The 57,671-nt window shown below is 43.3% G+C and carries 52 protein-coding genes and 2 pseudogenes (1 of these 54 running past the window's edge); 24 read left to right on the forward strand and 30 right to left on the reverse strand.

All coding sequences use genetic code 11. The annotated features are described in order from the left end of the window. The 3 genes from ATB76_RS05650 to purT all read left to right on the forward strand — a co-directional run. A protein-coding gene (locus tag ATB76_RS05650) for an LrgB family protein (RefSeq protein WP_005445538.1) crosses the window boundary here: on the forward strand, positions 1–578 show its 3' portion. It extends 100 nt beyond the left edge of the window; the window shows 578 of its 678 coding nt (coding positions 101–678); its start codon lies off the left edge, out of view; its stop codon occupies positions 576–578. 255 nt (positions 579–833) lie between these two features. After that, the gene (gene cdd / locus ATB76_RS05655) at positions 834–1,721 is read left to right on the forward strand and encodes a cytidine deaminase (RefSeq protein WP_042601721.1); all 888 of its coding nucleotides are present in this window, start codon (positions 834–836) and stop codon (positions 1,719–1,721) included. Positions 1,722–1,869: 148 nt separating this feature from the next. After that, positions 1,870–3,045 (forward strand): formate-dependent phosphoribosylglycinamide formyltransferase, encoded by a 1,176-nt coding sequence (gene purT, locus ATB76_RS05660; protein ID WP_042606220.1) that lies wholly within the window; start codon positions 1,870–1,872, stop codon positions 3,043–3,045. A 76-nt stretch (positions 3,046–3,121) separates the two neighbouring features. Here purT and ATB76_RS05665 read toward each other — a convergent pair whose 3' ends face one another. Beyond that, entirely contained in the window at positions 3,122–3,772 is a 651-nt protein-coding gene (locus tag ATB76_RS05665) for a thiopurine S-methyltransferase (protein ID WP_061034848.1), read from the reverse strand. A gap of 336 nt (positions 3,773–4,108) precedes the next feature. Between ATB76_RS05665 and ATB76_RS05670 the strand changes: the two genes are divergently transcribed. After that, complete coding sequence (locus ATB76_RS05670; RefSeq protein WP_005445543.1) at positions 4,109–4,882, forward strand: phosphoribosylglycinamide formyltransferase; 774 nt, start codon at positions 4,109–4,111, stop codon at positions 4,880–4,882. A 143-nt stretch (positions 4,883–5,025) separates the two neighbouring features. Here the strand turns inward: ATB76_RS05670 and ihfA are convergent, their stop codons facing one another. After that, the gene (gene ihfA, locus ATB76_RS05675) at positions 5,026–5,322 is read right to left on the reverse strand and encodes an integration host factor subunit alpha (protein ID WP_005445544.1); all 297 of its coding nucleotides are present in this window, start codon (positions 5,320–5,322) and stop codon (positions 5,026–5,028) included. A gap of 526 nt (positions 5,323–5,848) precedes the next feature. Between ihfA and ATB76_RS05680 the strand changes: the two genes are divergently transcribed. The 7 genes from ATB76_RS05680 to ATB76_RS05710 all read left to right on the forward strand — a co-directional run bounded on the left by ATB76_RS05680 (position 5,849) and on the right by ATB76_RS05710 (position 9,647). After that, entirely contained in the window at positions 5,849–6,727 is an 879-nt protein-coding gene (locus ATB76_RS05680) for an AEC family transporter (RefSeq protein WP_042601727.1), read from the forward strand. Positions 6,728–6,909: 182 nt separating this feature from the next. Next, a complete protein-coding gene (locus ATB76_RS05685) occupies positions 6,910–7,149 on the forward strand; it encodes a hypothetical protein (protein ID WP_009697363.1) in 240 nt (79 codons plus the stop codon). A gap of 21 nt (positions 7,150–7,170) precedes the next feature. Continuing rightward, positions 7,171–7,593 (forward strand): hypothetical protein, encoded by a 423-nt coding sequence (locus ATB76_RS05690; protein ID WP_017817999.1) that lies wholly within the window; start codon positions 7,171–7,173, stop codon positions 7,591–7,593. Between the two features lie 152 nt (positions 7,594–7,745). Next, positions 7,746–8,006: a hypothetical protein gene (locus ATB76_RS05695; RefSeq protein WP_042601729.1), complete on the forward strand. Its 261-nt coding sequence runs from the start codon at positions 7,746–7,748 to the stop codon at positions 8,004–8,006. Continuing rightward, positions 8,006–8,389 (forward strand): hypothetical protein, encoded by a 384-nt coding sequence (locus tag ATB76_RS05700; protein ID WP_017817997.1) that lies wholly within the window; start codon positions 8,006–8,008, stop codon positions 8,387–8,389. Before ATB76_RS05695 ends, ATB76_RS05700 begins: the two co-directional genes overlap by 1 nt. Continuing rightward, the gene (locus tag ATB76_RS05705; RefSeq protein ID WP_029791121.1) at positions 8,380–8,718 is read left to right on the forward strand and encodes a hypothetical protein; all 339 of its coding nucleotides are present in this window, start codon (positions 8,380–8,382) and stop codon (positions 8,716–8,718) included. Before ATB76_RS05700 ends, ATB76_RS05705 begins: the two co-directional genes overlap by 10 nt. A 203-nt stretch (positions 8,719–8,921) precedes the next feature. Next, complete coding sequence (locus ATB76_RS05710; RefSeq protein ID WP_042601730.1) at positions 8,922–9,647, forward strand: metallophosphoesterase; 726 nt, start codon at positions 8,922–8,924, stop codon at positions 9,645–9,647. 80 nt (positions 9,648–9,727) lie between these two features. On the opposite strand, the gene pheT is transcribed toward ATB76_RS05710, so the two are convergent. The 15 genes from pheT to thrS form a co-directional block, all read right to left on the reverse strand. Next, the gene (gene pheT, locus ATB76_RS05715) at positions 9,728–12,133 is read right to left on the reverse strand and encodes a phenylalanine--tRNA ligase subunit beta (protein ID WP_039974519.1); all 2,406 of its coding nucleotides are present in this window, start codon (positions 12,131–12,133) and stop codon (positions 9,728–9,730) included. 18 nt (positions 12,134–12,151) lie between these two features. Continuing rightward, positions 12,152–13,135, reverse strand: a complete 984-nt coding sequence (pheS, locus tag ATB76_RS05720) for a phenylalanine--tRNA ligase subunit alpha (protein ID WP_038868637.1) — start codon at positions 13,133–13,135, stop codon at positions 12,152–12,154. Positions 13,136–13,385: 250 nt separating this feature from the next. Beyond that, positions 13,386–14,567: a hypothetical protein gene (locus tag ATB76_RS05725; RefSeq protein WP_042601732.1), complete on the reverse strand. Its 1,182-nt coding sequence runs from the start codon at positions 14,565–14,567 to the stop codon at positions 13,386–13,388. A 9-nt stretch (positions 14,568–14,576) separates the two neighbouring features. Continuing rightward, on the reverse strand, positions 14,577–15,314 hold the full coding sequence (locus ATB76_RS05730; protein ID WP_230677751.1) for an outer membrane lipoprotein-sorting protein: 738 nt from the start codon (positions 15,312–15,314) through the stop codon (positions 14,577–14,579). 80 nt (positions 15,315–15,394) lie between these two features. After that, positions 15,395–17,773: an MMPL family transporter gene (locus ATB76_RS05735; protein WP_061034849.1), complete on the reverse strand. Its 2,379-nt coding sequence runs from the start codon at positions 17,771–17,773 to the stop codon at positions 15,395–15,397. A gap of 204 nt (positions 17,774–17,977) precedes the next feature. Next, entirely contained in the window at positions 17,978–18,766 is a 789-nt protein-coding gene (locus ATB76_RS05740; protein ID WP_061034850.1) for a TetR/AcrR family transcriptional regulator, read from the reverse strand. A gap of 170 nt (positions 18,767–18,936) precedes the next feature. Beyond that, positions 18,937–19,746: a helix-turn-helix transcriptional regulator gene (locus tag ATB76_RS05745; protein ID WP_038868644.1), complete on the reverse strand. Its 810-nt coding sequence runs from the start codon at positions 19,744–19,746 to the stop codon at positions 18,937–18,939. Positions 19,747–20,381: 635 nt separating this feature from the next. Continuing rightward, positions 20,382–20,696: a heavy metal-binding domain-containing protein gene (locus tag ATB76_RS05750; RefSeq protein ID WP_038868645.1), complete on the reverse strand. Its 315-nt coding sequence runs from the start codon at positions 20,694–20,696 to the stop codon at positions 20,382–20,384. 1 nt (position 20,697) lies between these two features. After that, positions 20,698–21,087, reverse strand: coding sequence for a VOC family protein (locus tag ATB76_RS05755; protein ID WP_038868647.1), 390 nt, complete (start codon positions 21,085–21,087; stop codon positions 20,698–20,700). A 10-nt stretch (positions 21,088–21,097) separates the two neighbouring features. Beyond that, a complete protein-coding gene (locus ATB76_RS05760) occupies positions 21,098–21,478 on the reverse strand; it encodes a RidA family protein (RefSeq protein ID WP_038874716.1) in 381 nt (126 codons plus the stop codon). 15 nt (positions 21,479–21,493) lie between these two features. Then, entirely contained in the window at positions 21,494–21,778 is a 285-nt protein-coding gene (locus tag ATB76_RS05765) for a MazG nucleotide pyrophosphohydrolase domain-containing protein (protein ID WP_061034982.1), read from the reverse strand. A 278-nt stretch (positions 21,779–22,056) separates the two neighbouring features. Then, positions 22,057–22,410 (reverse strand): 50S ribosomal protein L20, encoded by a 354-nt coding sequence (gene rplT, locus ATB76_RS05770; protein WP_004727974.1) that lies wholly within the window; start codon positions 22,408–22,410, stop codon positions 22,057–22,059. A 40-nt stretch (positions 22,411–22,450) separates the two neighbouring features. Then, positions 22,451–22,645: a 50S ribosomal protein L35 gene (rpmI, locus tag ATB76_RS05775; protein WP_009705876.1), complete on the reverse strand. Its 195-nt coding sequence runs from the start codon at positions 22,643–22,645 to the stop codon at positions 22,451–22,453. A gap of 117 nt (positions 22,646–22,762) precedes the next feature. Further along, the gene (gene infC / locus ATB76_RS05780; protein WP_080774336.1) at positions 22,763–23,314 is read right to left on the reverse strand and encodes a translation initiation factor IF-3; all 552 of its coding nucleotides are present in this window, start codon (positions 23,312–23,314) and stop codon (positions 22,763–22,765) included. A 3-nt stretch (positions 23,315–23,317) separates the two neighbouring features. After that, positions 23,318–25,246, reverse strand: coding sequence for a threonine--tRNA ligase (gene thrS, locus ATB76_RS05785; protein WP_038868651.1), 1,929 nt, complete (start codon positions 25,244–25,246; stop codon positions 23,318–23,320). A 295-nt stretch (positions 25,247–25,541) separates the two neighbouring features. Between thrS and ATB76_RS05790 the strand changes: the two are divergent. Then, positions 25,542–26,515: pseudogene (locus tag ATB76_RS05790) on the forward strand (DUF3187 family protein). 186 nt (positions 26,516–26,701) lie between these two features. Here ATB76_RS05790 and ATB76_RS05795 read toward each other — a convergent pair. The 5 genes and pseudogenes from ATB76_RS05795 to ATB76_RS05815 form a co-directional block, all read right to left on the reverse strand. Next, positions 26,702–28,417 carry a hypothetical protein gene (locus tag ATB76_RS05795; RefSeq protein ID WP_155647548.1) on the reverse strand — a complete coding sequence of 572 codons (1,716 nt, stop codon included), beginning with the start codon at positions 28,415–28,417 and terminating at the stop codon, positions 26,702–26,704. A gap of 196 nt (positions 28,418–28,613) precedes the next feature. Further along, complete coding sequence (locus tag ATB76_RS05800) at positions 28,614–29,024, reverse strand: ABC-three component system middle component 2 (protein ID WP_061034852.1); 411 nt, start codon at positions 29,022–29,024, stop codon at positions 28,614–28,616. Further along, positions 29,012–30,013 carry an ABC-three component system protein gene (locus tag ATB76_RS05805; protein WP_155647549.1) on the reverse strand — a complete coding sequence of 334 codons (1,002 nt, stop codon included), beginning with the start codon at positions 30,011–30,013 and terminating at the stop codon, positions 29,012–29,014. Before ATB76_RS05805 ends, ATB76_RS05800 begins: the two co-directional genes overlap by 13 nt. Positions 30,014–30,083: 70 nt before the next feature. Beyond that, positions 30,084–30,519: pseudogene (locus tag ATB76_RS28885) on the reverse strand (hypothetical protein); the annotation flags it as partial. A 634-nt stretch (positions 30,520–31,153) separates the two neighbouring features. After that, the gene (locus tag ATB76_RS05815; RefSeq protein ID WP_061034855.1) at positions 31,154–31,897 is read right to left on the reverse strand and encodes a sporulation protein; all 744 of its coding nucleotides are present in this window, start codon (positions 31,895–31,897) and stop codon (positions 31,154–31,156) included. A gap of 198 nt (positions 31,898–32,095) precedes the next feature. Between ATB76_RS05815 and hutC the strand changes: the two genes are divergently transcribed. The 5 genes from hutC (at position 32,096) to hutH (ending at position 38,529) form a co-directional block, all read left to right on the forward strand. Then, the gene (gene hutC / locus ATB76_RS05820) at positions 32,096–32,803 is read left to right on the forward strand and encodes a histidine utilization repressor (protein ID WP_038874710.1); all 708 of its coding nucleotides are present in this window, start codon (positions 32,096–32,098) and stop codon (positions 32,801–32,803) included. 119 nt (positions 32,804–32,922) lie between these two features. Beyond that, positions 32,923–34,173, forward strand: a complete 1,251-nt coding sequence (gene hutI, locus ATB76_RS05825) for an imidazolonepropionase (RefSeq protein ID WP_061034856.1) — start codon at positions 32,923–32,925, stop codon at positions 34,171–34,173. A 1-nt stretch (position 34,174) separates the two neighbouring features. Beyond that, positions 34,175–35,188: a formimidoylglutamase gene (hutG, locus tag ATB76_RS05830; protein ID WP_061034857.1), complete on the forward strand. Its 1,014-nt coding sequence runs from the start codon at positions 34,175–34,177 to the stop codon at positions 35,186–35,188. A 96-nt stretch (positions 35,189–35,284) separates the two neighbouring features. Then, positions 35,285–36,982 carry a urocanate hydratase gene (gene hutU, locus ATB76_RS05835; RefSeq protein ID WP_061034858.1) on the forward strand — a complete coding sequence of 566 codons (1,698 nt, stop codon included), beginning with the start codon at positions 35,285–35,287 and terminating at the stop codon, positions 36,980–36,982. A gap of 11 nt (positions 36,983–36,993) precedes the next feature. Beyond that, positions 36,994–38,529 carry a histidine ammonia-lyase gene (gene hutH / locus ATB76_RS05840; protein WP_038874698.1) on the forward strand — a complete coding sequence of 512 codons (1,536 nt, stop codon included), beginning with the start codon at positions 36,994–36,996 and terminating at the stop codon, positions 38,527–38,529. Positions 38,530–38,626: 97 nt separating this feature from the next. Here hutH and ATB76_RS05845 read toward each other — a convergent pair whose 3' ends face one another. The 6 genes from ATB76_RS05845 to ATB76_RS05870 form a co-directional block, all read right to left on the reverse strand. Continuing rightward, positions 38,627–40,243, reverse strand: coding sequence for a M91 family zinc metallopeptidase (locus tag ATB76_RS05845; RefSeq protein ID WP_061034859.1), 1,617 nt, complete (start codon positions 40,241–40,243; stop codon positions 38,627–38,629). Positions 40,244–40,247: 4 nt separating this feature from the next. After that, entirely contained in the window at positions 40,248–42,536 is a 2,289-nt protein-coding gene (locus ATB76_RS05850; protein ID WP_061034860.1) for a hypothetical protein, read from the reverse strand. 57 nt (positions 42,537–42,593) lie between these two features. Further along, complete coding sequence (locus ATB76_RS05855; protein WP_061034861.1) at positions 42,594–43,334, reverse strand: ADP-ribosyltransferase; 741 nt, start codon at positions 43,332–43,334, stop codon at positions 42,594–42,596. Between the two features lie 110 nt (positions 43,335–43,444). Then, the gene (locus tag ATB76_RS05860) at positions 43,445–44,218 is read right to left on the reverse strand and encodes an ADP-ribosyltransferase (protein WP_061034862.1); all 774 of its coding nucleotides are present in this window, start codon (positions 44,216–44,218) and stop codon (positions 43,445–43,447) included. A gap of 14 nt (positions 44,219–44,232) precedes the next feature. Continuing rightward, positions 44,233–44,982: an ADP-ribosyltransferase gene (locus tag ATB76_RS05865; RefSeq protein ID WP_061034863.1), complete on the reverse strand. Its 750-nt coding sequence runs from the start codon at positions 44,980–44,982 to the stop codon at positions 44,233–44,235. 15 nt (positions 44,983–44,997) lie between these two features. After that, positions 44,998–47,640, reverse strand: coding sequence for a hypothetical protein (locus tag ATB76_RS05870; RefSeq protein WP_061034864.1), 2,643 nt, complete (start codon positions 47,638–47,640; stop codon positions 44,998–45,000). A 924-nt stretch (positions 47,641–48,564) separates the two neighbouring features. On the opposite strand from ATB76_RS05870, the gene ATB76_RS05875 reads away from it, so the two are divergent. Further along, positions 48,565–49,290, forward strand: a complete 726-nt coding sequence (locus ATB76_RS05875) for a DUF3581 domain-containing protein (protein WP_038868665.1) — start codon at positions 48,565–48,567, stop codon at positions 49,288–49,290. A 124-nt stretch (positions 49,291–49,414) separates the two neighbouring features. Here the strand turns inward: ATB76_RS05875 and ATB76_RS05880 are convergent, their stop codons facing one another. Next, a complete protein-coding gene (locus tag ATB76_RS05880) occupies positions 49,415–49,876 on the reverse strand; it encodes an isoprenylcysteine carboxylmethyltransferase family protein (protein ID WP_045402635.1) in 462 nt (153 codons plus the stop codon). Positions 49,877–49,968: 92 nt separating this feature from the next. Next, on the reverse strand, positions 49,969–53,004 hold the full coding sequence (locus tag ATB76_RS05885) for an FAD-binding and (Fe-S)-binding domain-containing protein (RefSeq protein ID WP_042601762.1): 3,036 nt from the start codon (positions 53,002–53,004) through the stop codon (positions 49,969–49,971). Between the two features lie 259 nt (positions 53,005–53,263). On the opposite strand from ATB76_RS05885, the gene ATB76_RS05890 reads away from it, so the two are divergent. The 6 genes from ATB76_RS05890 (at position 53,264) to ATB76_RS05915 (ending at position 57,584) form a co-directional block, all read left to right on the forward strand. Then, entirely contained in the window at positions 53,264–53,947 is a 684-nt protein-coding gene (locus ATB76_RS05890; RefSeq protein ID WP_038868668.1) for a DUF3334 family protein, read from the forward strand. Positions 53,948–54,089: 142 nt separating this feature from the next. After that, positions 54,090–54,785: a DUF2786 domain-containing protein gene (locus ATB76_RS05895; RefSeq protein ID WP_038868669.1), complete on the forward strand. Its 696-nt coding sequence runs from the start codon at positions 54,090–54,092 to the stop codon at positions 54,783–54,785. Positions 54,786–54,941: 156 nt separating this feature from the next. After that, positions 54,942–55,610 carry an OmpA family protein gene (locus tag ATB76_RS05900; protein WP_038868670.1) on the forward strand — a complete coding sequence of 223 codons (669 nt, stop codon included), beginning with the start codon at positions 54,942–54,944 and terminating at the stop codon, positions 55,608–55,610. Positions 55,611–55,686: 76 nt separating this feature from the next. Continuing rightward, positions 55,687–56,667, forward strand: a complete 981-nt coding sequence (locus ATB76_RS05905) for a J domain-containing protein (protein ID WP_061034865.1) — start codon at positions 55,687–55,689, stop codon at positions 56,665–56,667. A gap of 177 nt (positions 56,668–56,844) precedes the next feature. Further along, complete coding sequence (locus tag ATB76_RS05910) at positions 56,845–57,030, forward strand: hypothetical protein (protein WP_038868672.1); 186 nt, start codon at positions 56,845–56,847, stop codon at positions 57,028–57,030. A gap of 266 nt (positions 57,031–57,296) precedes the next feature. Continuing rightward, positions 57,297–57,584, forward strand: coding sequence for a hypothetical protein (locus tag ATB76_RS05915; RefSeq protein WP_038868673.1), 288 nt, complete (start codon positions 57,297–57,299; stop codon positions 57,582–57,584). Positions 57,585–57,671: the final 87 nt, after the last annotated feature.

The raw sequence follows: 57,671 nt of genomic DNA on the forward strand, positions 1-57,671 counted from the left end.
TATTAATCCCGTTGCTAACCTTTTTGAAAGTGCCATTTGAAACATACTACGCTGACAACGAATACATCAGCTTTTTACTTCAACCCGCCGTTGTTGCGCTGGCATATCCACTTTATGAACAACTGCCTCAAATCAAAGCCAATTGGCGCATTATCACTCTGGCTTGCACGTTAGGTAGTGTTATGTCCATGCTTACCGCTACGCTCATTGCGGTGGCATTTAAAGCTGACATTAGCTTAATAGCCAGCTTGGTTGGTAAGTCTGTGACGACCCCTATCGCGATGGAAATCTCTAGCCACTTAGGCGGAGAAGCAGCTGTTGCGGCAATTTTAGTGCTTATTGTGGGTTTGTTTGGTGCCATCCTCGCGTACCCGATCTTCAATATCATTGGTATTAAGCATCCAATTGCGCGCGGTCTAACAATGGGTACTGTTTCTCACGCTCTCGGCACCGCAACATGTGCTGAGAAACAACCGGGGGACGCAGCGTTCTCATCTCTTGCATTGGTGCTTTGTGGCATCATCACCTCGATTCTCGCGCCAAGCTTCTTTGCTTTGGCGGTTTGGTTATACCAATAATAACCTCAATGACCTGCTTTGCTATCAAGTGAGCAGGTCATAATCTCTTCCAGAAAATTCGCAGTATGAATATACGTTGATATAGTTATTAGTGGGACAGAGATAACGTTAAATCTTAGTGAAATCGAATACATGTGTGAGCTCACTCTAATTATGTAACGTAAATTATCATTACACACATTAACGTGATCTAAAGCACAGAACATTTCCACCTTTCACATAGAATAACTGTCCATGCAATAACAAGGATTCAACATGAAAAGTCGCATTGAACAGGCGCTAGCAAGCGCTCCTGAAGCACTTTCAACACCTCTTGCTCCTATCGTCCTTTCTGACGATTTTGATGCCACTATTTCTGAGCAACAGTTTGAAGCGCTACTGAACGCTACCAATCTTTCTGATAAAGAGCTTCGTGTTGCTCTACTTCCTTTTGCCGCTGCGTTTTCTTACGCACCGATTTCTGAATTCTATGTAGGCGCGATTGTTCGTGGTCTATCTGGTCGCCTTTACTTCGGTGCGAACATGGAGTTTTTTGGTGTTCAGTTAGGTCAAACTGTTCATGCTGAACAATGCGCGATTAGCCATGCTTGGATGAAAGGCGAACGTGGTGTTAAAGATATCACCATTAACTACAGCCCTTGTGGTCACTGTCGTCAGTTCATGAATGAACTAACTACGGCGAAAGAATTAAAAATCCAATTGCCAGAGCGTGAAGAGAAATCGCTACACGACTATCTTCCTGAAGCATTCGGTCCTGCTGATCTTGGTATCCAGTCAGGTCTAATGGCAGAAGTGAAACACGAGTTTGCTTGCGATGACAACGACACTCTGATCCAAAAAGCAGTTACTGCGATGAACATTAGTCACGCTCCATACACTAACAACTTAAGTGGCATCGCTCTTGAGATGAATAGTGGTCGTGTATTCCAAGGTGCTTACGCAGAAAACGCAGCGTTCAACCCTAGCCTTCCACCACTTCAGGTTGCCTTAATTCAAATCCTGATGGCAGGCGAGCAGTTTGAAGACATCAAAGCCGCAGCACTAGTCGAAAACTCACAGGGTAAGATCAGCCACCTAGCCGATACTCAATCAACACTAGAGGCACTGAACCCAGAGATTCCAGTGAGTTTTGTTAACATTTAACTCACAATGCTCTTATGAGAGAGGCTCTGCATGACGCAGGGCCTTTTTTTATTGTTTAAAATCACACGCAAACGTTTGCTTCGTTCGCAAAAATCAGTATGATCCCCTGCAAATTCGCTTCCACCACTTTATTTTGTAAGGGAACACTATGTTTGGTACTGCTACTAGCACTCATGCTACCCGTGTATTACTTCTGGGCTCTGGCGAGCTTGGTAAAGAAGTAGCAATTGAATGTCAACGTCTTGGTTTAGAAGTGATCGCGTGTGACCGTTATGCTGACGCACCAGCAATGCAAGTCGCTCATCGCAGCTACGTCATCGATATGCTTGATGGCAAAGCATTAGAAGAAATCATCAAGAAAGAGCAACCTGCTTATGTGGTTCCGGAAATTGAAGCTATCGCAACAGACAAATTAGTTGAGCTAGAAGAAAAAGGCGTGAACGTCGTTCCGACAGCGAAAGCAACTAAGTTGACTATGAACCGCGAGGGCATCCGTCGTCTTGCAGCTGAAGAGCTAAGCTTAACGACTTCTCCTTATCAGTTTGCAGATAACTTTGATAACTTTAAAGCGGCAGTTGAGCACGTTGGTATCCCTTGTGTAGTAAAACCTGTGATGAGTTCGTCTGGTAAAGGACAAAGCGTCATCAAAACAGAACAAGATGTGCAAGCAGCGTGGGAGTACGCGCAAGAAGGCGGTCGTACTGGTGCTGGTCGTGTGATCGTCGAAGGCTTTATTGACTTCGACTATGAAATTACGCTGCTGACAGTACGAGCGAAAGATGGCGTCCATTTCTGCGCACCAATTGGACATCGTCAAGAAGATGGTGACTACCGAGAGTCGTGGCAACCACAAGCAATGTCAGATACTGCGATTAAAGCAGCAGAATACACAGCGGAGAAAGTCGTAAATGCGCTCGGTGGTTACGGCATCTTCGGTGTAGAGCTGTTCGTGAAAGGTGATAAAGTAATTTTCAACGAAGTTTCACCTCGTCCGCACGACACTGGCATGGTAACTATGATTTCTCAAGAAATGTCTGAGTTTGCTCTGCATGTTCGTGCGTTCACTGGCATGCCAATCAACAGTATCATTCAATACGGCCCGTCCGCGTCAGCTGTCATCCTAGGGCAAGGTACATCAACAGATATTCGCTTTGATAATCTTGCCAATGCCCTGGCTCAACCACAAACTCAAGTTCGTTTGTTTGGTAAGCCTGAAATCGATGGTCGCCGTCGTTTAGGCGTTGTCCTAACGCGTCGTAAGACTATCGAAGATTCGATTGAAGATGCAGTGAACAGCGCTTCTAAAGTACAGATCGTTTACTGATTTCACTAGTTCGCTCAAAGAAACAAAAAGCGCAGCCCAATTGGCTGCGCTTTTTATTTGTATAAACTCGGTTACCCTATTCACTTTCAATTAAATACACTTCTTCAGAGAAGTGACTCAGACCCTTTTTGGCAATTTTAGGGTGATTATCATCGGCTTGATCTACGTTTAAGCATGTGATCTTATAACCGGAAAATAACTGTTCAATCTCTTCTACAGGAACACTAAAAGGAGGTCCTGCCATCTCTTCTTGCGGGTAGTTCAACGTGACCAACAAGATACGACCGCCAGGATTCAGCAATTGCTTAACACGAGCAGCATATTCTGCTCGCATCTCTTTAGGAAGAGCCACTAACGCAGCGCGATCGTAAATGATATCGGCTTTAGATACTGGGGCGGTAAAGAAATCACCCGTATAAATCGACAGCTCATCAAACTGATATAACTCGTGCATACCATTAACAGACGTTACCGTTGGTGTGTAAAAATGCTCAGCAAAAAACGCTCTTACCGCAATTTGGCTTAGCTCAACGCCCTGAACTTCGTCGTGTTTGGTCGCTAACCAAATCAAATCCTCTGACTTACCACACAGAGGCACCAAAACTTTATCATCACGCTTTGCAGCCGTATGTTGCCAAAATGCAGGCAATAGTGGGTTCACGTCTTCTAGATGAAAACCAATTTGGTTACTGGCCCATTTATTGTGCCAAAATTCTTGATCTCTCATGATTCTTCTACTTGTCGGCTGATAGTGGATTCGAGCTTTGCGCTTCACTTTTGTGGGCTAAGACTAATGATTTTTTCAAATTTGTCTATGCCGTTCATCTTTGGTTAATACTGCAATGTTAGTATGGCTAACGTTCAAGAAGGACCCCTTCCTTGTTCTGATGGTCAGAATAAAGGAAAGCAAAATGGTGATCTAGAACACGATTCCACCATAAGGTTGAAAATCAACCTTGGAATCTATCGTAGAGACCCCGTTAACTAGGTAGTACCTGATTTGCGAATCTTAGTGACCTTTTCGTTACCCATTTTCTAAGTGCAAGCAAGTTAAGGAGAGTGAATGAGCTTATTTCTACGTACTACGGCATTGATGCTATTAGTACTAAGCCGTGCGCCGGCTTTCGCCGCACTTCCAAATGTCCCGAGTAACGAGCAAGACCGTTCTGCTAGCCAAAACGAAGTTTGCTCAAAATTGTTTAAACATAGCCTTAGTGGTTTGTATGGCATTCAGTCAATCGACTCCAAACCAACACAGCCTTATTCAGATTTCGACGTACTTTACAGCAAAGCGCACCAAGCGCAGTTTGAGCTAGAAACCATCTGTAAGAGTACTGCCCTTCTCACTGACGCACAGCCTTATTTTGCTGGCGTTAAATCTCAGCACCGCGCCGAAGAGAAAATCGCCCACGAACTTGACGGTCAAGTAGAACGTATCACCGACTTAGCCCGTGCAACTATCGTTGCAAATGACGTAGCAAGCTTGGTGTCGGTATATGAAACGTTAGAGCGCGAAACAACCATTGTTAAAGTAAAAAACCGCTTTAAAAAACCAACGGCTTCTGGTTATCGTGATCTCAACTTGTTGGTCCGTTTACCAAAAACCAACCTAATTGCTGAAGTCCAATTGCATCTAAAAGCGATTGCTGATGTAAAAAGTGGTCCGGAGCATGATTTGTACGAGCAAATTCAGAAACTGGAACGTCAAGCTCTGGTTGAAGGTCGTAACCTAAATGATATCGAGATGGCATCAATTCGTAACATGCGTACTCAATCTAAAAACTTGTATCAAGAGGCTTGGCATCCTTACCTAACGACGCACCTAGAAGCAGCCTAAGCAAACAGTATTTTAGAAACTGATTCCCTGAATACTGAAAAACCACCGCAATTGCGGTGGTTTTTATTTGTTCTTTAGTCAGTAATGAAAGCCACAAACAAAAAGACCACGACAAAGCGTGGTCTCATTCCATGTTACATGGCTTACTGGTCGGTCTTTAGGTTCTCTACGCGAGCTTTCAACTTCTGACCCGGGCGGAACGTAACGACACGTCGAGCAGTAATAGGAATATCTTCGCCAGTTTTCGGGTTACGACCAGGTCGTTCATTCTTGTCACGAAGGTCAAAGTTACCAAAACCTGACAGTTTTACCTGTTCGCCACTTTCTAGTGCCTTACGAATCTCTTCAAAGAACACTTCCACCGTTTCCTTGGCGTCCCGTTTACTAAATCCCAATTTATCAAACAGGTTTTCTGCAAGTTCGGCTTTTGTGAGCGCCATAAAACTTTCCTCAAAGCTATGTTAAACAATGCTACCTTAGTGTAGCGCCAGAGCAGTTTTACCCTACCAATTCAACAACATATCGGGGTTACATCAGGAAGTGTATGCCAAGCTTATGATTTTCGCCAACTTTTTTCTTTGCTAATATACGGAATGTTGCACCACGCAGATAGTTTACCCACCACCATTTCCAGATTTTCCTTTAATTCCCTCTCCAATGGCAAAAACATCCAGTTCAAATTACTAGTTTTAAAACTAAAAACAACATTAATCACTATTTAATAAAAATGTCAGATACTGGCTACTTTACAAACAATTGACACAAAACTTCTTACCTTTTCAGTAAGTTGAGTACGTTTGAAAATAGATCTGGTCGGTCCTATTTAGCAGACTTGTTATTCAGATATAGCGTGACACTAGGAGCATGAAAGCTTGAACAGCGACAAAATTCTATTGATTGCTCCATGACGGTTAACTGAAAGGTTGTTACTGTTTATCCCTGTTTTCACCACGCGAAAGAGCCGCCATGTTGCACCAAGTCATCAGTATCTTATTTCCCGTCTTTATCTTGGTTTGCGTAGGTTACTTAGTTGGTCGATGCCTCAAGCCCGATTTTCGCCCAATCAATCGCATCAATATGGATGTGTTTACTCCGGCACTGGTATTTTCTTCTCTTGTCGGTATGCCACTCAACATGGGGCAAGTCCCCTTGCTACTAGCCGCGCTTATTGCTGTCGTAGTACCTGGCATTGTGATGGTTCCCATCGCGAAGTTTTGCGGATTATCATTCAAAGCATGGGCTCCACCACACATGTTTCGAAACAGCGGTAACTTAGCGATACCGCTGTTTACTTACACCTTCGGGGAAATCGCTCTTCCCTCCGCAGTATTGCTTTTTGTCGTTTCAGCATGCCTACATATAAGCCTTGGCGTCATGCTACTGAGTAATGGCAATCCGCTTAAACAAATCGTCAAAATGCCGATCTTCTTATCCGCTTTGCTCGCGTTGCTTATCAACATTTCTGGTATTGGTATTTGGTCTCCTCTTTTTGAAGCGACCACATTACTTGGGCAAGCCGCCGTCCCAGTTATGTTGTTATCATTGGGAGCACAAATGTGCCATTTAAGATGGGATGGTCTTCGAGTGGGTCTTTGGTGCACACTTCAATCACTCGGTACCGGAGCACTCGCCTTTGCCTTAATCTATACCTTGATACCATTGCCAATCATGCAATTACAGATGATGGTGTTGTTTACCATGTTGCCACCAGCTGTAATGAACTACTTGTTTGCTGAACGACTCAATATCGAACCTCTGAACGTTGCTTCTATGGTCTTGTTTGGCAACTTTTTAAGCATTATTACTCTACCGCTGCTACTAACGTTTGCTTTATCACTTGCTTGAACCATGCCTCCACATAATCCATCAACATCAAGCAACGTTTAACAAATCACAACGTAACGCTTCAAATTTGAAATCTAATTTTTAACAATAAATTCACCTTATCTAGCCTTTATACCTCGCTTTTTGAGTGTTTTATCTATTAGCCTGAACCCTCCGCAAATTTACAAAGGAGTTGTAATTTTATGGATAAGACATGCCGTGTGATTTTTCTCGGTGGTGCTCATCACTTAGAGGAAATCACAACAACACTCAACACAATCAAATTTACACCAACAGTGTGCTTTGGCGATGACGAATACGTTCTACTCCCAAAAGGAGTTGGTAATTCACCTAGAAACTTCATTTATGTGCACTCCACTTTGACAGATGAAGAACAAAATGAACTGATTCAATTAATCGAAATTCCGATGAAAAATAAATAGAGGCTTAATGGAGGACAGATAATGTACGAAGTTATTTTTATTGGCGGTGAGAGCCATGGTGAAAATATTTCCCTCAACTCTCTACCCTTAACGGTAGATAAAAATGGAGAAAAATATTCTTTATTTGGCTTAACAGACCCTAACTATGACAAACCTTACAAAATATACTGTACGAAGTATTCAATCGCAGAACGGTATATCCCTCAAATTGTTAAAGTCGAATTTATTGGTGGTCATTGGGATCGAGAATTTGAACACAGAATTCTGGGGTGGATACCTACAAGGGTGAACCGAACTCGTGAGGTCCTCGATAATCTAATAACCAATTCCTATGAATTAGTCACTCAGTTTTCCGACGGGAAGACCGTCCACGCATACGCCTCTGAAGATGTTCCAGAAGTATTTTTAAATGAAAGAATGCAAGCATTGCTCAAAGGAGATTGAAGCAAACTTTATCGCTGACATTGTTTATTTAACAAATTCGCAATCTAAATTTTACGGCTAAATTAACCATGTCTCTTTTTTGAGTCTCGCTTTTTGAGCAATTTATCGATTAGCCTAAAATCTCTCAACACTTGCAACGGAGTTGTAATTATATGGATAAAGAGTGCCTTGTAATTTTTCTAGGTGGCTATGAACACTTAGCAAAAGTTGTAACTACGCTTGATGCCATCAAATTCTCTTCAACAATAAAATTTGGCAATGATGAATATACCCTCATGCCAAATGGATATGGAAATACACCTCGAATCTTCTTTTATGTACACACTGAACTGAGTGAAGACATCATTAGAGAAATGAAAAATATGGTGAAACTTTCTATTGATAAAAAATGGTTTGAAATTGGTGGTAAATAATGGCGTTAGAAGTATTTATTGATATTTGTGGAGTCTCAGCAACAACACGAGAGATAGACAGGGAATGGGTAACCGGACTCGTTAACAGAGCAAAAGACCGCAAATCTAAGGTATGGGTGTCTGTGATTGTCCGAGATTTGAAGCAAGATATTAACATTCGGCTTGCATGCGGTAGTGCACCAAGAATAGCAACAACCACAAACAGCCCAAGACGAAAGCCGCTAACCCAGCTCGAAAGTAAGCTGACGGATCTCTGGTCTATGTTCCGGTGCGAAGGTGGGAACGTTAACGTTCAGGGCGTATGTGATTTTATCCGCTACCTCGAAGGGTGTCAGAGACGTGAGAGTGATGAAAAGCTAAAAAAGGATAAGCAGTGGCATTAATTATTTCCATTGATTGCTGTGGAGTAGTCATTGATTCATTAGAGAGCAACTCGAAAACCATAAACGCTATTGTGACGAAAGCTCAAGAACAAGGACAAAAAGTGTGGCTACGTATATGCCTAAAAGATGTATCGCAGAACATCGATATTGAACTTTGCTGTGGAGAACCGCCGTCTAACTCTGTGCCACCAGCAGCTAAAAGGGGCTCACTCATAGAGAAGAATATTAAAAAACTTTGGTTAGAACTTGGTTGCGCGGGTGAACAAGTGAATGCACAGAAGATCTCTGCATTTTTACTGTATTTTCAAAGCTATATTAATCAGTCCTAGAGAGTAGAACCTGCAAGCACGAACTACCTATCAAGTTAACGTTTAAGAAAGGCGCTGGTGTTCTTCAGTTATCGATTAAGCTGTGGCACTGCGCTTTTAAACAGATGACCTAGAGAAACCTTTTAATGGTAGAGGCATATCAAAAACAAAAGATTGAATGATAGACTAACGTCAAACAACTACCGTTTTTGCTTTGCAACTCTATGACATCAATTATTCAAATCAGCGACTGCCATTTAAGTGACGATTCAAGCTTTGAGAATCTACGTAGCGCGCTTCTTTATGCTCAAAAAGATTCATCATGCGATACCCTTTTGCTCACAGGCGATCTTTGTTGCAACCCCAAACCGGGTGATTACCGTGTACTACTAAGTTTCCTAGAAAAGCACATTCGCGATAAGAAAATATTCGCAATTGCAGGCAACCATGATGACACCAAATTGATGAAGCGGGAACTGGTCGGTAGCTCTATTAACGTAGTGAATAAAGCCAAAATTCATAACCGTGACATGCTGTTCTTAGATTCGAGTGCTAAACCTTTGGATAAGCGCCACCCTTTAGGCTCTGGTCGTGTCGATAACCGTGGGCTAGCACGCTTCAATAAACAACTTCGCCATGCGATCAATCCGATTGTTGTTATCCATCACCCTATTATTCCCGTAGGCTCGGATTGGATACAAGCCATTTGCTTGGAAAACGATGCAAGCTTACATGCGCTTTTGGCTAAGTACCGGGTTCAAGATGTTATTTGCGGGCATGGTCATGATGCACTAACGGTGACGAAGCAAGGTGTGACTCAACATATGGCCCCCGCCACCGCTTACGGCTTTGACCACAGTATTGACGAATACAACCGAAGTGAAAAGATTGGTGTGAATAAGATTTTCTTTGAAGATGAGAGGATCAAAGTGGAGACAATTTGGCTCTAGCTATTCCCTATTCCAAAAATACAAAAAACCCTGCCAAACTGGCAGGGTTTTCATTTCTTAAGAAGATGCGTTACGCAAGATTAGTCACGTAGAGACGCACCAAACTTCTCAGAAACGTGAGCAACGATAGCGTCAACCGCACCAGCGATATCTGCATCTTCAAGCGTACGCTCAAGTGACTGTAGAGTCAGAGCAATGGCTAGGCTCTTCTTACCTTCTTCAACACCTTTACCTACGTAAACGTCGAACAGTTTCGCATCTTTAAGGAACTCGCCACCTTGCTCTAGACAAGCGTTAACGATGTCACCAGATGCAACAGCTTCGTCCACGACTACCGCGATATCACGACGGTTTGAAGGGAATTTAGAAAGTGCTACCGCTTCTGGGATCACTTTGCTGTTGATTGCAGACCATTCGATTTCGAATACGATAGTACGACCGTTTAGACCGAACTTACGCTCAAGCTCAGGGTGAACTGTACCGATCACGCCCACTTCTTTGCCATCTACGATGATTGTCGCAGATTGACCTGGATGAAGTGCTGGGTTAGCTTTTTTGCTTTCAGGTGACAGTGCAGCGAAAGAGTATGCTTTTTCGTTCGCAGATAGCTCTAGAATCGCTTCTAGATCACCCTTAAGATCGAAGAAATCAACCGTGTTAGTTTCGATATCCCAGTGCTCTTCACCACGAGTACCAGCGATAACACCTGCAAGCATTGGCTCTTGGCGCATACCGTTTTCTGCAGATTCACATGGGATGAAACGTAGGCCGTATTCGAATAGACGAACGCGTGGCTGTTGACGTTTCTGGTTGTGAACAACCGTGTTCAGCAGACCTTGGATAAGACCAAGACGCATCGCTGACATATCCGCTGAAATTGGGAATGGCAGGATTAGCGGCTCAACACCTGGAACAACTAGCTTTTGTTGCTCTGGCTCAACGAAGCTGTATGTAATTGCTTCGTGGTAACCGCGGTCAACAAGAAGATCACGAACGCGTTTCAGTGGAAGATCCGCTTCAACGTGGTTGTGCATCTTAAGCGCTGCTGCTGGGTGTTGGTTAGGGATGTTGTCGTAACCGTAAATACGGCCAACTTCTTCAATCAGGTCTTGCTCGATAGCGATATCGAAACGCCATGTTGGCGCTACTGCCATCCAACCTTCTTCTGAAGCTTCAACAGTCAAACCTAGACGCTCAAGGATTTCTACTACGTCAGCATCAACAATGTGGTGACCTAGTAGGTTGTCTAGTTTAGTACGGCGTAGAGCAACTTTGTTTGGCTTAGGTAGGTCTGTTTCAGACTCTACAGCAACAACAGGTGCAACTTCACCGCCACAGATTTCAACAAGAAGCTCTGTTGCACGTTCCATTGCGTTTACTTGCAGTGCGTAATCCACACCACGCTCAAAACGCATAGAAGAATCTGTATGCAGACCGTAGCTACGTGCGCGGCCACGGATGTGGTCAGGTGCAAAGAATGCACATTCGAGTAGAACGTCTTTAGTTTCTGTTGTTACACCAGACTCCTCACCACCAAAGATACCTGCAATTGCAAGTGCTTTGTTGTGGTCTGCTACGACTAGTGTATCTGCGTTTAGTTCTGCTTCGCTGCCGTCAAGAAGAGTTAACTTCTCACCTTGCTCAGCCATACGAACTACGATGCCACCTTCGATCTTCGCTAGATCGAATGCGTGCATTGGTTGGCCTTGCTCTAGAAGCACGTAGTTAGTGATGTCTACAACAGGATCGATTGAGCGAATACCACAACGACGCAATTTTTCTTGCATCCATAGTGGCGTTTCTGCTTGAACGTTCACGTTCTTAACCACACGACCTAGGTAACGTGGACACGCAGCTGGCGCTTTCACTTCGATAGACACTTTGTCTTCGATTGAAGTCGCTACTGCTTCTACTGATGGCTCAGTCACGTCAGCGCGGTTTAGTACACCTACTTCACGTGCCATACCGCGAATGCTGAAACAGTCAGCACGGTTTGCTGTTAGGTCTACGTCTACCGTTACGTCGTCTAAACCTAGGAATTCACGGAAATCGGTACCGATTACTGCGTCTTCTGCTAGTTCCATGATGCCGTCTGACTCAACGTCGATACCTAGTTCAGTGAATGAACAAAGCATGCCGTGAGATGGTTGACCACGTAATTTCGCTTTTTTGATTTTGAAATCGCCCGGAAGAACAGCACCAACTGTTGCTACTGCTACTTTCAGACCTTGGCGACAGTTGTGTGCGCCACAAACGATGTCTAGAAGCTCTTCTTCACCCACGTCAACTTTCGTTACACGTAGCTTGTCCGCATCTGGGTGCTGACCACATTCAACAACGTGACCAACTTTAACGCCGTTGAACGAACCTGCTACAGGTAGTACGTCGTCAACTTCTAGACCCGCCATTGTAATTTGGTGAGTTAGTTCGTCAGTGGTAATCGAAGGACTAACCCACTCACGAAGCCATGATTCGCTGAATTTCATAGTGATTTATCCCCTGGATTACTTGAACTGTTTTAGGAAACGAAGGTCGTTCTCGAAGAACGCACGTAGGTCGTTTACGCCGTAACGAAGCATCGTTAGACGCTCTACACCCATACCGAATGCAAAACCAGAGTATTTCTCAGGGTCGATGCCTACACTGCGTAGTACGTTCGGGTGAACCATGCCACAGCCTAGAACTTCAAGCCATTTGCCGTTTTTACCCATTACGTCTACTTCAGCCGAAGGCTCTGTAAATGGGAAATAAGATGGACGGAAACGAACTTCTACTTCTTCTTCAAAGAAGTTACATAGGAAGTCGTGCAGAATGCCTTTTAGTTGAGCGAAGTTCACGTTCTCATCAACTAACATGCCTTCCACTTGGTGGAACATTGGCGTGTGCGTTTGGTCGTAATCGTTACGGTATACACGGCCCGGTGCAATGAAACGGAATGGTGGTTTGCCATTTTCCATTGTACGGATCTGTACGCCAGACGTGTGAGTACGAAGCATCAAATCAGGGTTGAAGAAGAAAGTATCGTGGTCAGTACGCGCTGGGTGATCAGCGGCAATGTTTAGTGCATCAAAGTTGTGGAATGCATCTTCGATTTCTGGACCAGACTCAGTATTAAAGCCAAGTTCACCAAAGAACTTTTCAATACGCTCAACAGTACGAGTAACTGGGTGTAGACCACCGTTCTCGATACGACGACCTGGTAGTGTTACGTCAATCGTTTCTGCTGCTAGCTTCGCTTCAAGCTCTGCACGTTGTAGTGCATCTTTACGGGCTGCGATAGCTTGCTGAACTACGCCTTTCGCTTTATTGATCTCTTGACCCGCTTCACGGCGCTCTTCTGGTGGTAGTTTACCTAGGCTTTGAAGTTGAGCAGTTAGCTCACCTTTTTTACCTAGATACTGAACACGCACTTCATCAAGTACGACTAGCGATTCTGCGGCTTCAATTGCTGCACTCGCGTTAGCAATGATCTCTTCTAGATGTTGCATCGTTTCCTCATCTACCTATTGGTAGTATCCATAAGGGAGTGATTGGTTTTTTGATAGCTGTACATAGTAGCCAAACCCGCCACCAAAGCCAAATTGAATTATGAAAAGAAGAGGTTATTGAATAAAAAGAACACAAAAACGCAAAAAAAGCAGCTTCGCACGTAAATCCCTAGGATTATGGCTTGCTGCTTTGTGCATAAATACTGCAGTTTCGTCCCCAAGTGAAAACACTTTAGGTCAGTCGACAATGCTAAAAATAGTATTGAATAGATAGCTCGACAAAGTCATCGTCTCTGGCGAAGTAAAGCAGATCAGTAGGCGTTTCGTTTTTAAACAACCAAGCATCGATTTGCCACTTGAAATGATTTGAAATGCGGCTGGAAGCCTCAAGTTTTGCGTTGTACACATCGGAGTTGTCGAGATCTTGCGTTATACCCGTTAAGATTTCTGTGCCGTCTTCGTCATTGAGCGCTAAACGAATGCCTGCAAAGACATCATTTTGACCGATATTTTGCGCGTTGTTACCACGGCTATCATAGAGATACTCACCAATAATGCCTACGTCCCATACTGTCTCAAAAGCGCCTACTATTGTGTATTCAAAACCCGTCACGACGCCGACATGATTGTCGAAGCTATCGCGGTAGACACTCTCTAGCTTCCATAACCAATCGCCCACGATGCCTTGAACATCCAGCCCAACATGGCTCATTAGGGCGTAGTAAGGTTTTAACTCTCCTTGATCAAACCGAAAATACGGGTCACGGTTTGTTCCATAAACATAGCTTAAGCCAACATCCCAATCGCCAAACATTTGTGCGTACCGAAAAGCGACATCCACATGCTTTTCTTCTCGGCTAGATTCATACAGCGCATCATCAGATACAACGGGTTCAATCCTCAAACGTCCATCTTTGCCTGCAAATGTTCGTTCGCGAAAATAAGGTAACACCATGGCATCGACCACTCCCCAGTCTTTGACTGACGTAAAATGGACCATAGGTTGGCCGAGTTTTTCTTCACCATCAACGGCTTCTACCGCATCGACTTGGTTTATGACATCAACCAGATGTGCTGACTCGGTCACACCCCAGAAGACTTTACTGATGCCAACACGTAGCTCGTAGTCATCCCAATAAGTTAAATACAACGCTTCGCGAATATCACCATGAGTCCGCTCGTCATCCATACTGTCTAAACGATAAAAGGGAGTGAACGTGAAACTGGCTTCCCCATCTTTTAGGTCCCAGTAAAACTCCGGCTGCAAAACCAGTGAAGCTTGTCCTTTCCCCTGCCCCTGAGCACCATCGGAGAAAAACTGACGATGCTCGATGTTGACCTGTCCTGCTAACTCAACCGCCAATAAAGAGCCAGAGAAAGGCATAGTGGTTAGGCCAGCGAATATCATACTGGCCATGTTTACCCTACTCATTCGATCTCCTTACTTAACGCGCTTAAGTATGTTTTTGTTGAAATCGGAGTCTTTTAATCCAGTTTGGAACGTTAACTCACTTGTTGTCAGCTCAGTACTCTTGCCGGTCTGGTGATTGGTCATCGCCATCGTGTGCGCACGCCAATATTGATTTAAGTACTGTTTGTAATCAGAGAAAACCAAAGTCTTAAGTAGCGCGCCTTTACGGTCATAGAACTCTACTTTCATTGGACGATAATGCGCTTTGTCCAACCACACAACTTGCTTGGTGTAACCTGAATTTTTATCGGTTGGAATTTGCTCTAAAACAAACGTATCTTGCCCTTTGATAGCGTCATCCTTGAGATAGTTAAATCGATACTTCTCAATTTCAAACGAACTTAGATCTTCGTACGCAAACTCACTGCCCATAAATGGCCCCGACTTATTACGTGATGCAATACGTTTGACGCGCTTTAATGCAGGTAAATAGAGCCATTGGTCATCGGAACCCACTGTATGTGAATGATTCAGGAATGCTGTGCCTTTTACATCACGTGGCTCATCAAAAATGGTTAACCCTTTGTCACCATCATCAACTACCTCAAGAGACTTTAAGCGCATCGCTCGGGTACTGCTTTCCCCTTGAGCATTTCGCAGGATCATTTGCATTGTCGCAACAGAATCACGCCAACCTTCGTCACGAGCCTTGCGTTCTTGTGCAATTTCCAAACCTTTGGCTTCGTCAGCCCAAGAAAATGGCGTCATGAGAAAAGAGGCTGCTATTACCGCTACTTTCAATTGTGTATTGAGTAAATTCATCATTCTATCCTTGTCTGTTTTCAGAATTACAACTGAGTTGCCGTAACACTTTTCTGTGAGTCCGTATCGGGGTTATTTATTGTCTTGTTTTGTGCATAAGCTTCTTTATCGAATAACATCAATAACGTTGGTAGGAATAAGAAATCCACAACTAAGGCAATAAAGATGACTATCGCACTCAGTTGGCCCATGTCAGCATTCAAACGGAAGCTCGACATTGCCAAAACAGAGAAACCTGCGACTAAAACGACAGTCGTTATCCAGAGTGCTCGCCCCACCGTATGGAACGCATATCTAACCGCTTGCTCGGCAGTTTGCCCTTCTTTACGTGCGCGTTGATATTTTGACAAAAAGTGCACGGCGTCATCGACCACGATCCCGAGTGTCAACGTCACTACGACAGACAATCCTAGGTTGATTTCTCCTGAAATCAGCGCCCATAAACCAAACCCAATGACGGCTGGTGCGATGTTTGGCACCAAGCTGATCAATCCCAGCTTGAGAGAGCGAAGCGCAAAGATGAGCAGTGCAGAAATAAGCACCAATGTGATAGGTAAGGTAGAAAGCATACTTGCCATGTTGGTTTCACCAATGTGGGCAAACATCAACGAAGGGCTCGACGCAACGACTTCATATTGAGGCGCGTTATTCGCAAACCAAGCGTAGATACGATTCTCAAGGTCAACCAGTTCAACGCTGCCTAAGTTATCGACGGTCAAAACCATTTTAATTGAGGATTTATCAACATTAATTTGATTGTTGAGATCTAACCCATAAGGCAGTGACATTTCGTAAAGCAGCAAATACTGCGCGGCTAATTCGCGATCTTGTGGTAGTGAATAATAAGCATCATCGTCGGCATGCATGTTTTTATTTAAACGCTTATACACATCCGCCAGAGTTGCGACATGATCAGTTTCCGGCTGAGCACGCAACCAATCGGTGAAACGACCAATCGAGTTCAAAAATATTGGGTCTGCTATTCCCTGCGACTCATTAGTTTTGATGGCAATACTGATGTTTGTCATCCCACTGATTCGCTCTTCCATAAAGTCCGCGGCTTGGCGAAAGTCACTTCGTGAATCAAAGTACTTCACAGATTCATCATTCACTTTGTTTAGCGGGATTAAGCTCGCACTGACAACGATCACTAGAACAGAAAGGGGTAACAAGGCTTTTCGATTTGTCACCACAAAATCGCCTAGCTTATCCATAAAATCAGAACCGTTTTTCGATGTATTTTGTTTGACTCGTATCGGTAACAGTTTTAATAAGGCTGGCAACAAAGTAACAGATAGGAAACAGGCAATCATGACGCCCAGCGCGGATAAATTACCGAAATCTCGTAACACTGGAGAATCCGACATATTCATCATCAGAAAGCCAATCGCCGTTGTTATTGAAGTAATAAGGATTGGCATGAAGTTGAGTGCAATACTGCGTTCTATCGAATGCGCTTTGCTAAATCCATTTTGCATAGACTGACGCATCGTGGCGATAACGTGAACACAATCTGCAACCGCGAGTGTCATGACTAAAGTTGGGACATTGACCGTCGCCGTACTCAGGAACATACCTGCCCAACCAGATAGTCCCATAGTTGCCATCACGGACCCGATAATCACGACCAAGGTCGCAATCACACTCAAGAAAGAACGTAACATAATGGTTAGGAACACGAGAATAACAAGCAACATCGTAGGGACCAGCGTAGAACTGTCTTCTTGCGCAGCCGTCATAAAGGCGTAGTTCATCGCGATAATGCCTGCTTTATGAAACTCAACATTTGGGTAGTTCTGCTGGTATTGCTCAATCATCCTATTGATGTGGTTCATCACTTCTTGAACTTCAGCGGTCTTATCAACTTCAGGCAATTGAACCGTGATGTTTACAATCGTTACGTCGCCCTTCTCAGAAATCAAAGCGTTTTTAATCACTGGTTCCGTCAGGGCAATATGCTTAACTTTGGCAATGCGCGCCGACGTTAATTCATAGTCTTCATAAAGTAGGTCTTCGACAAGCAGATCATCTTCGATTGCTTCGGTATGTTGATAATTCGCAATGGAATCAACACGACTTGAGTAAGGGACTTGCCATGAGTCAACCGTTAAGTTTTGGACAAGTTGGAGGGTGTCTGGGGTGAAGACATCATTGTTATCCGGTGCAATAACAATGGCTAAGTTATCGGTTTTAGCAAAGGTCGTTTGAATTTCATCAAAGGCAAGCAACTGCTTATTAGTGCCATCAAAAAAGATATTATAGTCACCACGGAAATAGAGATTCTTTCCTCCGATGGTCGCGAAAATCACGAGTAATACCGTTGCCAGCAATACCCAGATACTGTACTTGGTTGGAATCTTCCCCCATTGTCCTGTGGAAGTTTGTTGAGCTTGGCGGTGTTTCATCACACTCTCCCTTTGTGACATTTCGTCAAAAGACGGAGCAAAAAAGCAGCTTTCACTGTTTCTCGATCCAGATTCGCTTTAAACCTTGTTGTTGCATCACCTTTATAAAATTATTGATGCAAAAACAATCGTTATTGACGATCCGTCAAATAGTGTGATTAAAAAACCAATCTTTATCGGATTGGTTTTTTGCATTCATGGGTATCAGCGATTCACTGAGTCTAAGAATGCAACTTCTTCACTGAACAATTCCTGCTCCACTCGACACCAAGTTTTACGGTAGTCCCACTCTGTTGAGAGCGGCAACCATCCTAGGCCATCAAGTAACATATTCGCATTGTGAAGCACAGAGAAGGGGTCTTGTAGGCGCTGGATACAACGACTGTTCGATGCATTTTGCGCCAGCGCATTAGAGCCAAACGCAATAGACCAATTAGCAAACACAATAGCATCTGAGCCAACAGCTGGAGAAAACTTAAGATCTCCTATTTCTACTGCATGGTTTACCAAAGCGTCCGCACCGGATATCACTTCTTCTTCCAACTGGTTTAATTCGTTAAGGCGCGTTGGAGATGCTTTTTCTATCACCCACGGCGTTTTAGCAACAATTGCACACGTTGATAATACAGGCTCCATGCGAGCATAAATACGATACCCAACATGCATCGCAATGATCTTCTCGCGAGTATTACCATCAAAGTTTGCCGTACGCTCGAAGAACACGGCTTCACTCTTCAATGAATGGATACATAAAGCAAGAATCACGTCCTCTTTGCTACAAAAATGGTTGTAGATGGTCCCTTTTGAATAAGGGCTCGCTGCGGTTAGCTTATCCATCGTGAGATTTGCAAACCCCTGCTCTTGCACCAATGACTTCGCAAGCTGAATCAACTCTACCTCACGATCGGCAATCGCCTGTTGTTTCTTCGTTAAGCCGGAAACAACACGACAGTCTTGCTGTTTGTCATTCTTTTTGCAGCCAAAATTAAACATAATTCTTTGATCCGTATCCCCATGTGACGCTAACGAATAGTAACACGAATATGATTGGCAGAAAGTTCATTACCTTTCTGACGAATCGTCATAATTGACACATCGTCATGTTAGCTCATCAATTACACATTACAAGTATGAATCTATAAATCACTAAAAATAACTACTAGTTATATTGATAGGCTTGGCTTATCCCCAGCCGAAGCGATCGCACATCGGATATCTTCAATAAAGTTACCATCAGTTTGGACAATTCCATCAGAGAAGGTAACAGGTTGGTGTGGTCCCGCAACCAGTAAGACATTCGTAAAATCGGAGACATTGAAATTTTCTGCTACGACATTCTTGGAGTGAAAATCGAGAACAGTGCTCGCGACCTGTTCTTCTAATGTAAGTAATTGTTCTTCAGTAATTTTCATTCGAGATAATGCAACACGAACACACTTCTCGTGCGTGGTCGTTTGATCCTTGATGATCTCTGTGTACTTGTCGTTAAGCTTCGAGTTTTCAGCGTAGCTGTAGTAAAGCGGACCATGCAGCGTAATGTTGTTTTCTTCATCAACATAAACCAGATCAAGTAACTCTAGCGCGCCTAAATAGTCCGACATACTTTGTTTCGAGAGGTCATACTTTTTCATTAGGATGGTATAGCCGTCTTTCCCACGAAGCATCCGTAACTCTCGATAAAAATCGTAAAGATGAGGAAATTGGAAAAAGACTTCGTCTTGCGTGTGGCTAAAGTAATCTTGATCCTCAGCTTGAAGTTGATTTGCCAGCTTCTGCAATTCATCGAGGGTGCAGTCAACCGCGCGGCAATACTCGAGTAGCTTATCTAGAGCAAGGTTAGTACTAGTTAAATGACGTTTAAAAGTGGACAACGGCATGCCCATTTTCTCAGATAACTCTCGATATGTTAGCCCTTTAGTTTTTATCGCTTGTCGTAATGCGGCTAACAAGTACTCGGGAGTGAGTTCTCTCATCTACAATTCCTTATGGCAATGTTACAGCTGTATAGTATTTGTAACAATTTAGAATCACTTCGCAAGGCATAAGTTCATATTTTTATAAGAAAACTTTGAATTAATATACTTTCATTCACATTTACGATGTTAATACTGGCACTTAAAATGCATTCAGTTTCATTATATTTGGCAAATTCATTACATTATAAACATCATAGTTTTAATGCTATTCGTCGCATTAAATCCTAGAAAGTAAAAATATGGCGAGAGTTTACGACTCAAACAAGCATTATGCGTTAGAACATTTGCCCTAAAAACAATTCATCAAAAAAGGCATAATTATTCAGCAGGACTGATGGTTCGTGAACACAATTAGGTTTAGCAGCGCAGTGCGATCGAAGTCACTTTAGTCAAAATTTCAAAGCAACGAATGGATACAATAAATACCTAGAAATGGTGATCTGCATATAAACGATAGGAAGAGGAACCCAATTAGGAACGACGTTGTCTTGGACTTATTGACAACGTCGACAGACTTTTCGTACTAGATGGCGAGACAAACTCACCGACATGAATGACACACAAGGGGGAGCTAAAAAATAGCGAACGAAAAAACAATCTGCACTGTATTAAAACGACAAAAGCCTCTTCGACTATACGAGCTTCACAGCCGTTCCAAACGCAAGAATTTCAGAAGAACCATCAACAATTGAGCTAGTTGTAAAACGGATGCCAACCACCGCATCAGCACCCATATTCGCTGCATCTTCGACCATACGCTGAATCGCGATATTTCGAGCTTCAGTCATCATTTCTGTATAACCGCGAATCTCACCGCCAACGATACTTTTTAGACCAGCCATGAAGTCTCGGCCAATGTGTTTAGATTGAACCACATTCCCCGTTACTACACCCTTTATCTCAGCGATTTCTCGTCCTGGAATCGTCTCGGTTGTTGAATAAATCATGTTAAGCCTCAGTAAGGTAGTTAGATAACTCAATCAAGTTACCATCTGGGTCTCGAATGTAAACAGATAGGATGTTACCAATTGCACCGGTCCGTTGAACAGGCCCTTCAATTACCTCAATAGCATGAGCTTCAAGGTGAGAGATAATATCCAAGATAGGTGTGTCTGTAATAAAACACAAATCAGCACTGCCAGAAGCAACTTGACGTGCTTTAGGTTCAAACTCGTTCCCTAGTTGGTGAAGATTTATCTTTTGCTTTCCATAAATCAAGGCTACTCGTCCTTCACCGAAAGTAACACTTTCCATACCGAGAACCTGTATATAGAAATCCAGTGTGGTTTGAATGTCTTTAACTGTCAGTACAAGGTGATCCAAGCGGTTTATTTTCATTAAAGCCTCTCTATAATGCTTCAGATGAGATGACTGCCTCAATCTCAATAGATAAGTCGGGGTGAATCAAACGGCTCACCTCGACTAATGAACAAGCCGGTAAATAGCCCTCATAGAAGTCGAATAATACCGAGCGAATCTCTGACAGTTGGTTTATATCGGTTATAAATATCGTCAGCTTGATGAGGTCACGTTTCTCTCTTTGTTCTTCCGCAAGTATTTTCGATAAGTAAGACAGAATCGTTTTTGTTTGCTCGATTAGATTTTCACTTTGGCTCGGTGAGCCCATTGCTGTCAACCCGGAAACATACAAGGTCTCACAATGTCTTGCCGCATGGACATAAGGACCAGCAATTTGCGGCAAAAATTCGTAACTGATGCGTTGAACCATTTTGACTCCCCTTCCCTAGCGGTTGTATTTTCGTTTGTTCAGTATCTCTTTCACTTCGTGCGTTTTTTCTAAATCTATTTCGTAAACATTGGCTAATGCACAAACATAATAGAGTACGTCGTAGAGTTCTTCCGCGATTGTTCCTTTAATTGTGTCCTCTGTCGGTTGTCCAGTGGCGTCTTTCCTAATCGATTCAGACAACTCACCCACTTCTTCAATCAGTTTGAGGAAATAATGCTGTTTCTGTTCCGGGTCGTGATCAAACTCTTTTATATGCGCTTGTAGTTGTCGAATGTCCATTTCTAATCCTTTTTTGTTTGTAATCCTAATAAACCCTACCATAAGTAGATAACAGAATGATTTAACGCGATATTCCCAATAGCTCGGTAACACAGATGCTCCTTATCCATGACTTGATGAGTTGAGGCAAAATAACAAATCAGCCATTGGAGCAACTTATTTGGTAAGAGTTGGGATATAAACGGGAAACGGGAAACGGGAAAGTCTATGGTAGGGGAAACAGAAAGCAATAAAAAAGGAGAGCTAATGCTCTCCTTTTCTTAATCCTAAACTGCTAATTAAAGAGCAGCTTTCGCTTTTTCAACTAGAACAGCAAATGCTGCTTTATCGAATACTGCGATGTCCGCTAGGATCTTACGGTCGATCTCGATAGATGCTTTCTTAAGACCGTTGATGAAACGGCTGTAAGATAGACCATTTTGACGAGATGCTGCGTTGATACGTGCAATCCATAGTTGACGGAATTGACGTTTCTTAGCGCGACGGTCACGGTAAGCGTATTGACCAGCTTTAGTAACTGCTTGGAAAGCTACGCGGTAAACACGTGAACGTGCACCGTAGTAACCTTTAGCTTGTTTTAGAACTTTCTTATGACGTGCACGAGCTTGTACACCACGTTTTACGCGAGGCATTATGCTTCTCCTAAACTAAACGATTGATAACTATAAAGAATTAAGCGTATGGCAACATACGAACAACTGCAGCAACTTCACAACGTGGAAGAATTGCATTTGGACGTAGTTGACGCTTGTTCTTAGTAGTACGCTTAGTCAGGATGTGACGTTTTGTAGCGTGCTTGTACTTAATACCACCAGCAGTTTTCTTAAAACGCTTAGCAGCACCTTTGTTGGTTTTCATCTTAGGCATGATGAATAACTCCGCATTGAGTAGGTTTAATAAACAACGTAATTAGGGCGAACAAAACCCAACCGCTTACCTTTAAAAGGGAAACGGCTAGGTCTTAATTACTTGATGAGCCGTTAATTACTTCTTTTTAGGGGCTAGAACCATGATCATCTGACGACCTTCGATTCGACTTGGGAAAGATTCCACTACAGCAAAGTCTACAGTGTCTTCTTTTAAGCGATGAAGAACGTCAACACCGATGTCTTGGTGCGCCATTTCTCGGCCACGGAAGCGAATTGTTACCTTCACTTTGTTGCCTTCTTCAAGGAAACGCGTCAGGTTGCGTAGTTTTACCTGATAGTCTCCAATATCAGTTCCAGGACGGAATTTTACTTCCTTAATCTGAACCTGTTTTTGCTTTTTCTTCTGCTCTTTAGCAGATTTGCTCTTCTCAAAGAGGAATTTGCCGTAGTCCATAACACGACAGACTGGCGGCTCAGCGTTAGGACTGATCTCCACAAGATCCATGCCTGCTTCTTCAGCAGCTGCGATCGCTTCTTGAATCGATACAACACCAACTGATTCACCGTCAGCGCCAGTTAGTCGAACTTCACGAACGCCACGAATTTCACCGTTCATACGGTGTGGGTTTTGTTTTACCGGCTGTTGGCCGCGTCTTCCGCCTTTAATAGCTTATTCCTCCAGATTGAGCTTACGGCTTGAAATCTCGTCTTGGATGTATGCAATGAAATCATCCACTTTAAATTTGCCGAGATCTTTACCTTTACGAGTACGTACTGCGATTTCGCCAGCTTCCATTTCTTGGTCACCGACAACAAGCATATACGGTACACGCTTCAAAGTGTGTTCGCGGATTTTAAAGCCAATCTTCTCATTTCTCAAGTCCGCTTTAGCTCTAATTCCACTTTTTTGTAGTTTTTGTACTACTTCCTGAACATAATCTGACTGTTTATCAGTAATGTTCATAAGAATTGCCTGTTCTGGCGCCAACCAAGTTGGGAAGAAACCAGCATATTCTTCGATAAGAATACCAATAAAACGCTCTAGTGAACCTAGAATTGCACGGTGAATCATCACCGGAACAAGACGTTCATTGTTTTCACCTACGTAAGTTGCACCTAAGCGACCTGGTAGGTTGAAGTCTAACTGAACAGTACCACACTGCCATGCACGGTCTAGACAGTCGTATAGCGTGAATTCAATCTTAGGACCGTAGAATGCACCCTCGCCTTCTTGAATCTCGTATGGAATTTCCATTGATTCTAGAGACTGTTTCAATGCTTCTTCAGATTGATCCCAGATTTCATCTGAACCTACACGTTTCTCTGGACGAGTAGACAGTTTCACTACGATGTTGTCGAAACCAAATGTTTGGTACGTATCGTACACCATCTTGATACAATTTGTTACTTCTTCTTGAATTTGGCTCTCAGTACAGAAAATGTGAGCGTCATCCTGAGTAAAACCACGTACACGCATAATGCCGTGTAGTGCACCAGATGGTTCGTTACGGTGACATGAGCCAAACTCAGCCATACGTAGCGGTAGATCACGGTACGATTTTAGACCTTGGTTAAAGATCTGCACGTGACCTGGACAGTTCATTGGTTTCAGTGCGTATTCACGGTTTTCAGAAGAAGTGGTGAACATCGCATCAGCGTACTTGTCCCAGTGACCAGAACGTTCCCAAAGAACACGGTCCATAATAAGTGGACCTTTTACTTCCTGGTAACCGTATTCGTCTAACTTAGAGCGTACAAATACTTCAAGGTCACGGAAGATAGACCAACCATTGTGATGCCAGAACACCATACCTGGTGCTTCTTGTTGCATGTGGAATAGGTCTAGTTGCTTACCAAGTTTACGGTGGTCACGCTTCGCAGCTTCTTCAAGGCGAGTAAGGTGCGCTTTCAGTGCTTTCTTATCGTGGAAAGCCGTACCGTAGATACGTTGAAGCATTTTGTTGTCGCTGTTACCACGCCAGTAAGCACCCGCAACATTCAATAGAGTGAAATGTTGACAGAAACTCATGTTAGGAACGTGAGGACCGCGACACATGTCGATGTATTCTTCATGGTGGTAAAGACCTGGACGATCATCACGAGATACGTTTTCGTCTAGGATTTCCACTTTGTATGGTTCGCCACGTGATTCAAATGTATCACGTGCTTCCTGCCAGCTAACCTTTTTCTTAACAACTTCGTACTTGGTCTTCGCTAGTTCTTTCATACGCTTTTCAATCTTTTCAAGATCGTCTTGCGTTAGAGATTCTTCTAGGTCGATATCGTAGTAGAAGCCATTGTCGATGGTTGGACCGATCGCCATTTTAGCTTGCGGGTAAAGTTGCTTTAGAGCGTGACCAAGAAGGTGAGCACATGAGTGGCGAACGATTTCTAAACCGTCGACTTCATCTTTAACTGTGATGATCTCAAGGCTTGCGTCTTCTTCAATTAAGTCACACGCATCAACGCGGTTACCATTTACACGACCAGCGATAGTTGCTTTTGCAAGACCAGGACCGATCGATTGCGCAACTTCCATAGTAGAAACTGGGTTGTCAAATTGACGCTGACTGCCGTCAGGAAGAGTAATAATAGGCATGCTATATCCTTTACAGTGGTGTTGCACACCAAGCAACACATGTTATTCAAATTAGAAGATTTTTCGAGAATCGGTAAAGGCCGCTCAGTAACACGAATACCGGACCTTCATCGGAACAAGGATTGTACATAGCTCACATTTAGAATGCAAAGAGCGATTTTAAAATGTCATTGAAACTTCATCACAGCAAATTCATCGATAAGCACAGATTGAGGAATTAATACAATTGAACAGCATTCAAAATATGATAAGACTAGAGTTAATCTATTGAGTAATCTCACTTTAGGCTCTCATCATGATGGATTTAAGATGGCAACCTACGCTCATGAGTTGCACCATACTCCTATCAGCGCCGGCAATCTGTGCGTCAGATTTGTATGGCCCGCTTCGTTCCTATGCTCAATCGCCAGAGCAAGTCGTCAGCCACACTAACGTACTTCGCTCGGGATATGCCCTCCCTTCCGGCTATGTTGAAGCGTATGGTTCAGGCACAATTGCGAGTGTCTGGGTTCATACCAGCGACTATTCTCTCGACTATTACCACAACCAACTCGAGTTAGGAGGTAAGTGGCAAATCAATGAAAAATGGCAATAGGAGTTGAACTATCGCTGGGTCTTTGCTGCGAATAACCATTTAGATGGTTTAACCGAAAGCTTTCATGACCTATTTGGTATTGGACAAAATGAACGTGACGAAGTTGATAAGAACCGTTTCTATATGTCGATGCCTGAATACGACATATTACTGAAAGACTTCCAAGGCGAAACACTAGTCAACAACCTGTCGACCTACCTCCAATATCAATTACTGCAAAATGAACATCATGGTTTGTCTATTGGCGGGAGTCTCTATTACAACGATGTTCCGCACGGCACCTTCAAAGGCGCTAGCTTTGAGCAAGGCCTACAAATCAACTATACCTTTAGATTCAATGTATCCAATGTATTCTACTCGATGGTAGGAATGACCTTTCGAAACAGTGATCGTGCACTGGTAGATTTGCCCTATCGACATAATACCGCTGCATTTGCGGTTGGTTATCGCTATGCATTGGAGGGGAATCACCACTTCATCCTTGAATATCATTGGTATCAAGGTTCGACAGAAGGACCTAGCGAGTTTGCCGATGCATCAAATGAGTTTGTGATTGGATATCGCTATTTAATGGAGAAATGGCGATTGAGAACGCAAGAAATATGGACAACAGTACCGATATCGCCTTTACCTTTGGATATCGGTACTTGTTCTCTCCAGAAACGGAAAGTTAGGAGTATTACAGATTCAAGATCGGGGCAACTGCTGTCGCGAATCGAATTTCAACATTCCAAGCAAACCTTTCGCACTTAACAACTAACTTAGTTTTTCCAAAAACTATTATTCCCGGCATCAAAGTAAGACGCCCATACACAGAATTAATGGCATGGACGAAAGAACGCGAGATGGCTTAGATAGAATTAATATAAGAAACCTTTTCGGTAATCTAAATTGTCACCATTTTCACCGTAAAAGGTTTCTACCTCGACATTCTCACTTGGTGAAATACTAACGTTTTCAACAAAAATAAACTGCCCATACATGTAGATTTTTTCTAGATAATTAAGGAAATTTTCCTTAATTGGAGATTTAGATAGTTTAATTTCATCGTCTTCAACAGGAGCATACTTATAATCCTTACTTACAGGATCTCTATATGTTACAAAAGGAGAATCGATTAGAACTAAACCAGGATGAAATAAATTATTTCTCCTACAATAAATCAATAAGGCAACCTTAAATACTGCATGAAAAATTGCCCTTACCCCCTTGCCGTTACTACCTCTAAGCTTACCATCAATTCTAACATCAAAAGTATTTATATCACAATCAAATTCGACTTCATGAAGCTTCTCATCCTCTTTGTTAAAGTAGCCAATTTCAAATAACACTTCCTTATATACATCACTAAACTTTTTGAAATAACTGCCTTCTGGAATAAACTCTTCTGTCTTGTATGCCTTGGGTGTCTTTTCCGTTTTAGACTCTGAAATCCTAGCCTCATACTTATTAATCCTTTCAACAATATATATATCTTCCTTAAGGCCAGATAGAACATTATTATATTTATCAATATTATCAGAAACAGTTGTTAGACTGGGTGACAATTCATCAATGATACCATCTAAACTAGCAATCTTCTTATGTAAATCTTTCTCTTCTTTCTCTGCAATTTCTTTCTTTTCGTTTGTAGTTTCAATAGCTGCAACCAGTTGCCTTCTTTTGGCCGATATTTTTTCAACTTCAGCTTTTGAAGCTATAGATAGTTTATTTAAATACTCATTTTGGTTACGAATATTGGCAATTTCTTTGTCGCTGCAACTTTCACAAACTCGTTTCACAGTATGCATTAGCAAAAAAGCTGATTCTTCTTGCGATTCCAACCTTTCTATATCTTTTAGATAGAAATCCGCAAGACTATTAAAATTTAAAATATTCACATTAGTATTTCTCAACCTAAAAGATGCCTTTTCCAGACTAATAACACACTCTTTCCTTTTGGTTATAATACCATCCAACTTTTCGGTGATTTTCTTTATTTTTTCTTTTTCTTTTGAAATTGAATTTTGAATTCTGTCTTGCCTATCCATTAGCTCTGAATAACTTTCTTCTGGAAAGTTTCGTTCAACTTTCAACTCTTCGACTAACTCACTGAAAGCACTGATTTTACCACTCTTCTCACTATTAAATTCTTTTCGTTTCTTAATAGTATTAAAATCTTTCCCATCCATACCTGTCAGTAGAAAAGAAAATATATTTCTAAATTTAGTCTTATCACTTTTATCTTCAACAAGTATTGGGGATAACTCATCAATCATTTCTTTTTCATATGCAAAAAAAACTTTAGATAGAGTTCGCATACTTAGTTTTTCTTTTTCAGCGTTTAGATTTCTGCATATATATACATCTTCCAGACCTAATTTTTCAAATATAAACAAGCTTATATTTCTAACTTTTCCACTAGAATTCCCCGTTTTACATTCGACAAGGAAAGCTTCCTTTTTTTTATCAAAGACAAACCCAGTGTATATGAAAAACCTATCAGAACTAATATCTCTGAAAGATGTATACTTATCTCCACCTATAGTAAAATGCATAAAACATGTTTGATATTCTTTTACTTCTTCATTTTCCATCAACTCACTCTTGCCTAACATATAATCAATGAGTGAAATAAGAAAACTTTTACCAGTATTCGACGCACCTGTTATAAACTTAACACTCTTATCAAAAGTCACAGTCGACAACGGTTTATGTGAACTTCTTACATTAATTGAGTTTATAAATATACTGTTATATTTAGACATTATAATAATTTCACCAATCAAACGTTTATTTAGCGCGAATAAAATTAGAAACCCAATTAGCATTACTAATTAGTTTTTTAGAATATGGGGTTATCATTAGACGAAGATAGGGAGAAGCACTTTCTGTTGCTCTATATTCCAAACCTTTTGAAGTAGGGATAATTTCAATCATGCCGTAATTCCTCATCAAATCAATCCCATTTTTTACCACTTGATAACGGACATCTAAGGCAAACTTTCTGTTAGGAATGTTTTGATGAATGCTCTCAGGACCATCAAAATCCGCCGAGTACACTATCATATAATCTGATTTAATTAGAAGATCTATGTCGAGGGTGTCTGGATATATTTCATTTAAAACACATATAGCCCTTACCCCAGCTTCTAATTCTGTATTAAATACATTTTCACTTCTAAAATCTGCTAAAACTTCCATGACGCAAAAATCCCTTTATTGATAAAATGATGACAGTATCCTTGTTTTACTTCAATCTTAGCGTGTATTGACAGTTTTCCAGAAGGCGCTAGATTAGCTGCTTGAGACATTACCTTGCAAAGCCTATCATAGCTACTTTTGTGATCCCCAGTATTTCTATAAGTGGGTGACACACCTTTATATATTTCTCTCTCAAAGTTGGATAAAACCTCTTTCGCTGTAATATCTCGATAGAAATTACTAAAAACTTCCGTACAAAAAAAATTCTCTCTGTGCTCGTAAATTTCTAAAGAAATTGAAATATCACCTTCCATCTCATGTATATATTGATAGTTTACATTTTTATGTTCACTATATACTTCAAGAAGCTTATTTATATAAACTTGTTCTTTTTCTTCTATTTCTTTTGGAACCACGGCTTGAGGCGGAGCTGGCAACGCCACATCAAACCACTTGAACAAAAGAGCCTTTGCATCACCACAAGTAACAATATTATCTATATCAATAACTTGAACATTTGAAAAATCATAATTTTCTATCGTTTTTTTTAGCTCACCATCGAGAGACACATTAAGCACTGGTTTACAATACGTGTCCCACTTATCCAAAAGCATCTTTTTTAGTTCGCTTGGCTTATCAATGGCGTTTTGTAAGTTTCTGTTTACGCCTTTGGGAGCAACGAAATAATAGTTCTTTGGTGGTCTAATATTTCTCTCACACGCGTAACTGAAAATCTTTCCTAATTCAAGAACGCCTTCACCAGTACCCAAAGACGCTTGATATTGTTTACATTGATAGTTATCCCACTCTCCCTCTTGTCTATATTCTGAGTAATAACCGACAACATCTCGCCCCTTATCACCGGTGCCTGCGTATCTTTTTAGTGAGTGATATCGAGATTGCTTTGTTTCTGCCCATTCCATACAGAACAGCTCTAAATCTGAAGGACTTAACTGGATAATCAAACGACGAAGATCTAAGTTGCTCACTGCTTTTGTTTCCTAAAACGTTTGACCAAAGAGCATAGGCATCCCTTTGCTCTTCTAAATAGTCATAATCTAAATAGTTGCCTTGAACGCCAATATGAACTCTATGCCCTAACATAGTTTCAGACGCCCATCGACACCCAAATATTACATGCTTTTCTTCACATATCTTGATTGATTGTGCGCTGGTAACCGAGCTCTTCTAAATAGTCATAATCTAAATAGTTGCCTTGAACGCCAATATGAACTCTATGCCCTAACATAGTTTCAGACGCCCATCGACACCCAAATATTACATGCTTTTCTTCACATATCTTGATTGATTGTGCGCTGGTAACCGAGCTCTTCAATTCTATCAGCGGCTTTCTACCAAAAATTACAGGTACATTTGCCACCATTAGTTTATCTAAGCGTGATAAGACTGAAGGAAACATCATATGATGCTTTAACCGTAGTGCCATCTACTTGCGAATGATCTTTTCTTCCAGAGGTGGAATAGCTCTGCGAATTGTTTTGCTCGCTAATGAGACACGGTAAACCCATGTAATTTTTTCGTTAGGATTAATACGGATTCCAAGGCCGTCACGATGATTAACTTCATCGGGCCCGCTGTATGGTTTTCATCTATGGCACATAGCCAAGCGGCTGTTATTGCCATAATTAATTTGTACCAAAAAATTGGTACAAATTTGGTACAAGATGAAAGTGATTGCAACCAAAACATGTTCAATCTGTTGGATAAGTCTTGAAATAACTTGAAATAGGTATGAGAGGTTAAGCTATTGTGTATAAAGGGTTTAGAAAGTGGAGTGAAGAGGTATGAATTTTAGAGAGGAATTTTGAATGATATATTATTGCTACTTACACCAAGCAACACATGTTATTCAAATTAGAAGATTTTTCGAGAATCGGTAAAGGCCGCTCGGTAACACGAATACCGGACCAATATCGAGAAGGGGATTGTACCTAGCTCACATTTAGAATGCAAAGAGCGATTTCAATTTGTCACTGAAACTTCATTGTTCAATGAATGAGAGCCTCAATAATTTTGAAAAAAAAGTCGACGCGATCTAAAAATGAAAATAGCTCTGATAGTGAGTGTCCCTCTTCCATCAGAGCTTATGAGAACCGTAGAGTAAGCGATTACAGGTTAAGAGTCGGAGCGATTGCTGCTGCAACCTGTGAATCTGTCGCATCAATAAGTAAAGAGAATGAACGATACTGATCACCAGACATGCTAAATGAGCGGTCGATCTCCGCTAAGCAATGGAGCGTCGCACCATCCAATATAAATGACAATTCGATTTCTTTAGTGGAAACGAAGCCGTTATTACGGAACTCTAGCTCTTGGTAAATACCCGAACGTGACGAGAATGTATTACCACGTAAGAAGCCCTTCTCTACATCGGCTTTAACCATAGTAAAACCAGCTTGCTCAATGGCGCCAATTACTCGTGATGCTGCGGGTAATGGCTTTACTTCAATGTAGTCACGATCGCGTGGGTCAATCGCAAAACCGATGTCTAATGTGGTTTCTACCCAAACATGACACTGGTTTTTCATTGCGCTTACTGCCGTAATTGGCGTTTCATCGTGCAGTTTTAACTCGAACGGCACTTGTTTTTCTTCATTCGGTTGGATGATGAAAGGTTCAACCGCCTTCAATTGATCGATCGTGAATGTCTGGTAACTAACGCTGTCGTCTGCTTCTACTTTCATTTCCGTGTTCAGTTTGATGGTGATGGCATCAATTTGTTGTTCAACATCACCACCTTTGATTTGGACGTGACCACGTAATATTGAACCTTGATAAACGCTCATCTCATCTAAAATCGTATCTACCTTTGCCGAGCCGATACCAAGCGATGCTTTTAGTTTTTTAAACATGGAATTCCTTTGTGACTGCCTGTTTTATTAATTTTGTTGTGGAGAGCCTTTGTTTACACAACTGATGAAAGTACTGCAAGCAATAGACCTCAAGAATGCGGACTAATTCCTTTTATCTATTCACAGAATAGTTTTAGGTATTTGCAATTTGTACATAGATTACGCACTATTTGTATAGTCAATTAAAAGGAAGTCATTATGTCTGCGCCACTTTATAAGCAAATCAAACAGTTTATCCTCGATAAAATTGATTCGGGAGAGTGGATGGTTGGACACCGCATCGCGACAGAATTTGAGCTGACCGAACAATTCGGAGTCAGTCGAATGACGGTAAATAAAGCCATTAGAGACTTAGTTAACGAAGGCAAACTGCAACGCCGCCCTCGCCTCGGCACCTTTGTTTGTGATCCGGCTGAGAAGTCTGAATCTCCCCTATTAGACATTCGTAACATTGCTGATGAGATCAGCAATCGTGGTCGAGAGCATCATAGTGAAGTTCTCCGACAAATTGCAATCAAAGCGGACGATGATATCGCAACCAAACTGGGCGTCATGCTTGGTACTACCGTATTCTACAGCGAGATCATTCATTTTGAAGATAGCACACCAATACAGCTAGAACTTCGTTGGGTGAACAGTCAATATGCACCAAGTTACCTCAATCAAGACTTCACGTGCATGACACCAAACCAATACCTTTCTAATAACTGCCCTCTTAGCGCCATCGAACATACCGTAGAAGCCATTGTCCCAGATGGACGCGTGAAGCAAGATCTTAAAATGCAAGCTGATGAACCATGCTTACTGCTCAACCGACGCACATGGAGTCAAGACAAACTGGTCAGCACCGCGTTACTTTATCACCCAGGCAATAAGTACAAATTAAGCTCTAAGATCTTATTGTAAACTAGGCATTACTTCTTCGTTTTGATCACATTTCAGCAACATTAGTCTTGTCAGTGATGCTTTTTTCTCCTATTTATTTGTATATACATTTAATCAAGCAAGTATTGGGACGAGTGGAAATGGATTTGTTGATTGAAAATGCACGACTGGTAACCATGCAAGAAAGAGAACAAGGATACTTGCCAACTCCAATTGCTCGTGTGGGAATTCGATCAGGAAAAATTGTCGCCATCAGCACGAAAGAACAAGGTAACGATATCGAACATACCGAATCCATTTTGAATCCAGACCACTACGAACAAACCATTGATCTTCAAAGCAAGCTTTTGTTGCCAGGTTTGATTGATTGCCACACTCATCTTGTGTACGCCGGAAATCGAGCCAACGAGTTTGAAATGCGCCTCAATGGTGTGCCTTATGAAGAAATCGCCAAGCAAGGAGGCGGTATTCTCTCTACCGTTCATGCCACTCGTGCCGCCACTGTAGAACAACTTATCGAACTCGCTTTACCACGTTTAGATGGATTGCTCGCAAGCGGAGTTACCTCTATCGAAGTTAAGTCTGGTTACGGTCTCACGCTAGCTGATGAAATCAAGATGCTGCGAGCAGCGAAAGCCTTAGAGCAAGAGCGCAAAGTCAAAATCACCACAACCCTGCTCGCCGCTCATGCACTTCCACCAGAATTTAAAGACCGTGCTGACGATTATATCCAACATATTTGTGATGACATTATTCCGCTCGTGGCAGAAGAAAAGCTCGCCACCAGCGTCGATGTGTTTTGTGAATCGATTGGTTTTAACTTAGTCCAAACAGAGCGTGTCTTTGAAGCGGCAAAAAAACATGGCTTGCATGTGAAAGGTCATACTGAGCAGCTCTCTGATTTAGGTGGTACGGCTCTAACCGCCCAATACAATGGTCTTTCTGCCGATCATATTGAATATCTGGATGAAATTGGCGTACGTGCGCTTGCCAATTCCTCGACCGTGGCAACCTTGCTCCCTGGCGCATTTTACTTCTTACGTGAAACCCAATTACCACCTATCGATTTGCTTAGAACGCACAAGGTGCCAATGGCGATAGCGACGGATATCAACCCTGGCACGTCACCATTCGCAGATTTAACCCTGATGATGAACATGGCTTGCACTCTGTTCCGTTTAACACCTCAAGAAGCACTGCGTGGCGTCACTCAAAACGCAGCAAAAGCATTAGGTTATGGGGAATCTCGTGGCGTGATTGAAGTCGGTTATGACGCTGACTTCTCAATCTGGGATATCGAACACCCAGCAGACCTCAGTTACCAAGTCGGCGCAAAACGTTTGGTAGGTCGTATAGTCAATGGTGAATATGTCTCTCACGGAGGACTGTGACATGGCTCAATCAGATCTGCATACCGCTCCATTTCACTGGCAAGGTCGTCATGATGCTGAAGATGGAGAACTGGGTAAACGCGTTCACCACGTGATTAAAAATATTTCTGTCGAAGAGTTGCCGAGCAAAAGCGAAGGCGTCTCGATCCTTGGTTTTGCTACCGATGCGGGTGTTGCCAGAAATAAAGGCCGTATTGGCGCGAAAAAGTCACCGGATTTAATCCGTCGTGCCCTAGCCAATCTCACTTGGCACCAAAATGCGCCGCTTTACGACCTCGGTACTGTCGTTTGCGAAGACGACTTACTAGAGAGCAGCCAATCGCAATGCGCAGCCACAGTTGCTCAGGCACTACCCCATTCACCTGTCGTCGTCCTAGGTGGCGGGCATGAGATCGCATGGGCGTCATTTTCTGGGTTGGCCGAATACTTCAAAACTCATCACCCAGAAAAGCGGCCAAAGATTGGCATAATCAACTTCGACGCACATTTTGACCTACGCGCTTTTGAAAGTTCGCTGGCAGATGTAAAACCAAGCTCAGGCACACCGTTTAATCAAATTCATCACTTCTGCCAACGCAATGATTGGAAGTTTCATTACGCTTGCATTGGTGTCAGTCGCAGCAGCAATACCAAAGCGCTATTCCAGAAAGCGGACGAACTCAACGTTTGGTATGTGGAAGACAAACAGCTTTGCTACATGAACCACAGCTACCATTTAACGCAGCTACAGCACTTTATCGATGACTGCGATTACCTCTATCTAACGATTGATTTGGACGTATTCCCTGCGACAACAGCTCCGGGTGTAAGCGCCCCAGCAGCGAGAGGAGTCAGCTACGACATCATTTCGCCGTTTCTCGACCGAATCCTACATTACAAAAACAAGCTTATGCTGGCAGACATTGCCGAGTACAACCCCACGTATGACGTCGATAGTCAAACCGCTCGATTGGCAGCCCGCCTATGTTGGGACATTGCCAATGCCATGGCAGAGAAAGACCACAAGCCTAAATAAGCAAACCCAATAACGATTAACTCGAACAGCACTTTACTCGAGTAGAAATAGCCAAGCACAGACTTGGTACACACGTGAAACTAAAGGAGTCTTAAAATGACACAGCGCCAAGGACAAGATCCACGACTTGATACCAGCAGAATAATTCGTGCTCCACGCGGTACCGACCTGCGCGCCAAATCTTGGCTGACGGAAGCCCCACTTCGTATGCTGATGAACAACCTTGACCCAGACGTAGCCGAGCACCCTCACTCGCTCGTTGTATACGGTGGTATCGGTCGAGCAGCACGAAATTGGGAATGCTTCGATAAGATTGTTGAAGTGTTAGAAAGACTCGACGATGACCAAACTCTTCTCGTTCAATCAGGCAAACCAGTTGGCGTTTTCCCGACTCACAAAAATGCGCCACGCGTTCTGATTGCGAACTCAAACCTAGTTCCACATTGGGCCAATTGGGAGCACTTCAATGAGCTCGATAAAGAAGGCCTGATGATGTACGGACAAATGACTGCAGGTAGCTGGATTTACATCGGCTCACAAGGCATTGTTCAAGGCACTTACGAGACGTTTGTCTCGGTCGCTAAAAAGCACTTTAACGGCGAGGCAAAAGGTCGTTGGATTTTAACTGGCGGTCTAGGTGGTATGGGTGGCGCGCAAACCTTAGCAGGTACCATGGCAGGCTTCTCTATGATAGCCGTCGAGTGCGATGAATCACGTATCGATTACCGTCTACGCACTGGCTACGTCGACAAGAAAGCCACATCGTTGGATGAAGCGCTAGCGATGATCAAAGAATCCGACACGCCTATTTCTGTCGGTCTACTAGGCAACGCAGCAGACATCTTCCCAGAGCTTGTGGAACGTAACATCACACCAGATGTAGTAACAGACCAAACCTCTGCGCACGACCCATTGAACGGCTACTTACCTCAAGGTTGGAGCATGTCTCATGCAGCAGAAATGCGCTTGCAAAATGAAGCCGGCGTAGTGAAAGCGGCGAAACAATCAATGGCTGTACAAGTTCAAGCCATGCTAGAGCTGCAAAACCGCGGCGCTGCAACACTGGATTACGGAAACAATATCCGTCAAATGGCGTTGGAAGAAGGCGTAGAAAACGCATTTGATTTCCCTGGTTTCGTACCGGCTTACATTCGCCCATTATTCTGTGAAGGTATTGGGCCATTCCGTTGGGCAGCGTTGTCTGGCGATCCAGAGGACATCTACAAAACCGATCAGAAAGTAAAAGAGCTGATCTCTGATAACCCTCACCTGCACAACTGGCTAGACATGGCACGTGAACGCATTCAGTTCCAAGGTCTACCGGCACGTATCTGTTGGGTGGGTTTAAAAGACCGTGAACGTCTTGGCCAAGCCTTCAACGAAATGGTGAAAAACGGTGAACTTAAAGCACCGGTTGTTATTGGCCGTGACCACTTAGACTCCGGCTCTGTAGCCAGCCCGAACCGAGAAACCGAAGGGATGATGGATGGCTCTGATGCCGTATCGGATTGGCCGCTACTTAATGCGCTATTGAATACAGCAGGCGGCGCAACGTGGGTGTCTCTACACCACGGAGGCGGTGTTGGTATGGGCTTCTCTCAACACTCGGGTATGGTGATTTGTTGTGACGGCAGTGATGATGCGTCTGAGCGTATTGCTCGCGTACTTCACAATGACCCAGCGACGGGCGTTATGCGTCATGCCGATGCCGGCTACGACATCGCCAAACAATGCGCAGCCGAACAAAAATTAGATCTACCAATGCTCAACGAAGAACTGAAAAAGCTGAAGTAAGGATGAAAGACATGCTCAATTTAACGCTAAAGCCAGGCCATATTAGCTTAAACGAACTGCGTCAGGTGAGCCGCTCACCTGTCAACCTTACTCTCGACCCAGAAGCCATTCCGGCCATTGAGGAAAGCACTCAAGTTGTCGACCGAGTGATTGCAGAAGATCGCACCGTTTATGGCATCAATACGGGTTTCGGTCTACTCGCGAACACACGTATTGCGCCAGAAGATTTAGAAACGCTGCAACGCAGTATTGTGCTTTCACACGCTGCGGGCATCGGCAAATTTATGTCAGATGAAACCGTTCGCTTGATGATGGTACTGAAAATCAACAGCCTTGCGCGTGGCTTCTCAGGCTTGCGCTTGAAGGTCATCAACATGCTGATTGACCTTGTGAATGCGCAGGTGTATCCATGCGTTCCACAAAAAGGCTCAGTAGGCGCATCGGGTGACTTAGCGCCGTTGGCTCACATGAGTACGGTGCTTCTTGGTGAAGGCCAAGCACGTCACAATGGCAAAGTCATTTCTGGCTTAGAAGCTCTGCAAATTGCTGGTCTAGAGCCAATCACGCTGGCCCCAAAAGAAGGTTTAGCACTGCTTAACGGTACTCAAGCGTCAACGGCATTTGCACTGGAAGGCCTATTCATCGCAGAGGATCTGTTCTCATCCGCGACGGTTTGCGGGGCGATGTCGGTAGAAGCTGCATTAGGTAGCCGTCGTCCGTTCGACCCTCGCATTCATCGTGTTCGTGGTCATCGTAGCCAAATGGATGCCGCATTAGCGTATCGACATATGCTAGAAGCAACCAGCGAGATTGGTGAATCACACACCGATTGCGAAAAAGTACAAGATCCATATTCACTTCGTTGCCAACCTCAAGTCATGGGCGCATGTTTACAGCAAATTCGTAATTCCGCGGAGATTCTGCAAGTAGAAGCGAACTCAGTATCAGATAACCCGTTGGTGTTTGCTGAAGATAACGACATCATCTCCGGCGGTAACTTCCATGCCGAACCCGTGGCAATGGCCGCAGATAACCTTGCCCTTGCGATTGCTGAGATTGGTAGCTTGTCAGAGCGTCGTATGGCACTGCTTATTGATAGCGCGCTATCTAAGCTTCCTCCATTCTTGGTCGACAATGGCGGCGTGAACTCAGGCTTTATGATTGCGCAGGTGACGTCGGCTGCGTTAGCAAGTGAAAACAAAACACTGGCTCACCCTGCTTCTGTCGATAGCTTGCCAACATCCGCAAATCAAGAAGACCATGTTTCGATGGCAACTTTTGCGGCTCGCCGCCTGAAAGAGATGGGAGAAAACACGCGTGGTATTTTGGCGGTTGAATACTTATCAGCCGCGCAAGGGTTGGATTTCCGTGCACCAAACAAGTCCTCCGAACGCATCGAGATTGCTAAGCAAATGTTGCGCGAGAAAGTCTCGTTCTACGACAAAGACCGTTACTTCGCGCCAGATATCGAGCAGGCAAACGCCCTTCTCAAACTGGCACTGCACAATGCATTAATGCCAGAGAGTTTGCTCCCTAGCGTGCACTAATACACTTCTTATTAAGAAAAAGCCGATTGAGCAGCAAACTCAATCGGCTTTATTTTTTGATTCTTCTTGTTACCTTTGTAGCAACATCATCAGAACATTACTGAATACTACAAATGTTAAAACGGCTACGGCTGCCAGAGCCAAGCATTTTCACATTCTGTTTTTCTCGGATATTCAACCAAGCGGTACTCTCTTCTACACTCAAGTTTGAAGGTTGATAATCGAGATTAGAATGTCGTGAGACCAGAACTTGCTTATTGAGGTCGTCTGATAAGCTATCGACGATGTTTGTTGTCATTTGACCATCGGAATACGCCATCACGAGTACAGTCTCTTGACCTTCGAGTTCTTGTGAAAGTAAGGATTGATTGTCCAAACTAAACTGAACATCTTTGTATCCACCCGAACTTTCGGGTTGCCCGAGAATTGCGCGGTACATTCGGCTGCGTTTTTTCTTCTTCAAACTCGCCAGAGGCGTTTCATTTTCAGAACTATAAGCATTGACCACTTTAATGTTGTTCTTAGCAGCATAATTTAAGATCGCACTTTGGTTCCCTAAACCACGCCTTGTCAGCGCCGGAGAGTATTGTAAGCTTTGCGATAATCGTTGCTCGGTCGCATCAATAAGCACAATCGCCGTCTCCTTGCCTTCACTCAAAGACTGGTTCAATGCTCGACGAACTTCGACATGGGCTTGCTTACCCTCCAATGTATTCCATTTGGGTGATAGAGATCCTGCAGCAGCTGGCCTTACCTCAACCGTATAAGGATGATATTGGTACTGCCCTGCAGGCCAATAAGTATTTCTCTTATATGCGCCAAGATCATCGGCCAAATGAAACTCACTCACTACCTTTTCATTTTTCAAATAAGCTTTCGGCTTGTTCTGTCCATTAGATTTCCAGCGGAAGTACATCTCTTCCCGCCTCATGATCGCATCACTACGAATTGCACTTATCGCAGTCTCAGCATCTCTGCCGCTTTCTGCATTGTTATAATGGAAAATTCCCGTCGTTTGATATTCGGCATTTTCAATCGAGTACTCCGTAACCTGTCCGGTTTCGGGATGACGATGCTTTAATAGCACACTACCTGGAGGCATCGCGCCTGAAGCGTAATCACGAGCATGAATTAACTCATGACCTAGCGCGACCGCTTGATCAAAAGGCTTGTCCGTTCCCGGAATATTAACCACCTCTTGGGTAGAAAAGAACACCGTGTTTGACACGCCTTTTCCATCAAATTGCCTTGAATAGACAAGCTCAGACTTTTGCCTATCAACGAAACTGGAAGGAACGGTCTCAAACAAACGACCAGCGCTTTCCGGCTCGCGAATCACGGTCACCACATTAACCTTGTTCGTATCAACGCCTTGAAGATGCTCAATAAGGGGGGCTACAGTATCTTCTGGAGCATTGACGGGAATATAAGTCGCGATTTGGCGCAACACTTCTCGCCCAGTCGGTGATATTTTCAGTTTTTGAATCAGAAGTTTAATATCTGCAAGATAAGCGTCATCCTTTGTTTGTACATACAGGCTAGTTGATACTCGATAGAGATTACCGTACTGCGGGGTGTTGTACCCATAAATGACCTTCACACCATCAGGGGCAGCATAAAACTCCCCCATCTCTGCACCACCACCAGCAAAAGCACTTCCAATCAATATTGAGAATGTAAAAATGACTGACATCACTTTTGTTAAAGTTTTCATCCTATTAACCCTCAATCTTAATCTGTAGCTCGATAAGCTCTTCTAGCTCTTGGAGAAGCACTTCGTTAATCTGCGGAAGCATTGTCATTTCGTTGTTCCGAATAACATCACCCAACTGAGTAATCGCCAACTCCAGTTCACCTTCAGACAGTTTGTTACCGACATTAGACAGCGCTTGCCAAAGAGGATGCTGATCTGATGCTTTCACTTGCTGAAAAAGGACCCGCTGATGCGCTTCATTGAGATACTGTCTATGCACCACTGATAATGAACTATTAAAAAGCTGGGCAGAATTAACACCAGACGTCAGTACATGCACTTCAGATTGTTGGTGTTGAGCGATTTGTGCGTACAAGGCCAAATCACCAAGTAGATAATGTAAGTCGTTAGCGGTATTAACCTCATGTACTTTTTCGATGATTTCACCCACAGCCGAATCTAAGTTTCTCAGCAGCGTGTTCGCGTTGGAGCTCGCTACAACTTGGTCAAAAGTATTTGCCATAATTGGAGAATAAAATCGAAGGTTCTTCGCTGAATAGAGGCTTGGGTAAGGTATTGAGTAGTAAACATCACGAAGGTAAGCCGCAACAATCGTTTGTTCGAAGACTGGCTGTATGAAAGCGCGGAACACTTCATATTGCTTGATAGCACTTAATACCCCTCCGGATGGTTTTTCAGTTAAAAGCAGTTCATACCAACGGCTAAGCTGATACCAGTCTTTCCTTTGCTCAGGATTGTTAGCATTCAAGCCCTGGCTATTTAAGTACTCGGTTAAGGTAGTTTGATAAGGAAGCACTTTCATTGTTGATAGCTGTGTTATCAAGGTTTCAAATGCTTGATTTGAGAGTTGACCAAATACATACGCATAAGCCACATCATTTAATTTAGAGCGCAATAATCCCGACTGCCAACCTTGGTTGACCTTCGCTCCCACATAAGTATCCACATCGAAGTTAAACGATTTTCTGATCACATCAACGAGCTCTTGATCTTTAGATACATGGTAGGTGTCATAGAGCGGTCCTGAGTCTTTACATGCGTCAAGCGATGCCTGAATACCACCGGGATAAACGGACGGTATACCCCAACACTCTCTTGCTGGCTTCACTTCAAATGTCGCGGTATGTAATTGCTCTTCTGACAAATAATCCACATTCCAATTCACTTTCGCATACTCACGCAACCCACTCATACGTGCCCTCTCCTCAAGTAAACGTCGATTAAGTCTCGTGTATTGGTAGACTTCAGGAAGATGGCTCTTTGCACGAGCAATGACATTACTGAGCAGTATGTCTTTGTGCTCCTGCAAGTTATTTATGGAAGTTTGGACAAGCGAGCGCTTCGCTTCGTGTAATTTTAGGTGAAGTTGATTTAATTCTGACGAGGATAATTGTTGAGCGATCAGCTGAATCCGCTCCTGACCTTGTGATTTGACACAATCCAGCAAATTAAGCGGATTATCAGCAACGTCCGAGCATAACGGGCTATTGAGATTTGATTGCTCTGATATGTGACCATAAACCTTGAGGTATTCCAGATCCATCCTCGCCATTTGCCTCACAAGCTGACGGTCATAACCTGCTGTTATTCGGCGATATTCCGTATCCGCAGCAAGCAATAGTTGGTCGATGTACATTTCAATCGACGCGTTAACGTGCCTATCGTATTGATTAATCAGCTTAATTGCGTCTTCCTTTTTGTGATGAAATCGATTGAAATCAGGATGATGACCATTAAAAACATAGTGAGTTTGAGATTCAAACTCCTCAATCTTCTCTTTCGCTGCAAAGTATTTAATATCATTGGACAGCATGTTTAGCTCATCACCGACCAATGGCACAATCGAGAAGACAGACGCTGCTTTATCTAAACGCGTCGATGACTCTTTGGAAAATGTAGATGCCATACTCTCTGCCCAAACCCCCACAGCAAAGGCATCGCCAACAGGGCCAAGCACTTCAAGTGTAGAGCTTCCAGCTCGACCCAGACGATTTAATATTGCAGGGCCACTTAACGCACTTTCTGAGGCTACTGGTACAGCATTTAATGCCTCTTCTGTTGAAGGCCATGCCTCAGAAAACAGCTGTTGTTGTGAAGAGTGTTCTAGCTCACCGAATGTAGAGCCAAACTGAGGTTCTGAGAAAAACTCCTGATGGAGGTGCCCTTCTAGACGCTGACTATCGAAGCTATTTAAGCTTTGTGTATCAGACACACCATCGATAAAGCACAATGAATAGGTAGCAGGACTGAATGCAGCCAAAACGATGAAACTGGGTATTAACTTTGAATTCATTAGTAATATGTTCTTTATACGGTTAAAGAGTAAAATGGACCGTTCATAAATATGACTTTAAAAAGCGCACACTTCAGCGGCTGTGATTTCTTCGCCGCTATGCATATCTTTTATTTTCTTATTACCTATTGAGTTAGGATTTATTTCTCGGTAAACAACGTGAGTTCCCATATAACTCGTTTTAATAGCTGTCACTTCAAAGTAAGAGTTTCTATTAATAAGAACCTCCAGCTCCCCATCAATAACATTTGGTATTACAATACCGCTTTTACCCTGTCGCAATTCAAATCTTGCAAGCTGGCCAGAATGAAAGTTATAGGCAGCATCTTTTGATATAGACGTTGAAACATAAGCGCTAGGACTAACAATATCTCCAACTTGTATGTCTGACATATAAGCCCCAAGTTCACGCTCTCCTCTAAAGGTAACGCCTTGATACTTTGCACCGCTTTCAAACGCTGAATCTATATGATCAATGATATTCAGGGTTTCATCATCAAAAACGCCTGAGATAAAACTTTCTCGAGTCGATGCAAAAGCATAGTCTTGATACTCGGCAAGTGCAGCGACCTCTTCTTCTGAAAGAACATCTTTTTGAACATCAGCTTGTTCGTATAATTCTGTTCTTAGTCTGTTAAATTCTCCATAATCATCAATGCCAGGCTCAGACATAACTTCCATGATCTGTTCTATATCTGCATTACTGTAGTATTTATCATTGTACTTCAAGCCCGCAATTGCATGAGAACACAAACTAGCGTGAACTAATAAGCCGAATATTACTTTTCTAGATTTCACTTTTATTTACCAATTGACGAAATAAATCTCCCAGAAAAATAACCAGGAGAATGTTAATAACTTATTTTAAATAATACCTCTCATACAACAGGCATGAGAGGTAACTACCATCAAAGACAATACAATGCTGATCGAGATCTAAGTGACACTTCTTCTCCACTAAAGCTATCGTAAATGTGTATATCTGGTTCAGCCTTTAGATATTTTGCTGGATTCTTGATCTCTCTTATTTTTATGTAGTTTTTTCTCGATGAAAGCCTCTCTATGGCTTCTACACGAAAATAAGTATTAGGCTTTGCTAAAATTTCTGCTTCATAAGGTTTAAAGGTATAAGCATTAATAGCCCGCCCAGACGACTTCAGTTCAATTTTAAACTGAGCCGCAGACACTCCCTCATATGCTCCAGAAGCGGAAAAGTTTCTGGCGACACTTGGAATAGTAGAAGTCGATAGAAAGGCTTTTTCATGTAAGATGTCGCCAACATTAAGCTTTTCCAGAAGGCTATTCTTAATGGATGAACCCCGATAAACCGCGCCTTTATAGTTTGGCAGCTTGTTCATCACACTTCGCATATGAGAAACACGGCTTTTAAGCGCCTCTCCATATCCCTGCATCAAGAACTCTTTGGGTTCGCCAGCTCGCATGTACTCATTCACAACATCATGGTCTACACGACCGTAACGTTTAATTGCTGAGTACTCTTCCGGAATCATCTTCCGCTCTGCCTTTGCGTGATTCTCGACAGACCAATCCATTAGGTCATCTGCCATCTGCTCTTGTTGAACTGGTGACAAATCCCGCCCTTTAAACTCTACAAAATCTTCTGCTATCACCAAATGGTGAGTCGAAAAAGTCAGTAAAAAGACTAAAATCATTTTTTTCATATTAAGCTCCCTGTTCAACTGCAGAATAGAGTACGCCAGTAGGAATGGCTTATCTCTTCACCTGAATAGAGGTTATATGTTGTTCCCGTCGTCGCTTCATGTGACGAAACGGTCTCTAGCGCCACCATCGCAGAACCTCGATTCAATTCGATATTTGTCACTCTGTAGTAAGTGTGTGGTGGTAACAACACCTCAGCTTCTCCACCAAATTCAGACAAGCCACCAAGTGCGCGACCACTGTTTCTTACTTGAACTTCATACAGCACACGCTGTAAAGGTTGGGGCGAGTTAGGCCGAACCACGGCAAAACGCTTCGCGATTTCTGGAATGGTGCTACTGGATGTAAATGCAGGTTCCACGACCACATCTCCCACTTGGAGTTTGTTCAAAAGAGACTGCTTTGCCCACGCACCACGGTAGGTTACACCCTTGTAGTGAGGCAGTTTTTTCATGGCACTACGAACCTGCTTAATAAACCTCCTCGCACTTTTTCCCGCACTCCCCCAAGTGGAGGTATCCGTAGCTCTTAAGTAGTCATTCGCAAGCTGATAGCCAGAAACGGAAAAATCTTCCAAGGCTTCGACTTCATTCGCCGTCATCAATTTATATCGCCAACCACTGGAAGCTTTCGCCCAATCAGAAAATTGTGACGCTAATTCATCGACTTGTACTTGGCTACGTAAAGGGGCTTTCAATGCCTCAAAAGGCGCAGCCTGGGCGACGAAGCTAAAACAGAGAAAACAGAGTGAAATAATTCTCAACATAGTCTGTTCCTCCCTTTACCAATATCTAGGGTTATTTGGGCTTAAATCACAGGAGATATTTAGCTCATTCTGCTTGATGACTCCGAAACGAATCGCACTAAACAGCTCTAGCTGTTGGCGAGTCACACTGTCAAACCAATCAGAAAATGGGGTTAACCAATACATTGACTCATCACCGGAGATCTTAAACAAGGCGTCTCTCAGTTGCGGGTACATGATCATGCAAGTTCTGCCCGGTAGGTTGGTGAAGTTGTCATTAACTTGAACTAGCAGGTCGAGCTTTCTACCCAATTCAGAATTAGCGTTAAACAAGTCATCGATAGATGCATGTAGACGCGCGTCATAACTCATGTCTTCGCCATTATTCGCTGGGTAGTAATATGCAGATTCGCTATCGTCGATATTGTAATAAACGTCCAACGTCATGTAGCGCAGTAGATGAGCAGGTAATGGCTCAGATAGGAGTGCGGTCGTCCCCATTTCTCCTGATGCGTAGTGGCCTGTCGAAATATACTGCGCATGGATAATACCAATGTATCTCTGGAAGTCGCCAAGCTGTGCAGCAAGCCATTCCTCACCATTGCTGTCAGCCACGCTCATCGCTTCTAAAATACGATTTTTTACCACGCTTTTCGCTAGCGGTAATGCTGCAGCAAGATTGCTGGTATTCAAGTTGGACGCCTTTAGTGCTGACGCAATTAAAGGGGCATGTTTATCGAGATCAAAGCTTCCCGGATATAGGTAACTATAAAATCCGTTTACATGTGTTGCTTGCCATTCACTCTCTAGTGCCGAGCTAATAAAACCTTCCAGTTTTGCCAAGCGCTTTGAATGCACGTAATAACCTGAGTCTTTGTTCCTTTCATGCCAATCAGCAATGTGGTGCAATGACGATTCGCGAGATAGGTTTTCTTTTGCTAGGTAGCTAGGAGACCAAGCGGCACAAGCATTGCCACCGCCACACTCAGCTTCCAGTGCCGCACTGGAATCAAACATCCAACGCATCACTCGTGCTTTATCAGCTTCTGCAGTTGTGATGATGCGTTGCTTGTCGGAAAAGCTTAGGATCTGCTGCTCAAGCCAAGCCTCTTCATGTTGAGAGCTCCAACCTTCGTTGATCAGTTCATCCATAGATTGTGTAAAGACACGCTTGATCGCATCGCGATTTGGCATCACCATCTGCGAAATTACTTCATCTTTTGCAGAGTCATAATGCTCTTTCTCTGCAGGAATCCACGTGTACTCAGTACACCCTCTGAAGTTCGGGTCCCCCCCAAGTATCCCAATTCGAGTACACTTCTCGTACCCTTCTTGAATAACAAAGTACTTTTGACGACGTTCAGTAGCCGTGGCTGGACGCCCAAAAATACTGCGAGACATTTCATCTATCGCTAAATAATCCGCTTGGTCTTTAAAATAGCGATGGGCTTTCGCAACCGCTTCTGAATCAAACAAACGATCGATGGCATTCATGCCTTCTGCATACATTTCTTCTTTTAACTTGGCTCTAAGCACATCAAGCTGGGCGTTCGCGGTCTCGACGATTTTGATCTTCGAATTGAGAACTTGTCGGTAAAGTTGATACAGTGATTGACGATCTAAGCCTTCCACTTCCCCATTTCTAAGTTCATCAAGCACCGCCACTGCCAAGTCCAGATGGTCTTGTTGGCAATGCTGCAAGCGCGCTAGTGCTCGATTAGCTTCTCGCTTCGATGGCACATACATTGGGCGGTTGTTGTTTTCTTCCTGCTCTGGGTACAAAGCCAGCAACGCATCAATCTCTGTGCGGCAAGTTGAAGCAAGATCAGAGGCAAACAGTTTGGCATTCGCGCCTTCTAACGCGAGCTTATTAAAAATGGCTTTCTGAACTTCGCTCTCGACAGAGTTAATCAACGTCTCTGCTAACACGGCTTGCGCTTTTAACGCTTCTTGATAATGCTGCTGATATTTAAGCGCTACATCAGAGGCATAACCCTTTGCCAGCGCTTCAAGCATGCGCTTTTGACCGGATGCAAGATCCGCCCAATGCTGCTTATCTTTTTTGTCTTGTTGAGTGACGATGTCGTCGTGAACGGTAAAGCTATAATGATCACCCGCGGCAACTCGATTCCAACGAGCCGTTAGGATCTTACGATCAATTTCTCGCTCAGGTAGCTTGAGAACGCCAAACCAATCAATCAGGCTCATCACCGTAGCAAAGCGGTCGTAGGACGTTTTCGTTTCATCTTCAAAGGTTTGAGCCACATCATTTGCCCACAATCCCACTGCAACGGTATCGCCTACTGGTCCTAACGCTTCTAGCGCACCCTTGGCAAAACCTGCCGTCGAATGCCCGATTGTCGCAAGCAAACTCGCCGCTTCTTCGGATTCAAGAACGGCAACATTAGCAGGACCGACCTCAAGTAGAGATGCAGTTTCTGGGAAAACTTCATCTGCCTCAGCAAGCGAAGGTCGCGCGTCTGCGTGGTGTTCTGGCGCAGATAAAAACAAATCTTGTGGCGTTAGATCTTCACTGAAGTTTCGGTAATTTGACTTACGTATATCGTGGAAGCTCTCACGATCCAGTACGTTGTATTCATCACCAATATTACAAACTTCAAAAGCACTAACACAGGGGGAAGCAATGGCACACGCCAATACCAATTTTCGTAACTTCATATAATTATCCTTGGTTTGAGAAGTTATTCGCTTCTTGCAGGAAGCAGCAAGCCTCCGATTACTTATTCGCAACCGGAAATTAAACGTTTTTAATTAAGGTGCTCTCGTGGGCAAACGTTGAGAGCAGAGAGACTTAGAGCTAAGCCTTTGGTTGATGCCGAGGGATCATTGATTTCATAGACAGCCAAACTTTTGTTGTTGTGTTTTATTACCTCCTGCGTACAAGACAGTCTGTTAGGAAAGAGGCTATCAAGGTTGCAAAGGCGCTATTTTTTATTGTTTTTATAAAATTTTGCAAAACATTAAACCAGCAGCCCAGTTGCGGCAATGCACCTTATCTCAACTTGTTGTAAGTGATTCGCCACTTAAGGTAATGATAAGTAAGACATTAAAATTAATAAGGACAAACAGTGGGAACGCTCCCAATACGGATAATAATAACAATATAGATTACTGTTTCTGTTTGATTATCTTTAGGTCAGGTTAGGCAGAGATTGTTAGTTACAAAAGAACCAATAGTGTCTTTTTGGACAAAAGAGGATGTAGATAGTACAAAACGCCAAATAATAATACGCCAATATTATTCGGCATGACTATTATTAAGATGCTGTTTTATAACAATTTAATATTTCAATTACTCATTAATTACGATGATAAATAGTCAATATCTCACAAAATGAAGAGAAGTAAGCCATTGCACCAACTATATTTAGCCTCAAACGATACATTTGAACTATGATTTATTGATAAAAGCGCCTATTTTCCTAGGTATTTCCAAGCCAACGATGAACGAGTGGACTGTGGCTTTACTCACCCCCCTTGTCGTCTCATTGTTAAGATGCTGTGAACTTTCCACTGGATGGACCATTGGCAGGAAGATATTCGCCTATAATCCCTGACAGTTTCGGTTACTACGTAAAAATTATGTTTCTAACACCTTATTTTTCAAACAATAATCACCAATTCCAATTTACTCGCGAGCAAGCAAGTCACTTTGCCAAGCGCGTAGCTGGTGATTACAACCCTATTCATGATGAAGACAACAAACGCTTTTGTGTTCCAGGAGACCTGCTTTTTGCAGTGTTACTGAGCAAAGAAGGTGTGAGCCAAAAAATGCGTTTCGATTTCTCAGGAATGGTAAGCGATGGCGTTGCACTTCACATTGAAAATAAGTGTGAAAAAGAAAGTGCGGTCGTCAATGAAGCAGGCAAAGAGTACCTACACATGTCTCGCGAAGGTGAAACCAACCGCGATGCTGCATTTATTGAACACGTAGTAACAAACTACGTTCAGTTCTCTGGCATGAACTTCCCACACATTATGGTTCCTCTTATGGAAGAGAAACAAATGATGATCAACTGCCAGCGCCCTCTTGTTATCTACGAGAGCATGGAAGTGGAATTTAACCGTCTCGATCTGACTCACCCGGAAGTCGATTTTACTGGCGCGACTTTTGATGTCGAAGGTAAACGCGGTGTGGTAACGCTAAACTTTGCATTCAAACAAGACGGCGAAGTGGTAGGCAAAGGGATCAAGCGAATGGTGGCAAGTGGCCTTAAGCCATACGACCAAGATGCGGTAGACGATTTGGTTCAACGCTTCAACGAGCGTAAGGACGCCTTTCTAGCAAAGTTCGCTAAGGCAGCTTAGTTCTTAACAGACAAAGTCTCTGCCGACCAATTTCAAAACCAAATTCATAAGAAAGCCCAACGACTTTGCTGGGCTTTCTTTTTATCTGTGTTTTTCTTTTTATCTGCGGTTTGTTTTACTGTCATCAAATCCAGCGACGTACTTGATTCTTATAATCTAAATAGTCTTCACCAAACAATCGCTCTAATGCTCGCTCCTCTGGCTTAATTTGAAAGCGATTCATGTAAGCAACAAACAATACGCCACATAAGATAACACTGAGGTGTTGCCACCATAATCCAATCGCAATGATGACAAGCAATAGCGCGACGTACATTGGATTACGTGTGTAAGCGAACACACCAGTATCCACCACCAACGAAGCAGTTTCTGGTTTGACTGGGTTAACGGTCGTCTTAGCTTTTCGAAACTCGTAAACACCAGCAATACCAACAACCCCCGCGATCAAAATTAGCCCAGCGGTAACAAACTCAACAAACGGCACAGTAATTTTCATTTCTGGCATGGCTTCTTTCAGCCAGTACATCAGAAGCACCATCAGCAAAAACAAAGCGACAGGTGGCACTTTAAGCTCAAGCTTTTTCAATTTTCATATCCTTATGAAAGCGTCTGCGTGTCAAAAATGAACGCGAGTTATAAGTGATAAAAAGCCCAGTAAAACTGGGCTTACGAAGCTATTTATACCAAGGTTAGCAAAGCTTGAACCGGATGCTTAGGTTTTACCCCTTCAAAGCGTTTGACTTGGCTTCGGCATGAGTAGCCAGTGATGAGACATCTTTCATTGTCTAACTTATCTAGATTAGGCTTCCAACTCAGGTCAAAGATATCCCGCGACATGGTTAGCTTATCCACTTCATGACCAAATGTACCCGCCATACCACAACACCCGACGGGTACTGTATTTAGTATCGCCCCAAAGTGAGCGAAAATAGCCCCCCACTCCTTCTCAGCATTTGGCATTTTGGTTTTCTCAGTACAATGCGCGAATAAGTACCAAGGTGCTTGCTCTTTCAACTCTAATGTCTGGAACTCGCTTAATCTTGGGTGGAGCCATTCATGAGCGGTCAACACATCAAAATCACCACGTTTACTGCCCAATACCTCGGCATATTCGTCTCGATAACAAAGTACCAACGCAGGATCGACACCAACCATAGGGATATCCAAATCCGCAACCATTTCTAAGAACTTTGCAGTATCTTGTGCGGTGCTCTTGAATTGGCGTAAGAAACCCTTAATGTGCTGTGCTTTGCCATTTGGTTTAAACGGTAACAACACAGGATTCATACCGAGCTTTCTGACGAGCTTGACGAAGTCTTCCACTACTTCAGCATCGTAATAGCTGGTAAAAGGGTCTTGTACAATCAGTACATGCTTTTGCTTGTCTTCAGAAGGTAAACCACTCAACGCTTGCAGATCGTAAGCTGTAGTTAACGTCTCTATTCGCTCTTTCAAGGTCGGTACAGACAGCAGCGGTGCATCAACATATCCGACTGTCGACGCAGTCAAACTTTGCACCCAAGATTGCTTAAGCACACCATTTACTACACTCGGCGCTTTGGCCATCAATGGCAGCATGGATTCAATGTTCGATACCAAATAGTCTTTAACTGGACGTTGGTAACGTGAGTGATAAATATTAAGAAAGCGAGAACGGAAGCTCGGTACGTCAACTTTAATTGGACATTGGCTAGCACACGCTTTACAAGCTAAACAACCGTTCATGGCTTCATACACTTCATGAGAGAAGTCATACTCGTGGCGACGATTAATCGAATGGCGGACTCGGTCAATCATGGTTTTGATGGACGTTTTGTTTTCCAGAGTTTGTTTTTCTAGATCGAGAATATCGATGCCTTGCTCTGTTAGTTGGCGTAGCCATTCACGAACTAAACCCGCACGCCCTTTTGGCGAATGACGACGGTCTGCAGTGACTTTCATTGAAGGACACATAGGCGAGCTGGTGTCGTAGTTAAAACACAAGCCGTTACCGTTACACTCCATCGCTTGCTTGAAGCTATCACGTACCTGAACATCAATCTGGCGATCGAAGTAACCACGTTTGGTATCGGTGACTTTGACAAGCTCTGCATCGCTATTTAGCGGCGTACAGATTTTGCCTGGGTTCATTTTGTTATGAGGGTCGAACGCGGCTTTAACACGGCGCAATTCAGTAAAGAGTTCTTCACCAAAGAACTCAGGGCCATACTCAGAGCGGAAACCTTTACCGTGCTCGCCCCACATTAAACCTCCGAATTTTGCCACCAGCTTAACCACTTCATCTGAGATTTCATGCATCAAGGCTTCCTGATGAGGATCGCACAGATCCAATGCCGGTCGAACATGGAGAACACCAGCATCTACGTGGCCGAACATGCCGTAGTTAAGTGATTTTGCGTCTAGCAGCTCACGAAACTCTACGATAAAGTCCGCTAAGTTTTCTGGTGGAACACAAGTGTCCTCAGCAAACGCAACGGGTTTAGCACGCCCTTTCGCAGCACCCAATAGCCCCACGGCTTTTTTACGCATGTTGTAGATACGGCCGATACTCGCCACATCACTGCAGACTTGGTAGCCAATGATGCCCGCTTCTTCCGTTTCTAGCATGCTATCGAGCTTGGCCGTTAGAAACGCGACTTGAGAAGCAACCTCTTCTTCATCCTGACCAGCGTACTCAACCATATTAATGCCAAGCATCTCTTTATCAGGTACGTCAGTAATCAAATCACTGACGGTGTGCCAAACAATGTCTTGCTTCGCCAAGTTCAGAACTTTTGAATCCACGGTCTCAACGGACAACGCTTTTGCTTCCACCATAAATGGCGCATTACGTAGAGCCGAATCAAAACTGTTGTATTTGACATTAACCAGAGTTCGCGCTTTAGGAATTCGGGTTAGGTTTAGCTTCGCTTCGGTGATGAACGCCAATGAGCCCTCAGCGCCACACAAAACACGAGTGATATCGAAGCTGTCTGCCTCTTCATCAAATGCGTTTTTAAGGTCATAGCCGGTTAGGAAGCGGTTTAGCGGAGGAAACTTGTCGTTGATTTGCTGGCGTTTGTCACGACACACAGATTCCGTTACACGCATTGCCGTGTCAGCAAATTCGCCTTCAGTCGGCAAACCGTGAGAAAGGTCAGACTCTAAGGTTGAACCATCGGCAAAAACAGCTTGAAGAGAAAGAACGTGATCAGACGTTTTACCGTATTTTAGCGAGCCTTGACCGGAAGCATCGGTATTGATCATACCGCCAATCGTTGCCCGATTACTGGTCGATAAATCTGGGGAGAAGAAATAACCATAAGGACGAACGGCATCGTTCAATTGGTCTTTGACGACACCCGTTTGAACGCGAACCCATCCCTCTTGCTCGTTCACTTCTAAGACTTTGTTCATGTGGCGAGACAAATCAACCACAATGCCTTTGGTTAACGACTGACCGTTAGTGCCAGTGCCGCCACCACGAGGAGAGAACGTAATACGCTCATATTCCTCTTTGTTGCTCAATTTACCGATGAGCGAGACATCTTGGGTGGTTTTGGGGTGTACAACGGCCTGAGGGAGTTGCTGATAGACACTGTTATCAGTGGCTACTGCGAGACGACTAGAGTACTGACTTTCAATATCGCCAGTAAACCCGGAGTGCTCGAGTTCTTTGAGAAAACTCAGAACGAGAGGATCGACATCCGTTTGCGAGTGTAATCTTGGTAACATTTGCTTCCTGCCCCTACTGCGCTGATCCAATCAGCTGCGGGTTATCTAATTTTTAGTCATCCACGCATTTTCGACCCGCAGCCATAAAACTGAGACCGAGACGAGGATGAAGTTGTTTTCTTTGAATTACGTCACTTTACAACATTTAAAAAGGCGTTCAAATCAGAATCTCTATACAAGATTTAAACTTATGCTTTATTTTTTAAGGCTTGATGCCTTACATTGAAGGGGAAATAGCCTTTCAATATGAGCTTTCAGGATGAAAAAAAATAAAGTTGTAACCACTGAAGATATCCTTCTAAAACTTTGCCAGTCGGTTTCTGGCGTTCTTACTTCGGCAACCTCTTCTCAAGTTAACTACTCTGCAATGGTACAAAAGATCAATAAAACCAGCCTCAAGCCGGATTTTGGTTGTTTTGTACTGTTTGATGGTGGCTTCACGGGCCTTGTAGTGATTAACTTTACCGCAAAAGCAGCACTTGAGATCTACACCAACTACATGCGCAATATGGGCATGCCAGAAGAGGAACTGGCGATCTCACACACATCAGATGAAGTCGGTGATGTACTGGGTGAACTGATGAATCAACTAGTGGGTGATTTCACGAACAAGATTCGTAAAGAGCTACAAACCAATATTACGCAGAACCAACCAAAAATGTTGTCGCTCAATAAGCAAGTGATTCTGCAAGTTGATACCAACCTCGATCGACCTCAAGCACGCCGCGTGACCTTCTCAACAGCGAATAACAACATCTTCTACCTTGAGCTTGCGATGGACAAAACTGAATTTATCCAACTCGAAGAATTTGAAGTGGCAGAAGATGAAAGCCCAGATGATATTTTAGAAGCCACTCGCAAAAGTATGGAAGACAAGAAAGCATCGGAAGCAGCTAGTTCCAAAAGCGATGCCGATGACCTACTCGACCAACTCGGTTTGTAATTCAACTTCCCACCAAAGCCCCTGTCATTAAAGGGGCTTTGTTTTTCTCGCTGCCTTTCTCCTACTCCCGTTATTCCGTTTTTGACTGAAAAAAGGTAATATATCCGACTTCCTAAATTTCCGTTCTCGTTATTGGTCGTCGATGGATAAACAAAAAGCTCTGAAAAAAATCGCCAAGTGCTTAGAACTGGGCAACTCCGCCAACGTAAATGAGGCTGCAAATGCTATCAAGATGGCGCACCGCCTTATGCTTAAGTATGGCTTGGATAAAGATGATATTGAGTTTATCAAAATGGGTAAAACTCAATCTTCGCATCTGCTGCCAGCAAACATCAGTTCAACGCTGTTGCGCGTGATTCGTGGTATCAATACCAAATTTGGTGTTGAAGCCGTCTTGTTGAATCACAAAGGGCTTAAACGCGTCGAATTTATCGGAGAGGCTGACCGCGCTATTTTCGCGGCCTTTGCGTTCGATATTATCTACCGTGAAATGAACGAGAGCACCGGACAATTCCGCAATAGTTTTGCCGGTTCTGGGACCTCTTCAATGGAAGTAACGCGCCGCGTAAACTCATTTGTTTCTGGCTGGGTTGAAGGTGCGTTGGAAAAACTGCCTGTTATCTCTCCAGATGAAGAGTCAGCCAATAAAATCAATAATTACATTGATAAAGAATTTAAAAACATCGATCGCGAAACGTTCAAGCAACAGCTCAGAGAAGCGATGAAAAACCTAACTGCAGATTACGAAGTTGGGTTAAAAAAAGGTCGTAAGGTTTCCGTCAACCGTGGCGTTGGTGGTGAACAAGCGAGAAAGATGTTAGACAATCCGTCTAAATAATTGCACAAACGGTTATAACATCAGCAACTATAAGAAAAAGCTTACAAAGCTTCTATCAATCTGACGTTCGCATAACAAATATCAATACCTACTCATTCATAATTCGCATCCCATTATGAGGCGCAATTGCGCCTCAGCTTATACGGAGATTTTCCCTTGAAAAAGATGTCTATTGCACTTGCGCTAGTGCTAGCTCTTACTGGCTGTCAAGCAACTCAACGCCAAAACGCAACCACAGGTGAATACGAGACTAACTCGACCACACAAGGTGCACTGATCGGTGCTATCGCTGGTGCGGCTATCGGTTTGGCAACAGGTGATGACGCAAAAGAACGTCGTAAACACGCTCTAATTGGTGCGGCTGCTGGCGGTGCTACTGGCGCAGGTGTTGGCTACTACTTCGATCAACAAGAAGCAGAGCTACGTCGCGCACTATTGAATTCAGGTGTACAAGTAGAACGTGTTGGTGAAAACCAGCTGCTACTTCGCATGGAAAACGGTATTGGTTTCTCTTCAAGTTCTTACCAACTCGACGCAAGCATCCACAACACACTACGTGGCGTTGCTCGTATCCTCGTTGAATACCCGGATACAAGCCTCGTGATCGACGGTTACACAGACAGCACTGGTAGTGACTCTTACAACCAAACACTGTCTGAGCGTCGCGCAGAATCGGTACGTCAGTTCCTAGTATCACAAAACGTAGCACCAGGTCGTGCAATTGCACGTGGCTACGGCGAGCGAAACCCAATTTGCTCTAACCAAACTTCTGAAGGTCGTGCTTGCAACCGCCGTGTTGAAATCCAGATCTTGCCACTGAAGTAATTTGGTTGCACCATATCGGTAATAACAATGATTACCGGAGCAGGTCTAGCGTCGTTCGCTAGACCTGACATACCCAATGTCTTTCAGAACCACAGCCCTCACCTTTGCTTTAAGTGCCTGCCTTACGAGCACTGCATTTGCTTCTCAGAACCCGACACAACCTGAAGCCCAATTCGAGCTTGCGCAGCAACTGGCTTTGAAACCCAATCCAGAATCACCTACTGACGCACGTTATTGGCTAGAGCAAGCGGCACATCAAGATTACTTACCTGCTCAAAAACAATTAGCAGAAGATTACGCTCGTGGTTTAACTGGCAACACGGATTTCACCCAAGCGATTTATTGGTTCACTTCTGTTGCGTTAAACGATCCTACCGACCGTGGCTTTTTGTTGGCTGATTTTGTCCAGCACCATCAAGCAGAAGTATCGAATTCCGATCTCGTCGAAGCTTGGTATCAATTGTCTGCACTTAAAAACCCTCAGGCAGAAGAAGCCTATAACCAGTTTTTGGAAGATCGCTTCAATCAACTCAGAGCCAAACAAGTTTCTGAAATTGTAGAGTTGGATAAGCAAGCCATTGACGAAGAACAGAAAGAGACCATTGAAATTCAACAAGCAAAGAGAGCTGAAAACTTCAACGTTTGGTATGCCTCTGGCGCTCTGGGCTTTGCTCTACTTCTTGGTGGCGGTGCATTCGGTTACCGCAGGCACACACAAAAGGCCAAAGCCACTGCAGCAAATGAAGTGTCACGCTCTCTGCAATTAGAGACACAAGTGAAAGAACTTCAATTTGCCAATAAACAACTTAAGCGCCAACTCGAAAAAGTATTTAAAGAGTTTAAGAAGATAAAAGGTCAATCTGAGAACCAAAAACTTCTCGTCGCTTGCGCGATGTTTGGCTATACCCCGCAAACTATTCCAGACAGTAAAGCAGTGAAGTTGCGCTACAGACAATTATCTAAACTCTATCACCCTGATTCTAGAGGCTCGGAAGAAGAGATGAAGCGTTTAAATCAGGCGTTTAAAACCATTTCACAAAATGTTACAAAAGAGTAAAATAAGCCACGCACCTTTATCTTACGAGCCTTTCAACCTCACAAATCAAGGCTCGCAATCGATCTCCCTCTCAAACAAATTAACAGACATTTAACCTGGCTATCTTTTGTATGCCATAATGTTGGGCGAAAAATAACACCTAGCGACTCAAAATTTATGTAGGTGGGGAGAAAATCAATGTTCACTGAAGAAGGCACCTGTGACTGGTGTAAAAAACCTAGCTTTGTAACTCGTCATGATTATGTCGACGGCAAGTACCATAGCTCATGCAAATCCTGTTACGACATCGCAAAAATAGATGTTCGCCTGTTTAACCAAGGCGAAATGCAAATGCGCGAACGCATGACACAACGAGCAAGCTAACAAGAGCAAATCAACGGAACTGATTTTCAAGAGCGCCTTTTTGTAAGGCGCTTTTTTGATCCCACTTCAATACTTATTTCATCGCGGTTTTCTAGAAGGAATTCATATTCCCTATCCCTCTGGTGCTTCTCAGCCTATTAATTAACCAATTAAAAACGATGTCACTTATTTCATAGTGAACACGATTGTTTTCCTAGTTACCGGGTCAAACCCTCGATTTATCTGGAGTATAGTTTTGTCGCTCAAACAAAAAAACAGGTGACCATATGTACACAGATGAAGCGGAAGCAATTATTGCTAGCCAGCCTCCTGAAGCCGTTGCAACTGGCGAGTTGATGGTTTTGAAAAATACAATTAAAAGAAAAGTCTCTGGCCCTAACAGAAGCCGATTATTGCGATTAGCAAACTCCGAACTTGGCAGTTTATGCTCCCGCGCCAATTCAGGTAACATCGAACAAATTCGCACTATGTTTCAAACTATGGTTCAGCTTGTAAGGGCTGGCAGCATCGGCCTATTTGAAACAGAAATCGCACGTGCAAAAACCGAATTCTAACCATTATTAAACATCGATCCTTGTATTTTCAGGCTGCGTAATCGCAGCCTGCTTTTTATCATTGTCTGTAAAAGCAAAGCGCTTTCT

The sequence above is a fragment of the Vibrio sp. MOR3 genome (assembly GCF_001557775.1).
Lineage (GTDB): Bacteria > Pseudomonadota > Gammaproteobacteria > Enterobacterales > Vibrionaceae > Vibrio > Vibrio jasicida.

What these genes read in the sequence shown, in the direction of transcription:
- cdd (WP_042601721.1), top strand. Translation starts at nt 834, where the DNA reads ATGAAAAGTCGCATTGAACAGGCGCTAGCAAGCGCTCCTGAAGCACTT.
- purT (WP_042606220.1), top strand. Translation starts at nt 1,870, where the DNA reads ATGTTTGGTACTGCTACTAGCACTCATGCTACCCGTGTATTACTTCTG.
- ATB76_RS05665 (WP_061034848.1), bottom strand. Translation starts at nt 3,772, where the DNA reads ATGAGAGATCAAGAATTTTGGCACAATAAATGGGCCAGTAACCAAATT.
- ATB76_RS05670 (WP_005445543.1), top strand. Translation starts at nt 4,109, where the DNA reads ATGAGCTTATTTCTACGTACTACGGCATTGATGCTATTAGTACTAAGC.
- ihfA (WP_005445544.1), bottom strand. Translation starts at nt 5,322, where the DNA reads ATGGCGCTCACAAAAGCCGAACTTGCAGAAAACCTGTTTGATAAATTG.
- ATB76_RS05680 (WP_042601727.1), top strand. Translation starts at nt 5,849, where the DNA reads ATGTTGCACCAAGTCATCAGTATCTTATTTCCCGTCTTTATCTTGGTT.
- ATB76_RS05685 (WP_009697363.1), top strand. Translation starts at nt 6,910, where the DNA reads ATGGATAAGACATGCCGTGTGATTTTTCTCGGTGGTGCTCATCACTTA.
- ATB76_RS05690 (WP_017817999.1), top strand. Translation starts at nt 7,171, where the DNA reads ATGTACGAAGTTATTTTTATTGGCGGTGAGAGCCATGGTGAAAATATT.
- ATB76_RS05695 (WP_042601729.1), top strand. Translation starts at nt 7,746, where the DNA reads ATGGATAAAGAGTGCCTTGTAATTTTTCTAGGTGGCTATGAACACTTA.
- ATB76_RS05700 (WP_017817997.1), top strand. Translation starts at nt 8,006, where the DNA reads ATGGCGTTAGAAGTATTTATTGATATTTGTGGAGTCTCAGCAACAACA.
- ATB76_RS05710 (WP_042601730.1), top strand. Translation starts at nt 8,922, where the DNA reads ATGACATCAATTATTCAAATCAGCGACTGCCATTTAAGTGACGATTCA.
- pheT (WP_039974519.1), bottom strand. Translation starts at nt 12,133, where the DNA reads ATGAAATTCAGCGAATCATGGCTTCGTGAGTGGGTTAGTCCTTCGATT.
- pheS (WP_038868637.1), bottom strand. Translation starts at nt 13,135, where the DNA reads ATGCAACATCTAGAAGAGATCATTGCTAACGCGAGTGCAGCAATTGAA.
- ATB76_RS05725 (WP_042601732.1), bottom strand. Translation starts at nt 14,567, where the DNA reads ATGAGTAGGGTAAACATGGCCAGTATGATATTCGCTGGCCTAACCACT.
- ATB76_RS05730 (WP_230677751.1), bottom strand. Translation starts at nt 15,314, where the DNA reads ATGACGCCATTTTCTTGGGCTGACGAAGCCAAAGGTTTGGAAATTGCA.
- ATB76_RS05735 (WP_061034849.1), bottom strand. Translation starts at nt 17,773, where the DNA reads ATGAAACACCGCCAAGCTCAACAAACTTCCACAGGACAATGGGGGAAG.
- ATB76_RS05740 (WP_061034850.1), bottom strand. Translation starts at nt 18,766, where the DNA reads ATGTTTAATTTTGGCTGCAAAAAGAATGACAAACAGCAAGACTGTCGT.
- ATB76_RS05745 (WP_038868644.1), bottom strand. Translation starts at nt 19,746, where the DNA reads ATGAGAGAACTCACTCCCGAGTACTTGTTAGCCGCATTACGACAAGCG.
- ATB76_RS05750 (WP_038868645.1), bottom strand. Translation starts at nt 20,696, where the DNA reads ATGATTTATTCAACAACCGAGACGATTCCAGGACGAGAAATCGCTGAG.
- ATB76_RS05755 (WP_038868647.1), bottom strand. Translation starts at nt 21,087, where the DNA reads ATGAAAATAAACCGCTTGGATCACCTTGTACTGACAGTTAAAGACATT.
- ATB76_RS05760 (WP_038874716.1), bottom strand. Translation starts at nt 21,478, where the DNA reads ATGGTTCAACGCATCAGTTACGAATTTTTGCCGCAAATTGCTGGTCCT.
- ATB76_RS05765 (WP_061034982.1), bottom strand. Translation starts at nt 21,778, where the DNA reads ATGGACATTCGACAACTACAAGCGCATATAAAAGAGTTTGATCACGAC.
- rplT (WP_004727974.1), bottom strand. Translation starts at nt 22,410, where the DNA reads ATGCCTCGCGTAAAACGTGGTGTACAAGCTCGTGCACGTCATAAGAAA.
- rpmI (WP_009705876.1), bottom strand. Translation starts at nt 22,645, where the DNA reads ATGCCTAAGATGAAAACCAACAAAGGTGCTGCTAAGCGTTTTAAGAAA.
- thrS (WP_038868651.1), bottom strand. Translation starts at nt 25,246, where the DNA reads ATGCCTATTATTACTCTTCCTGACGGCAGTCAGCGTCAATTTGACAAC.
- ATB76_RS05795 (WP_155647548.1), bottom strand. Translation starts at nt 28,417, where the DNA reads ATGGAAAATGAAGAAGTAAAAGAATATCAAACATGTTTTATGCATTTT.
- ATB76_RS05800 (WP_061034852.1), bottom strand. Translation starts at nt 29,024, where the DNA reads ATGGAAGTTTTAGCAGATTTTAGAAGTGAAAATGTATTTAATACAGAA.
- ATB76_RS05815 (WP_061034855.1), bottom strand. Translation starts at nt 31,897, where the DNA reads ATGTTTAAAAAACTAAAAGCATCGCTTGGTATCGGCTCGGCAAAGGTA.
- hutC (WP_038874710.1), top strand. Translation starts at nt 32,096, where the DNA reads ATGTCTGCGCCACTTTATAAGCAAATCAAACAGTTTATCCTCGATAAA.
- hutI (WP_061034856.1), top strand. Translation starts at nt 32,923, where the DNA reads ATGGATTTGTTGATTGAAAATGCACGACTGGTAACCATGCAAGAAAGA.
- hutG (WP_061034857.1), top strand. Translation starts at nt 34,175, where the DNA reads ATGGCTCAATCAGATCTGCATACCGCTCCATTTCACTGGCAAGGTCGT.
- hutU (WP_061034858.1), top strand. Translation starts at nt 35,285, where the DNA reads ATGACACAGCGCCAAGGACAAGATCCACGACTTGATACCAGCAGAATA.
- hutH (WP_038874698.1), top strand. Translation starts at nt 36,994, where the DNA reads ATGCTCAATTTAACGCTAAAGCCAGGCCATATTAGCTTAAACGAACTG.
- ATB76_RS05845 (WP_061034859.1), bottom strand. Translation starts at nt 40,243, where the DNA reads ATGAAAACTTTAACAAAAGTGATGTCAGTCATTTTTACATTCTCAATA.
- ATB76_RS05850 (WP_061034860.1), bottom strand. Translation starts at nt 42,536, where the DNA reads ATGAATTCAAAGTTAATACCCAGTTTCATCGTTTTGGCTGCATTCAGT.
- ATB76_RS05860 (WP_061034862.1), bottom strand. Translation starts at nt 44,218, where the DNA reads ATGAAAAAAATGATTTTAGTCTTTTTACTGACTTTTTCGACTCACCAT.
- ATB76_RS05865 (WP_061034863.1), bottom strand. Translation starts at nt 44,982, where the DNA reads ATGTTGAGAATTATTTCACTCTGTTTTCTCTGTTTTAGCTTCGTCGCC.
- ATB76_RS05870 (WP_061034864.1), bottom strand. Translation starts at nt 47,640, where the DNA reads ATGAAGTTACGAAAATTGGTATTGGCGTGTGCCATTGCTTCCCCCTGT.
- ATB76_RS05875 (WP_038868665.1), top strand. Translation starts at nt 48,565, where the DNA reads ATGTTTCTAACACCTTATTTTTCAAACAATAATCACCAATTCCAATTT.
- ATB76_RS05885 (WP_042601762.1), bottom strand. Translation starts at nt 53,004, where the DNA reads ATGTTACCAAGATTACACTCGCAAACGGATGTCGATCCTCTCGTTCTG.
- ATB76_RS05890 (WP_038868668.1), top strand. Translation starts at nt 53,264, where the DNA reads ATGAAAAAAAATAAAGTTGTAACCACTGAAGATATCCTTCTAAAACTT.
- ATB76_RS05895 (WP_038868669.1), top strand. Translation starts at nt 54,090, where the DNA reads ATGGATAAACAAAAAGCTCTGAAAAAAATCGCCAAGTGCTTAGAACTG.
- ATB76_RS05905 (WP_061034865.1), top strand. Translation starts at nt 55,687, where the DNA reads ATGTCTTTCAGAACCACAGCCCTCACCTTTGCTTTAAGTGCCTGCCTT.
- ATB76_RS05910 (WP_038868672.1), top strand. Translation starts at nt 56,845, where the DNA reads ATGTTCACTGAAGAAGGCACCTGTGACTGGTGTAAAAAACCTAGCTTT.
- ATB76_RS05915 (WP_038868673.1), top strand. Translation starts at nt 57,297, where the DNA reads ATGTACACAGATGAAGCGGAAGCAATTATTGCTAGCCAGCCTCCTGAA.